Annotated in this window: 39 protein-coding genes and 3 pseudogenes; 5 read left to right on the forward strand and 37 right to left on the reverse strand. The window is 71.5% G+C overall.

Features of this window, described 5'->3' with window-relative positions; translation table 11 throughout:
- The 9 genes and pseudogenes from ABT057_RS44540 to eccD form a co-directional block, all read right to left on the reverse strand.
- Positions 1-9,039, reverse strand: a pseudogene (locus ABT057_RS44540) (hypothetical protein); the annotation flags it as partial.
- A 7-nt stretch (positions 9,040-9,046) separates the two neighbouring features.
- Entirely contained in the window at positions 9,047-9,382 is a 336-nt protein-coding gene (locus tag ABT057_RS44545) for a hypothetical protein (protein WP_352350252.1), read from the reverse strand.
- A gap of 6 nt (positions 9,383-9,388) precedes the next feature.
- The gene (locus tag ABT057_RS44550) at positions 9,389-9,847 is read right to left on the reverse strand and encodes a YbaB/EbfC family nucleoid-associated protein (protein ID WP_352350253.1); all 459 of its coding nucleotides are present in this window, start codon (positions 9,845-9,847) and stop codon (positions 9,389-9,391) included.
- Positions 9,848-9,881: 34 nt separating this feature from the next.
- Entirely contained in the window at positions 9,882-12,515 is a 2,634-nt protein-coding gene (locus tag ABT057_RS44555; RefSeq protein WP_352350255.1) for an AAWKG family protein, read from the reverse strand.
- Positions 12,516-12,593: 78 nt separating this feature from the next.
- Entirely contained in the window at positions 12,594-13,037 is a 444-nt protein-coding gene (locus ABT057_RS44560; protein WP_352350257.1) for a type VII secretion system-associated protein, read from the reverse strand.
- A 148-nt stretch (positions 13,038-13,185) separates the two neighbouring features.
- Positions 13,186-13,509, reverse strand: a complete 324-nt coding sequence (locus ABT057_RS44565) for a WXG100 family type VII secretion target (RefSeq protein ID WP_152889135.1) — start codon at positions 13,507-13,509, stop codon at positions 13,186-13,188.
- Between the two features lie 89 nt (positions 13,510-13,598).
- A complete protein-coding gene (locus ABT057_RS44570; protein ID WP_352350259.1) occupies positions 13,599-13,937 on the reverse strand; it encodes a hypothetical protein in 339 nt (112 codons plus the stop codon).
- 115 nt (positions 13,938-14,052) lie between these two features.
- Positions 14,053-15,645, reverse strand: a complete 1,593-nt coding sequence (eccB, locus tag ABT057_RS44575) for a type VII secretion protein EccB (protein WP_352350261.1) — start codon at positions 15,643-15,645, stop codon at positions 14,053-14,055.
- Positions 15,646-15,742: 97 nt separating this feature from the next.
- Positions 15,743-17,143 (reverse strand): type VII secretion integral membrane protein EccD, encoded by a 1,401-nt coding sequence (eccD, locus tag ABT057_RS44580; RefSeq protein ID WP_352350263.1) that lies wholly within the window; start codon positions 17,141-17,143, stop codon positions 15,743-15,745.
- Between the two features lie 288 nt (positions 17,144-17,431).
- Between eccD and eccCa the strand changes: the two genes are divergently transcribed.
- On the forward strand, positions 17,432-21,391 hold the full coding sequence (gene eccCa / locus ABT057_RS44585) for a type VII secretion protein EccCa (protein ID WP_352350320.1): 3,960 nt from the start codon (positions 17,432-17,434) through the stop codon (positions 21,389-21,391).
- Positions 21,392-21,460: 69 nt separating this feature from the next.
- Here eccCa and ABT057_RS44590 read toward each other — a convergent pair whose 3' ends face one another.
- From ABT057_RS44590 to ABT057_RS44620, 7 genes are all read right to left on the reverse strand, one after another.
- Positions 21,461-22,663, reverse strand: coding sequence for a S8 family serine peptidase (locus ABT057_RS44590; RefSeq protein WP_352350265.1), 1,203 nt, complete (start codon positions 22,661-22,663; stop codon positions 21,461-21,463).
- Between the two features lie 114 nt (positions 22,664-22,777).
- Entirely contained in the window at positions 22,778-26,110 is a 3,333-nt protein-coding gene (locus ABT057_RS44595) for a right-handed parallel beta-helix repeat-containing protein (RefSeq protein ID WP_352350267.1), read from the reverse strand.
- A 443-nt stretch (positions 26,111-26,553) separates the two neighbouring features.
- Positions 26,554-26,802, reverse strand: coding sequence for a DUF2933 domain-containing protein (locus tag ABT057_RS44600; RefSeq protein ID WP_352350269.1), 249 nt, complete (start codon positions 26,800-26,802; stop codon positions 26,554-26,556).
- A 191-nt stretch (positions 26,803-26,993) separates the two neighbouring features.
- Positions 26,994-28,133 (reverse strand): DUF475 domain-containing protein, encoded by a 1,140-nt coding sequence (locus ABT057_RS44605; protein WP_352350271.1) that lies wholly within the window; start codon positions 28,131-28,133, stop codon positions 26,994-26,996.
- A 166-nt stretch (positions 28,134-28,299) separates the two neighbouring features.
- Positions 28,300-30,807 (reverse strand): heavy metal translocating P-type ATPase, encoded by a 2,508-nt coding sequence (locus ABT057_RS44610; RefSeq protein WP_352350273.1) that lies wholly within the window; start codon positions 30,805-30,807, stop codon positions 28,300-28,302.
- A gap of 73 nt (positions 30,808-30,880) precedes the next feature.
- Entirely contained in the window at positions 30,881-31,024 is a 144-nt protein-coding gene (locus ABT057_RS44615) for a hypothetical protein (protein ID WP_352350275.1), read from the reverse strand.
- 476 nt (positions 31,025-31,500) lie between these two features.
- Positions 31,501-31,791, reverse strand: coding sequence for an SHOCT domain-containing protein (locus tag ABT057_RS44620; RefSeq protein ID WP_352350277.1), 291 nt, complete (start codon positions 31,789-31,791; stop codon positions 31,501-31,503).
- A gap of 203 nt (positions 31,792-31,994) precedes the next feature.
- Here ABT057_RS44620 and ABT057_RS44625 point away from each other — a divergent pair, with 203 nt between their 5' ends.
- A complete protein-coding gene (locus ABT057_RS44625; protein ID WP_352350279.1) occupies positions 31,995-32,279 on the forward strand; it encodes a hypothetical protein in 285 nt (94 codons plus the stop codon).
- A 481-nt stretch (positions 32,280-32,760) separates the two neighbouring features.
- Here ABT057_RS44625 and ABT057_RS44630 read toward each other — a convergent pair whose 3' ends face one another.
- The 9 genes from ABT057_RS44630 to ABT057_RS44670 all read right to left on the reverse strand — a co-directional run bounded on the left by ABT057_RS44630 (position 32,761) and on the right by ABT057_RS44670 (position 39,302).
- On the reverse strand, positions 32,761-33,009 hold the full coding sequence (locus tag ABT057_RS44630) for a hypothetical protein (RefSeq protein ID WP_352350281.1): 249 nt from the start codon (positions 33,007-33,009) through the stop codon (positions 32,761-32,763).
- Positions 33,006-33,869, reverse strand: coding sequence for a prolipoprotein diacylglyceryl transferase (gene lgt / locus ABT057_RS44635; protein WP_352350283.1), 864 nt, complete (start codon positions 33,867-33,869; stop codon positions 33,006-33,008). Before lgt ends, ABT057_RS44630 begins: the two co-directional genes overlap by 4 nt.
- Positions 33,806-34,846 carry a hypothetical protein gene (locus ABT057_RS44640; protein WP_352350285.1) on the reverse strand — a complete coding sequence of 347 codons (1,041 nt, stop codon included), beginning with the start codon at positions 34,844-34,846 and terminating at the stop codon, positions 33,806-33,808. The genes lgt and ABT057_RS44640 overlap by 64 nt, the downstream gene beginning before the upstream one ends.
- 15 nt (positions 34,847-34,861) lie before the next feature.
- Positions 34,862-35,317, reverse strand: a complete 456-nt coding sequence (locus tag ABT057_RS44645; protein ID WP_352350287.1) for a hypothetical protein — start codon at positions 35,315-35,317, stop codon at positions 34,862-34,864.
- A gap of 105 nt (positions 35,318-35,422) precedes the next feature.
- A complete protein-coding gene (locus ABT057_RS44650; protein ID WP_352350289.1) occupies positions 35,423-35,731 on the reverse strand; it encodes a hypothetical protein in 309 nt (102 codons plus the stop codon).
- Entirely contained in the window at positions 35,728-36,498 is a 771-nt protein-coding gene (locus ABT057_RS44655) for a methyltransferase domain-containing protein (RefSeq protein WP_352350290.1), read from the reverse strand. Before ABT057_RS44655 ends, ABT057_RS44650 begins: the two co-directional genes overlap by 4 nt.
- Before the next feature lie 57 nt (positions 36,499-36,555).
- The gene (locus ABT057_RS44660) at positions 36,556-36,759 is read right to left on the reverse strand and encodes a hypothetical protein (RefSeq protein ID WP_352350292.1); all 204 of its coding nucleotides are present in this window, start codon (positions 36,757-36,759) and stop codon (positions 36,556-36,558) included.
- A gap of 117 nt (positions 36,760-36,876) precedes the next feature.
- Complete coding sequence (locus ABT057_RS44665; protein WP_352350294.1) at positions 36,877-37,104, reverse strand: hypothetical protein; 228 nt, start codon at positions 37,102-37,104, stop codon at positions 36,877-36,879.
- A 338-nt stretch (positions 37,105-37,442) separates the two neighbouring features.
- Positions 37,443-39,302, reverse strand: a complete 1,860-nt coding sequence (locus ABT057_RS44670) for a PA domain-containing protein (protein WP_352350296.1) — start codon at positions 39,300-39,302, stop codon at positions 37,443-37,445.
- 350 nt (positions 39,303-39,652) lie between these two features.
- Here ABT057_RS44670 and ABT057_RS44675 point away from each other — a divergent pair, with 350 nt between their 5' ends.
- The gene (locus tag ABT057_RS44675; protein ID WP_352350298.1) at positions 39,653-40,099 is read left to right on the forward strand and encodes a metal-sensing transcriptional repressor; all 447 of its coding nucleotides are present in this window, start codon (positions 39,653-39,655) and stop codon (positions 40,097-40,099) included.
- A 267-nt stretch (positions 40,100-40,366) separates the two neighbouring features.
- Here ABT057_RS44675 and ABT057_RS44680 read toward each other — a convergent pair whose 3' ends face one another.
- The 4 genes from ABT057_RS44680 to ABT057_RS44700 all read right to left on the reverse strand — a co-directional run bounded on the left by ABT057_RS44680 (position 40,367) and on the right by ABT057_RS44700 (position 46,402).
- The gene (locus ABT057_RS44680) at positions 40,367-42,688 is read right to left on the reverse strand and encodes a heavy metal translocating P-type ATPase (protein WP_352350300.1); all 2,322 of its coding nucleotides are present in this window, start codon (positions 42,686-42,688) and stop codon (positions 40,367-40,369) included.
- Between the two features lie 112 nt (positions 42,689-42,800).
- Entirely contained in the window at positions 42,801-43,109 is a 309-nt protein-coding gene (locus ABT057_RS44685; RefSeq protein ID WP_352350302.1) for a heavy-metal-associated domain-containing protein, read from the reverse strand.
- Positions 43,110-43,819: 710 nt separating this feature from the next.
- Positions 43,820-44,692, reverse strand: a complete 873-nt coding sequence (locus ABT057_RS44695; RefSeq protein WP_352350322.1) for a DUF5134 domain-containing protein — start codon at positions 44,690-44,692, stop codon at positions 43,820-43,822.
- Positions 44,693-45,187: 495 nt separating this feature from the next.
- Positions 45,188-46,402: a L,D-transpeptidase gene (locus ABT057_RS44700; RefSeq protein WP_352350304.1), complete on the reverse strand. Its 1,215-nt coding sequence runs from the start codon at positions 46,400-46,402 to the stop codon at positions 45,188-45,190.
- 640 nt (positions 46,403-47,042) lie between these two features.
- Between ABT057_RS44700 and ABT057_RS44705 the strand changes: the two genes are divergently transcribed.
- Both ABT057_RS44705 and ABT057_RS44710 read left to right on the forward strand, forming a co-directional pair.
- Positions 47,043-47,510, forward strand: a complete 468-nt coding sequence (locus ABT057_RS44705) for a hypothetical protein (RefSeq protein WP_352350307.1) — start codon at positions 47,043-47,045, stop codon at positions 47,508-47,510.
- A gap of 76 nt (positions 47,511-47,586) precedes the next feature.
- Positions 47,587-49,218: a multicopper oxidase family protein gene (locus tag ABT057_RS44710; RefSeq protein ID WP_352350308.1), complete on the forward strand. Its 1,632-nt coding sequence runs from the start codon at positions 47,587-47,589 to the stop codon at positions 49,216-49,218.
- Between the two features lie 254 nt (positions 49,219-49,472).
- Here ABT057_RS44710 and ABT057_RS44715 read toward each other — a convergent pair whose 3' ends face one another.
- The 8 genes and pseudogenes from ABT057_RS44715 to ABT057_RS44750 all read right to left on the reverse strand — a co-directional run.
- Entirely contained in the window at positions 49,473-50,276 is an 804-nt protein-coding gene (locus ABT057_RS44715) for a C40 family peptidase (protein ID WP_352350310.1), read from the reverse strand.
- 457 nt (positions 50,277-50,733) lie between these two features.
- Positions 50,734-50,871 carry a hypothetical protein gene (locus ABT057_RS44720; protein ID WP_352350324.1) on the reverse strand — a complete coding sequence of 46 codons (138 nt, stop codon included), beginning with the start codon at positions 50,869-50,871 and terminating at the stop codon, positions 50,734-50,736.
- 68 nt (positions 50,872-50,939) lie between these two features.
- Positions 50,940-51,202 (reverse strand): annotated as a pseudogene (locus ABT057_RS44725) (TSUP family transporter); the annotation flags it as partial.
- Positions 51,199-51,948 (reverse strand): TIGR03943 family putative permease subunit, encoded by a 750-nt coding sequence (locus tag ABT057_RS44730; protein WP_352350312.1) that lies wholly within the window; start codon positions 51,946-51,948, stop codon positions 51,199-51,201. The gene ABT057_RS44730 and the pseudogene ABT057_RS44725, both read right to left, overlap by 4 nt.
- Positions 51,945-52,985, reverse strand: coding sequence for a permease (locus ABT057_RS44735; RefSeq protein ID WP_352350314.1), 1,041 nt, complete (start codon positions 52,983-52,985; stop codon positions 51,945-51,947). Before ABT057_RS44735 ends, ABT057_RS44730 begins: the two co-directional genes overlap by 4 nt.
- A gap of 130 nt (positions 52,986-53,115) precedes the next feature.
- Positions 53,116-53,268, reverse strand: a complete 153-nt coding sequence (locus tag ABT057_RS44740; protein WP_352350316.1) for a hypothetical protein — start codon at positions 53,266-53,268, stop codon at positions 53,116-53,118.
- A 385-nt stretch (positions 53,269-53,653) separates the two neighbouring features.
- A complete protein-coding gene (locus ABT057_RS44745; protein ID WP_352350318.1) occupies positions 53,654-54,205 on the reverse strand; it encodes a hypothetical protein in 552 nt (183 codons plus the stop codon).
- Between the two features lie 143 nt (positions 54,206-54,348).
- Positions 54,349-54,492: pseudogene (locus tag ABT057_RS44750) on the reverse strand (hypothetical protein); the annotation flags it as partial.
- Between the last annotated feature and the right edge of the window lie 321 nt (positions 54,493-54,813).

Raw genomic sequence — 54,813 nt, forward strand, 5'->3', positions numbered from 1 at the left:
GATGTGGAGGAGGTCGCCGTTGGGGAGGCGGTGGCCGGGGTTGTTGTAGTAGTCCTGGACGCCTTGGGCGAGTTTGGCGTGGACGGCGGTGCTGTCGCCGTCGCCGCGGTAGGCGATGGTGACGGTGAGGTCGGTGATCGTGTCGCCTTCGTGGCGGAAGCGGCGGACGTCGAAGCCTGACGGGACGGTGAAGCGGGGCGTGTGGTCCAGGCGCATCCGGGGCCGTGTGGACGGTCCGGCCTCGGCGGCCGTGTCGTCCTGACCGGACGCGGGCTGTGTTTCCGCCAGGGCGAGTTCGACCTCGCGCAGGGCCTCGGCGAGGACGGCGGCCTGCCGGTCCAGCTCCTCCCTGAGCTCGAACTCCCTCCGGCGGTACTCCTGTTCCTCCTGCGCCGCCCTGGTGAGGTCCGACGCCTCGGTGTGGAACCGCTGCCATGCGGTCGTCGCCTCCGGGTCGAGTCCCGAAGGCTGCCCGGCGGCGTCGAAGTTCCAGAAGTGGATCGTGCCGTCCTCGTACCGTACGGCCAACTCGACCGGCTTCTCGGCCGTGGCCGCGGTCTGCGACGCGGCGAACAGAGCGCGGCCCAGCTCCTGCGGATCCGGCCGGACGGGAGTCCCGTCCCCGGTCGCCGGGTCGGCGCCGATCGCCAGCCACAGCTGGGCCTCCGGGTCGGCGGGGTCGATCTGTGCCGCCAGCAGATCGGGCAGGGCGTCCAGCGGATGCGTGCGCCAGTCCCTCAGGTCCGCGGCGGCTCCCGCGGTCGACACCGCCAGGTCGGCGCCGGCCTGCACCATGGAGGCTAGGTCGTAGACCTGCGGATGGGTGCGGGGCGGGGTGATGCCGTGGCCGAGAACGTCCCGTTCCGCGACGCGCACGGTGGCGGTGCCGGTGACGTGCCGGGTTCCCTCCGGCCCCCGCACGGTCAGATGGGTGTCGACCAGCGCCTCATAGGTACGGGTGCCGTGCGAACCGTCCGCGGGGGCCGTCGTCGTCCCCGTCTTCAGCCATTCGCGGCGTCCCCCGGACGCACCGGTCGTGCTGCCCGTCGTCTGGGGCTGGCGGGCCAGGACCGGGATCGTGGCTCCGCCGGCCGCCTGGTTGTCGTCGTCGTGGCTGTAGACGGCCTGGAAGCTGATCCCGCCCGTCGTCGCGCCGTTGGACGCGGAGCCGCCTCCGGTGTTGCTGACGCGGAGCCGGTCCAGGGTCACGTCGGACGCCTCGGTGACCCGGCGCGGGTTGTGCAGGGTGACCGACAGGGAGGGAGGGGTGTCGGGGGCCGACTCGAACGGATAGGCGCCGGGCATGCTGTCCGTCAGCCCGGCCGCGGTGCGCGGGTGGTCCAGGCTGATCTCGCCGGCCTGGATCAGCTCGCCGATCCGGACCGCTGTGCTCTCGGCGGACGTGGACGTCTCCAGCGACCGCCAGGTGCGGTTCTGTCCGGGGGCGACGGTGTTCAACGCGGTGGTCAGCTCCGGCCAGGCGTTGAAGTCGAAGACGGGGGCCGGTCCGGTCGGGACGTAGCGGTTGCCCTTCATGACGGGCGGGGTCTGCGAGACCTCGGGCGGGAGCGGCGGGTCCACCTCCTGGCCCTCGGCGGCCTCGCTGCCGGTGAACCGGAGCGTCACCCGGGCGGGCACGACGGCCGAGCGGGCGGGGCGGTCGCCGAGCGTGCGGCTGATCCAGCCGCCGACCCCGGATCCCGATCCCGTGTCCGGCTCGCCGGCCGACGGCAGGAACCAGCCCTGCACCATGCCGCCCAGCACGTTCGGCGGCCAGTCCGCGACCAGCTCGGAGCGGACCCCGACCTGGTAGTCGTACTCCAGGTCGAAGTCGGCGACGCTGTCGGTGCGCAGCCAGAACCGGTCCTCGTCGGCGGCGGTGGACTTCGTGCCGTGGCTGCGGGCGGTGGCGGCGCTCAGCGCCGGGCCGCTGCGGTCGGTACGGGTGTCGTGGCCGGGCTGCGGATAGCGGGTGGTGGGGTTGAAGGCGAGGGTGTGCTGGGCGGTGTCCGTCGTCCCGGTGGCGACCCCCGCCGGCTGGTGCGCGTGGTACTGCTCGAGTCCGGTGCCCGCACCGGCGTTCCGCCCGCGGATGGTGCGCCGTTCCTCGGCGTCGGCGCGCGGTCCGGCGGACAGGGTGACCTCGACCAGCCGGGCGCCGCCCTTGGCCAGATGCCGGAAGTGGAAGCGCTGCACGCCCCTCGGGCCGCGTCCGGGCAGGGCGCGCAGACCGGTGGGGGAGGTGTAGTCGGCGATCCGGGACGCCACGCCGGGAAGGTAGGAGGCGTGGCCCGGCTGGGTGACGCCGGGGGCCTCCGCCTCGACCAGCGCGATCAGCTCGTCGTAGAGGCGATTGCGGCGTTCCACCGGCTTCGGTGGGGCCGGGCGGTCGCCGGACTCCGCGGGAACGGGGTCGCCTGTGGCTGCGGGGGCGTCGGAGCGCGCGTCGGACGGGGTGTCGGACGGGGGTGTCGCGGTCGGGTCTGCCGGGGTGTCCGCCGTTGGCGTGGGGCCTGTCGGCTCGTCGTCCAGGGCGTCGCCCGGGGCGTTCTGCGGGGCGCCGAGCTGGGTGACGGACAGTACGCCGGCCAGGCCCGGCTCTCCCGTGCGGGCGAAGCGGCCGGGCAGGGGCACGTCCTCCTCCGCCTGCTGCGGGCGGGGAAGACCTTCGACGCCGGTGAACCACTCCTGATGGCGGGCGAGTTGGCCGTCCGTCATCAGGAACTGCACGGCCTGCGGCAGTTCCACGGCAATGGTGACCGGCTGCCCGCTGCCCAGGCCGAGGGTGTTGCCGACCACGTTGCGGGTGCCGCCGCGCACGGTGACCAGGAGCAACGCGTCGGCGTTGATGCGGTGTTCGTCGCCGCTCTCGGTGCTCGTGCGGTTCACGGCGGTCACGGTGGACAGGGTGGCCGAGTCCTCCGACTTCGCGGTGTACGTGTACTTCGCGGACGGCCCGAAGACGTCCGGCCGCTTCGGCGGGGCGACGGCGGGATCGGCCGACTTGGCCACCGCGGGCGTCCTGGTGCCGGTCAGGGCCGCCCCGCCCTGGTGGGAGCCGGCGACGGACTTCTGCTGGGCGGCGGTGTCGGAGGAGGAGACGCCGGTCTCCAGATACTGCTTGGCGCTGTGCATCAGCCGGGGGTTGCGCAGCACGCCGCTGATCTCCAGGGAGTACTCCTGGTCGGCGCCGAGGCCGGGCAGGGTGACCCCCTCGATCACATAGCTGCCCTTGAAGATCTGGTGCCCGCGCGCGGTGAGGTTCGCCGGGGAGAGAGCCGCCTGCCGCACCTCGGCGGCGAGCGTGGTCGGGTCGGCGGCGCTCTGGCCCGCCGCGGCGGCGGCCACCAGGGACGCCGCCGACTTCAGGATGTCCGGGCTCATACCGCTGACGGCGGCGCCCAGGCTGGTCGCCCAGCCGGGCTGCGGACGGCCGGGATGGGTGCCCGCCGCTATCCGGCGCACCGCCTCCTGGAGGTCGCCGGAGCCGTGGAACACGTCCAGGACCGCGTCGTCCGGCAGTTTGACGATCCCCGCCAGCGGGCGGCCGTCGGGCCCGGTCGTGGCCAGCGCCGCCCGGTCGTCCTCGGTCGCCTCGCGGATCTGCGCGTCCTGCGGGCGCGGGGCCGGTTCCGCGGCGGCCGCGAGGGTGCGGTGGTGCGGTACGGCGACCCTGACCGTGCCGGTGACGGCCGTCGGCGGGGGACCGGCCGGGGGCGGGGTCTCGCCCGGTGCGACGTACGAGGCGGCGGCGGTGTGCTCGGCGAAGCGCACTGCGGGCTCCGCGCCCGGGCCGTCGTACAGGTCGAGCGTGAACCGCGCCGGGATGTCGAAGACCTCGCTGCCCTGGTTCGAGCCGATGAAGAACTGGTCGTGGTTGAGGCCCGCGCCGACGGTGCCGGTGTGGGAGATCTGGCCGGCGTAGGCGTAGTCGGCGCCGGCGCCGAGGGTGCCCGAGCCGCCGCCGGGGGAGCCCACGGGGCCGCTGACGCTGCCGCCGGGACCGGCCGTCCAGCCGTAGCCGGAGGACTGCTGTTCCGTGCCGCTCATGCCGAAGGAGGTCAGGCCGATGTTCTGGACGGCGGGCAGGGTGCGCATATGCCGCGCGGGCGGCGGGCCCGAGGGGCGCGCCGGCGCCTCGGCCGGGCCGGGGTCCGCGGGGGCCGGCTGCGGCGTCGTGTCACGGGCGGCGTTCAGGTCGAGCCGGATACGACGGGTCCCGGTCGGGGTGGGCTTGTCCATCCACAGGGCGTGACCGCCGTCGACCATCGCGTCGGCGGCGGCCCGCAGCCCGACGTCCGAGCGGGCCTGCTCGAACCGGCGCAGGTTGTTCAACTGGGCCTGGGTCAGGGCTTCGTCGGGCAGCACCGTGGTGCGGCTCGTCGTGGTCGTGGACGCCGGCAGGAACCCGTTCGCCCGCAGCCAGACCTCGGCGTGGGCGAACAGCTGTTGCGGACCGTCGACGGCCAGCGGGGCCGCGGTGATGCCGATGCTCTGCAGATGCTCCAACTCCGGTGGCAGCGAACGGAGTTCCTCGCCCTCCGGGACCTTCCCCGCGGCATCGGACTTGGCCAGCAGGCGCAGCTGCATGCCCTCGGCCCAGGGCCCGAACTCCTGAGGGCTCTCCCCGCCGCCGGGGCGCACGAGGGTGACGGTGTGCCGCACCTCCGCGGGCGTCAGCAGGTGGCTGCGGTTGCTGCGCAGGGCGTGCAGGACGGACGCGCTGCCCCCGTTGTTGAGGGTGTCGCTGGTCTGCCAGCGCACCCCGCCCTTGCCCATGACGGAGCCCGCGACCTTGCCGGAGGCGTCGGGATGTCCCGCCGCGCGGCTGCCGGTGAACGCCGGTCCCACGCCGAGGTCGACGCCCACGGCGTTGGTGACCTTGGCCTGCCCGTCCACCTTGACCGTGTTGACGAGATGACTCTCCAGGTTGATCTTGGTGTCCTGGCTCTGGTGCGTGGGCGTGCCCGGGGTGACCTCCGTGGTCACCTTCAGCATGCCGACGGCCCGTCCGCGCGAGTCCAGCAGCAGCGGCGAGAAGATGCCGCCCGACCGTTGCATGGGCAGCGTGCCGCGCAGCACCGGCTCGGAGAGGAACGCCTCCAGCGCCTCCGCGGACGAGTCGGAGAGGGTGGCGAGATCGTCGTGGAAGGCGCTGTTCACCATCTCCAGGAGCTGGTGCGGCTCCTTGACGGTGTCCACGCCCCATACCGGCAGCTCGTCCAGATCGGCGGGCTGCGGCAGCGGCTCGTCGGTCTCCCGCTGCGCGGCCAGATGCTCCGGGAACCAGACGGTGACCGGCCCGAGTTCGGACGCGGGGCCCCAGTTGTCGGTCGGCGCCATGCGCGGGGTGTCGACCCGCGCCTGCCAGCTCGATCCGTAACTGAAGGCGTGCGACAGCTCGTTGCTGCGCTGGGCCGTCGTCGTCTGCACGGTCTGGGTGACCGACGTCGACAGCGACAGCTGATTGTGCGTCAGAGCAAGTGACGGGCCGAAGTCCACCCCGCGCACCGGCCCGGCGGCCGGGATCGGCAACGTCGCCGACCAGGGCACCGACAGCGTCCGGACGGTTCCCGAGGACTCCGTGTCGCCGGACTCCTGCGCGCCGACCCCGCGCCGTTCGACGCGCACGTCCGGGTCCGAGGGGTCCCGCGTGCCCTGGCGGGGCGAGGGCGCCGGGCCGTGCAGGGACAGCCGTACGTCGACGGTCCGCCGCCGCCCGCCGACGTCCACGGTCAGACGGTGCCCCATGCTGCTCAGCAGATAGGGCAGGTTGAGCACCAGCTGCTCGCCGCCGAGGTCACGGCGCAACTGCTCGCGCACGGGGTGCGTCGCCTGCTGCTCCGCCGGAACGCCCAGCAGGTTCAGCACATGCTGGTGCAGGCCCTCCACGATCCGCGCCGGCAGCGGCTCCACCTGGACCAGTCCCACGTTGCCGTCGCGTCGGCTGCCGTAGGTCTGGACGTACGACGACGGGACGACCGGCGCGAGCGGGTCGGCGCCCTGGGACCGGGCGCGCCGGGGCATCGAGCCGACCGGGTCGTCGGGGCCGCCGACGAGGGCGCTGAGCAGGGAGAGGTGGCGGGGGCGCAGACCGCCCTGGGCGTAACTTCCCTGCTGTTCCTCGGGGACGTCCTCGGCGACGGGGCGCTGGTGGACGCCCATCAGGCTGCCGTCGACGTGGGGGCGCTGCGGCGCGGTGGCGTCGCGGTTCTCGTCGCGCAGACCGAGCTGGTGGCCGATCTCGTGGGCGAGGTCCTGTGCGGTGGCGTCGGAGCGCCAGGTGTGCTGTGAGGTGCGCGGCCCGGGGTCGGAGCCCGTCAACTCCACCGTCAGATGCGGCTGCCGGCCGGCGACCGCGGGCACCACGGTGACGTGCAGGCGTTCTCCGGTGGCGAGGCGGTGGCCCGGATCGTTGAACGTCTGCTGCACTCCGGCCGTCATCCGGTCCCACAGCGCCCGGCTCTCGGCGTCGGTGACCGTGTCGGCGCCGGTGAGGGCGAGCTCGACGGTGAGGTCCACGACCGTCTCGCCGTCATGGGTGAAGCGGCGGACGTCGAAGGAGGAGTCGACGGTGTAGCGGGTGGGCCGGTCGTCGGCGGTCAGGGGCGTGGAGACCGGGTCCGTCCAGGTGTGACTGCGGGTGACGGGCGGCACGGCGGACCGTGCGGCGTCCCAATCCGAAGTCTTCGGGGCGGACTTGGTCGGTACGGGGGAGGCCGGGGCGGGCTCGGCCGACGCGGACCGCGTTGGCGTCGGGCTCTTGGCCGCGGGACTCTTCGGCGCTGGACTCTCGGGCGCCGACAGCTTTGGTGCGGATGTGGTCGCGAGGGGCGTCGGCGGAGCGAAGGACGAGGACGTCGTCACCGGGTCCGCGGCGGTGTCGGAGGTCGTCGGTGAACTCTCCGCCTCGGACGACGTGGTGACCGTGTCCGCGGCAGCTGGCCCTTCGGTGGGCGCGGCCGATTCGGACCGTGTGCGGACGGGCGTGGGGGCGGCTGTGGAGGCGGAGTCCTCGCCGGGGTCGCCCTCGGTCCCGGAACGGCGTGGTCCGGCGCCGGGGCGTGCCGGCTGCGGGCTGGTCCGGGACGGCTCAGGCGAGGGCGCGGCCGAACGCGGCATGTCCCGGCCCTCGGCACTGGTCGTCGGCGGAGCGGTGGCCGGCCCGGGCTCCGTCTCCTGGACGACGTCCGCGGCGCCGTTCGTGTCGCCGTTCGTGTCGGACCCGCTGATCTCCGACGGGGACGTCGTCGTGGTCGTGGACGTCGTCTCGGGCCGGGCCGCGGACGCGGGGGAGGAGTCGGGCGTGGACCCGGCCGCCGACTCGGTGTCGGAGGCGTCCCTCATGCCCTTGTTCGCGCGCTGCGGCGAGGCCGTGCCGCTCGCCGGACTTGCCTGCCCCGTTCCGTGCCCCTGCGCCGAGCCTGCGCCGCTGGGCGTGCCGGAGGTCGTGGCGATGGGCGGGGCGGCAGTCGTGCCGACGGTCGGAATCGCCCCGTCGCTCCCCGCGGAGGCGGCCTCCTGAGTGCTGGTGCCGGTGCCGGTGGCTGTGTCTTGTCGGCTGGAGTCGGCGCCCCCGCCGGTCGTCTCCTGCGTCGGCGCGGTCTCGCCCGTGCTCTGGTCTGTGCTCTCGTCCGCGCTTTCGTCCGTGCCGGAGGCCGCCGGATCTTCCTGTGCCGCGTCGGAGTCGTCGTCGCGCTGCTGGGCGCCGGTGGTCGTGCCGGGCCGGGCGCCGCCGCTCTGCGGAGTACCGCTGCCGCTGCCGGTCGTCGGGGGCGCGGAGGTGGAGGAGGAGGTGGGGACCGTGCCGGTGCCCGCGCCGCCCCCGCGGGGAGTGGTGACGGTCGACGTCGAGAGGTTCGGCGTGCCCGTTCCCGACGGGTCGGCGGAGGACGTCGTCGGCACCGTCTCCCGTGCGCGGTCGTCGTCGCTCTCGTCCCGCCCGGCGTTCTGCCTGCCGGTCGCGGAGTCGTCGTCGCCGGTGACCGGCAGGACGTTGACACTGCCGAAGTCGAACCCGGACCCGAACGCGCCGCCGAACTTCCCGGCCGCCGCGAACAGCGCCGATCCGACCACGGAGCTGACGCCCGCGCCGATGAACGTGTCCGCGCTGCCCTCCCACTTCCCGTGCAGCACGCCGTTGACGACGATCTCGGCCACGGCCTCCGAACCGCCCGCCACCAGGAACTCGTTGGCGCCGTCGCCGGTCCCCCGGACGAACCGGTCGCCGGCGGACCGAGTCGGCGGCGGATCGTCGAACTTGGAGGTGACGTCGTCGGTGATGTTCTTGGTGTTGTTCTTGCCGAACCGGCTTCCGTCCGGCCCGTCCAGGATGTTGCGGAAGCCCTTGCCGAGGTTCTTGGTCAGGGACTCGAACGCGCCGTGGAACATGCTGGTCACGGCGCCGAAGAAGCCGTCCTCGACGATCTGCTTCCAGTCGAAGCCGTCGGGCCTGCGGCCGGGCGGGGCCAGGGTCATCATGGCGAGCCGGACCACGAAGGTCTGGAACGCCTCGTCGAACGCCTCCGACAGGCTCGGCAGCAGATGCGTCCGCTTGAGCAGCTGGTCCAGGGTGGCGAGGATCGTCACCCGGCTGCGGGCCTTGGCGGTCGCGGCCTGGCTGGACGAGGCCCCGCCGGTGAAGAACGACAGCGCCGCGATGATGGCCAACTCGATGAGCAGGCGAACCAGTTCGGCGATGATCGACCACTTGGCCTCCATGATGTCCATGGAGATCTTGATCCGGCCGTCGCCGACGTCGTCCAACTGCCTGGCGAACTCCCGCAGGTAGTTCGTTCCGCCGTTGTCCACGAACAGCCGCATGGCCCGGACGTACTGCTGGCCGACCTGCGGGGGCAGTGCCTGGCCCACGCCGAAGACCGACTGTTCGATCAGATCGGACAGTTCGCGGACGTTCTTGCCGAGCCGCTTGTAGGGCTGGTGGCTCCGGTAGGCCAGGTCCTCGTCCGCTTGCATCATCTTCTCGCCGATGAGCACGAAGAGCAGGTTGTTGAGTTGGGGCGAGACGATGATGCTCATCGCAGTGTCAGTGCTTTCCGCGGCGGGCCGAGTTGATCGAGTCGAGCACGCCGCTCTGGGTGGTGCGGATGTTGTCCAGGTTGGCCAGCGTGCCGTCGGCGACCCCGGTCACCGCCTCGACCAGCGAGGTCCCGGTGTCCACCGCCATCGTGCGCTCGCGCCTCTCCTGCGGGATCACCTCCTCGGCGAAGCTGTCGTCGTGGCCGGGCCAGCCGACCGTGGCGTTGAGGCCCATGGTGAAGTCGCGGAGCATCTCGTGGGCGAGCGTGCTGATCTGGTCGATCTGGCGCACACCGGCCGCCAGTCGGTCGGGCTCGGCGTAGTACGCGTTTCCTTCGCTCATCGCTGATCAGTCCTCCTGGTCCTCGTGGATCTCGTCGAGCAGTCGGCGCGACGAGGCATGGCGGTCCCCGCCCGAGGGGCCGTCGAGGACCCCCGGGCCGAAAATCTTTTTCCAGTCGATGTTCACGCCCGGCAGTTCGGGCACGGACTCGTGCGGCCGGGTGAACGGCTCGAAGGTCTCCATCACCCGGCGGGCCATGACCGCCCGCGCCTCCTGGGCGGCCTCCAGCACGCTCGCGGCCAGTTGTCCGGCCGGCATGGTGCGGTACTTGCCCTCCAGGAAGCGCACGTCGGTCAGATCGCCCTGCGCGCTGACGGTCACCTCGACCGACCGGTCCTGGGAGCGGATCGTGCAGCTGGCGTGGCTCAGCTCCGCCTCCGCCTCCGCCACCGCCGCCGTGGTGGTCTCCAGGTCCGCCATGGCGCGGGCGAGCCGCTGCTCGATCGTCTCCTTCATGTCGCTCATGCCTGTGCCGTCCTTCCCGTCTCCCGCACCGTGCTCAGCGCCCGATCACGGCGGGCGCGCCGCCCTCGTCGGTTCCCCACACGTCCTCGTCCTCCTCCGTCCAGCTGACGCGGGCCCGGTCGCCGCTCTCGGTGGAGCGGCCGTTCTGGCCCGCGCCCGCCGGGTAGACGGATCCGGCGGCGGTGCCGGTCGTCGCGGTCCGGCCCCGCGTCACCACCACGTCCTCGTCCTCGTCCGCGGCCTTCCGGGTCCGGGACCGGCCACGGCCGGCCGCCCCCGGTCCCGCGTCGGTCAGCACGTTGCGGACGCGTTCCCCGTTGTTGCCGTTGCCGCCGCCGGCCCCCGATCCCATGCCGCCCATCCCGCCCATGCCGCCCATGCCCGGGAACAGCGGGCTGCCGCTCCCGCCGGCCGCCGAGTCCGACTCGCCGGTCGCCGCGGCCGTCCCGGCCGACAGATCGGTGCTCCCGGGCGCGCGCACCGTCCCGCCGGACAGCAGCTCCGCCGAACCGGCGTCGTCGTAGTCGGCGTAGCCGGAGTCCCCGTACCCGCCGCTGTCGAGCAGGGAGGAGCCGCTGCCCAGGGTGAGGCCGTCGCCGAGAGCGCCGCCGGAGGAGAGGTTCGACGTCAGGCCGTCCAGGTCCAGGCTGCTGCTCGTGGTCGGCGTCGTGGAGGGGTCGGCGAGGTCGAGGTCGCCGAGGGAGTCGCCGAGACCGCTGCCGATGTTCCCCGTGGTGACCGTGCCGTCGGGGGCGCGGGTGGTGAGCTGTCCGGTCTCCGGGTCGATGGTGGTGGTCGTCCCGTCGGGGAACGTGGTGGTGAGGGTGCCGTCCGGGTTGAGCGTGGTGGTGCTGCCGTCGGGGTTGAGGTGTCCGCCGGGGACGGTCAGGTCGCCGGTGGTGACGGTTCCGTCGGGGGACGTCGTCTTGACGATGCCCGTCTCCGGGTCGAGCAGCTGGGTGGTGCCGTCCGGGTAGCGGGTGGTGAGGGTGCCGTCCGGGTTGAGCGTCGTGGTGCTGCCGTCGGGGTTGGTGAGCGTGGACCCCTTGGTCTTGTCGTTGCCGTCGTCGCTGCCGTTCAGCAGGTTGCCGAGACCGGTGCCCAGGCCGATGCTCCCGGTGCCGCCGAGTCCGTCGCCCAGCCCGTCGCCCAGTCCGCCGCCGAGGTCGCTGAGGCTGTCGCCGAGTCCGTCGCCGAGATCGCTGAAGCTGTCGCCGAGTCCGTCCCCGAAGTCGCTGAGGCTGTCGCCGAGTCCGTCCCCGAGGCTGCTGAAGTTGGCGCCGAGCCCGTCGCCCAGGTTGTTCAGCCCGTCGCCCAGGTTGTCGCCGAGGTCGTTCAGCCCGTCGCCGAGGTTGTCGCCCAGGTTGGTGAGGTTGTTGCCGAGGTTGTTCAGCGCGTTGTTGTACTCCTCCTGCTGCCGGTTCGCCTCGTCCTCGGCGATCTGGCGCCGGTCGTCCTCGTACGACTCGGTCAGCGTCGAGGTGTCCTTGGTACGGATCTCACTGAAGGCGTCCGAGACATCGCTCCACGCCGTCTTGAGCGTGGTGAGCGAGACCTGGGCCGCGGCGACGAGGACGTCCTCCACGTGCTTGTTCCACCGGGTCACGGCCTCGTCGCCGATCTTCACCCAGGTGGCCATGTCGCGGAGGTTGCCGTAGGTGGGATGGTGCTGGACGAACCCGGCGTCGGTGTTGTAGTCCGCCCCCGCCTCGCTGGAGGTCACCGTGGTGTGTCTGATCTGGTTGTCCAGCACCCACACGGAGACCTCCTGGAGGACCTCCATCAGGATCTGGTGCGGATCGTGCCTGCCGTTGGTCGCCCAGGTGTCCCAGGCGTCGCTGAGCGCCTTGGCCTCCGTCATGAGGGCCGTCTGGGCGGTCGCCAGCGCCCGGGCGAGCTTCGACTTCGGCACATGACCGTTGAGCATGGCCGCCGCGGTCCCTGTGCTGTCCTCGGTGAGCTGTTCGACATAGCTGTCGTAGTTCTTGTGGAGCTGGTGGACCAGCTGCCAGAACAGGCCGGCCGCCTGGCCGTGCCAGGCGGCGTTCTCCTCCCCGAGGGACGTCTCCCACTGCTTCAGGATCGCCGCGTGGTCCTCGAAGAACTTCAGCCCCCGGTCGTAGGCCATTGCGGTGCGCTCGAAGGAGTCGACGTCGACGGCCTCGGTGTCCTGGACGCTCAGGCCGCTGAACTCGAAGTGCCGGGTGGTGCGGTCGGCGCGCAGCGCGTTGATCGCGGCCTTCGACCCGCTCTGGTACTGCTGGAGCAGGCTCAGGTCCCACTCGTTGCCCAGGACGCCGGTGAACTTTCCGGCGCTCCACAGCTCGCCCGCATGGAGCAGCCGTCCGGTGCCGTCTTCGTCGGGTATGCCGATGAAGACGATGGTCGCCTGGTACAGGGTGCCGCCGGAGCGCTTGCCGTCGCCGCCCGCCTCGACGAACGCCAGGTCGTAGTCCTCGCCCTTCTGGGTGTGCCAGCCCACCAGGGCGGTGAAGTTGTTCACGGTCAGCTCGGTCGACGCCAGGATCTCGAAGCCCAGCCGCATCAACGGCACGCCCTCACTGCTCTTGAGGGTGTCGAACAGCTTCTTGCGACTGGGGACGTTGTACCCGGTGTAGAGGGTGACCGCCTGGCCCCAGTAGTCGCCGGGATCGGAGGTGACTGGCATGACGGGACTCCGCTGGGTGGAGGGAGGCGGGCGTGCAGGAGGGGGCGCCGGCGGCGCAGTGCCGGGGGAGGCCGCGGCTCAGTCTTCGGAGTCCGACGAGCCTTCGAGGTCTTCGTCGACCCCGGACCAGACGTCCAGGAACTTCTCCCCGCTGATGTTCTCCAGGGAGGAGCCCTGGGTGTTCAGCAGGGTGGTGATGGTGGTCTCCAGGCTGTCGTCGATGTCGTCGAAGAGGAGGCCCTGGTCGCCGAAGACGTCGTCGATCGACTTCGCCGACTTGAGCGCGGCGTCCACCAGCGTCTTGCCGTACACCGTGTCGTCGCCCGTCATCAGACCGATGCCGAGCACCGAGTTCTCCCCGATGTACTGCGAGGGGATCGTGCCCCTGACGATGCTGTGCAGCGCGAGGACCCCGTTGGGGTCGTCCTTGACGATGTTCTTCAGATCGGTGATGAACGTCGCCAGGTCGTGCTCACGGAACTGCTTGAGCTGCTGTCCGTTCAGATGGGTCAGGTCCGCCATGGCGTGGTCCTCGTGGGTGCTCGGTCGGCGAAGGGACGGGGAGAGGGGCTGGGGGAGGAGGCGCGCGGTGGCAGGGGAACCGGACGGGCGGCGCCCTGGTGGCCGTCTGCCCGGTTCACCGGAGGCTCCGTTCCGCGACGCCCCTCGGTCAGCGGCCGATGCGTACTTCGGACCACATCTGGGAGAGCGAGTTCTCGCTGTAGCGGTAGTTGTCGGAGATGTCCGTCAGCAGCGCGGAGTGCGAGGTCAGCAGGTTCTCCATGTTCTTCACCGCCTGGTCCCACGCCGCCTGCTTCTGGCGGTAGACGTCGGCGTCCTCGCCGTACCAGGACTTGACCAGCTCGTTCAGCTCCGCCTCCAGCGACGCCAGCGTGTTCGCTATCGCCTTGGTCTGCTGGACCATGTCGTCGGCGGCGTTGTTCATGTGGTTGTAGTCGACGTAGATGTAACCGTCGGTCAGATTGTCGGGCATGAGGCCTCCTGCTCGATGGGGACCGCGCCACGCGGGCTGCGCGATGGGGACGGTGCGGTAGGGATCCGGACTCCGGGGAAGCGGCTCGCTCAGCCGATGAGCTGGTCGTAGGCCGCCTGCGCCTGGTTGTAGGCCGAGTTGATCGCCTCGTTCGAGGAGCCCTGCGTCTTGCCGTGCTGGGTGAGGCTCTGGTTCAGCTTGTCGACCATGTCCTCGAGACTGCGCAGAATGCTGTCGCACTGCTCGTCCCACTGCTTGAGGAGACCGCCGAACTGGCCGCCGTCACTGCCCTGGTAGCCCGTGGACAGGGTGGCGCGGGTGTTGTCCACGTCCTGCCGGGACTTCAGGATGCCACTGAAAGCGCTCTCCAGGGCCTGGATCCCGTTCCGGGTCGCCTGTTCGTTTGACTGCTGACCTGTTCCTGCCATGGGTCCGCCTTTCGAGAACTGGGTGCCGACACAACTGCGGCACCAGCGAGCCTAGGCTCGCCGGGGAGAAGCGTGCAATGCGAAGCGATCGGCGCGTCGACGTATTGGCGAATCGTCAACTTCCTTTACGTGCTTGCAACTTGTCGTCACCGGCGGCTGTCCCGGTCTGTGCCCCGGGTCCGTCCGCGGCGTCGGCAAAGGCTCCCGCGCAGGTTCGCGCCGACGACGCGGGCGCCGCGCCGGTCGCCGCCTGCGGGCTCAGGTCCGGGCCGGTCGGCACCATCGCCAACAGCGGGGAGGGCAGCCCCTGTACGTCGGACTCCGTCCAACCGAGCGCCGCGAGCCCCTCCTTCGAGCCGACCCGGTACTTCACCCCGTCGTCGGCCACGAAGTACGTGGTGGCGCCGACCGTCCCGCCGCCCGCGCCGAGCGCCCGCGCCAGCACGCCGTGACCGGGCCGGATCACCACCGCGTCCACCGGCAGACAGGCTTGCGCCACCGCGTCGCCGCTGTGCTGGGCGACCGGGGTCAGCGCGCCGGCGGGCACCAGCACCGAGCTGACGCGGACGCCGTCGTCGCCGGGCTGCACCCGTGCGCACGCCGCCCGGCCGTCGGGCACCCGGGCCGCCCGGGGCGGCCTGTCCGGCAGCCCGGCCACCGACGGGTCACGACCGGTGGTGCCCGGCGCCTGGTGGTCCTTGAGCAGGTCCGTGCCGATGGGCAGCGCCGTCGGCGACGCGCCGCCGTACGCCTTCGACCGCACGGCCGGATCGCCCAGCAGCAGCGCCACCGCGGTCGGGGTCACCGGGACCAGGCCGGAGTCCCGCAGCAGGAAGTACTGGACGTCGTCCGGCTCGCCGGAGCCCGTCGCCGTGCCGCCCGGCACCGTCACCTGGAAGACCTGGCCGATTTTGGTCGCCGTGCCGCCCAGCGAGGGACCCTGCTTCCCCAGACCCGTCACCGACGGCGGCGTCAGGGCCGGACCGGGCACGAACGCGTCCAGGAACGCGGCCGACACCGGGCGGGGCGCCACCGAGCTGTAGCCCAGCGAGAGCAGCGCCCCGGACGCGGTGTCGAGCGGCAGCCGACTGCCCTGCCAGATCAGGTACTTCTTCTTGTCCGGGCCGCTGACCAGCAGCGCCTCGTCCGCCCCGAGCGCGGTCGAGTCCAGGGGCGTGCCCGCGGCCAGCGCGGTCAGCGCCCGCGTCGCCGCCCCGTCGCTCCCGGCGTCGCCGGACGTCGTGGCCGTCGCCGAGCAGACCGCCCACGCGTCCGACTCCAGGTCGCCCGCGGAGGGCACCGAGTCCGGCGCCCCCGGGATGCCGACCGCGGCGCCCACCGGGGTGCCCCGCAGCGAGGCCGTCCCCACGTCCGTGGTCTCCAGGTCCGCGCCGCCGATGAGCAGCGCGGAGGAGTAGTTGCGGACCGGCCGCAGCCGTCCGTCGAGGTACAGGTAGCGGGCCCCGGTGTCCCGGTTGACGATCAGGTTCTTCCCGCTGCGCCAGGAGTCGTTGCCGCCCGGCGAGATCAGCCCGAACACCACCGCCCCCGCGGAGATCAGCACCGCGATCACCACGCCGATGCCCGCCCCGCGCGTGGTGCGCCCCAGCGGGCTCTCGGGGGCGTCCGGGTCGGCGAGCAGCATGCCCGAAGTGAGGCGGCCCATGACGAAGGCGTGCGCCTGCACCTGGTCGCGCTTGGATTGCATGAACCGCGGTCCTTCCGGTCAGCCGGTCCGCACCGGCCCCCGCAGTGCGGGGCCGTTCGCGTCGAAGTGGTCCTGCACGTCGTTCCCGTGGCCCGGGTCAGCCGTTGATGGCGCGCAGCGCGGCGAAGACGCCGAGCACCCACAGCGCCAGCGGCAGCAGGGCGATGGCCAGCAGCGACTGCAGCAGCTCCGCAGCCCTGCCCCAGTAGGGCAGCATCCGCCGGCCCGGCACCGTCCAGGAGGCGACCGCCAGCACGGTGGCCGACGCCAGCAGCCCGGCCACCACCGCGGGCCGGTCGGCCGCGGCGGTGTCGGACGTCAGGGCGAACACCAGCAGGGCCACCCCCCAGACGCCGGGCAGCACCAGCGCCAGCCGCTGCCACACGTTGACCATGCCCCGGCCGTGCACCAGCAGCAGCAGGGCGAGCACCGAGGCGGTCAGCGCCTCCGGAAGCGCCGGGTTGCGGGCCAGCGGCGCCAGGCAGCCCGCGCACAGGATGCCCGAGGCGGCGTAGAGGGCGGTCATCCAGCCGCTCGCCAGCTCGGTGCGGGTCGTCACGTCCTCGCCCCGGTAGGGCTCGATGCCCTCCTGGAGCTGCTGCGGGTTGGTCGGCAGGGCCGGCATGCGCATCCCGGCCAGCCGGAACGACAGGGCGGGCACGAAGCCGCCCAGCAGCACGGCCAGCGAGGCCACGGCCGCCGCCGCACCGTCCACGCTCAGGTCGAACAGGCTCATCAGGACGCCGGCGCCCACCCCGGCCAGCGACACCAGCGCCGAGGCCACGAACAGCGGTGTGCGCACGGCCGTCAGGGCGAGGGCGAGCACCGCTCCGCCCGCACAGGCGGCGGCCGCGGCCAGCAGCCGGGCGCCCAGCACCTGGTGGGCCTGGGGGCCCGCGATCTCGCCGCCCGGCTGCAGCCAGCCGGCCAGCGCCAGGAAGGGTCCGGCCATGAACCCGAGCGCGGCGCCGGCCGCCGCGTCGCCGACCGCGCGGCTCGCGGAGGCGGCCCCGGCGAGCAGCAGCAGCCCGGCCACGCCGGCGACGGCGATCCGCGGCCCGGCCGGACCGCCGGGCCACGCCAGCACCGCCAGGGCCAGCGTCAGGGCGGCCACCGCCATGCCGAGCAGCAGTCGCCGGCCGGCCGCCGCGTCCCAGCTGTGCAGCCGGTCCCGGGTCACCGTCGCCATGCCGTCCACCAGGTCGTCGAGCCGGACCTCCGGCAGCGACTCGGTCTGCGGCCGCAGGTACAGGACCTCGCCGTCCTTGAGGTCCAGGGCGGCCAGGGTGGCCTCGTCGTCCAGCGCGGCCCCGCCGAGGCGTTGCAGCACCCAGCCGTCGTGCTCCAGACCGTTCTCCTCGGCCTCCTCGCCCGCGTACTGCAGGACGGTGGGCAGCAGATCGGCCACGGGCACGTCCGAGGGCACGGCCAGGTCGATGGTCCTGGCCGGGGCCCGGACGGTGAGGCGGCACAGGCCCGCAACGGAGCTGTCGGTCATCGTGGGTCTCACGTCTCCATGAGTCGAGCCGGGCGAGGCCGGAGGTCGGGTGCCGAACTGGCAGGGCTCCGACGGGAGTTGGGCCGGTGGCTGCTTGGACGTACGTGTCGTCGCCATGCAGACTACCGATGGGCAGTCGAACAGAATTATGGGCCCCGAACCGACGGCGTGTCACAACGCCGGGGGATCAGCGCCCCGTTCTGCGGCGCGAAGCCCCGATCCCTCTAAGGAGCAGTTGCGTTGAGCGTGGTTCTCTTCCGCAGGCCGGCCCGTCGTCGAGGCCCCGACATGCCCGAGGGCGAGCTGAGCCTGCAGGAACCCCCGACGCTCCCGGAGACCGTGCCGGACAGCTCGGCGGTCTGGACATACCTGCCCATGGCCATGATGTCCGTGTCCATGATGCTGATCTTCATCAGGCCGGGCGGCGGCAACAGCTCCTTCACCTACATCGCGCTGGGCATGATGGTGCTGGCCTCAGGGGCCATGATGGTCGGCCAGGTCATGCGCAAGGCCGGCGAGCGCAAGCAGCGGCTGCGCGGCGAACGCCGGGACTATCTGCGCTATCTCACCCAGATCCGGCGCCAGGTCCACCGGGCCGTCGTCGAACAGCAACTGGCCCTCGCCTGGCGGCATCCGCACCCCCGGACGCTGCGCACGATGGTGCGCACCACCCGGCTGTGGGAACGGCGGGTCAAGGACGAGGACTTCGGCGAGGTCCGGATAGCCGTCGGCGAACAGCAGTTCGCGATGCGGCTCAACCCGCTGTCCACCAAGCCCGTCGAGGACCTGGAGCCGCTCAGCGCGCACGCCCTGCGCCGTTTCATCCGCGCCTACAGCACCGTCCCCGGCCAGCCCATCGCGCTCTATCTGCGGTCCTGGTCGCGGGTGCTGACCCGCGGTGACGAGCCCGCCGCCCGCGCCATGGTCCGCGCGGCGCTGTGCCAGCTCGCCGTGTTCCACCCGCCGGAGGAGCTGTGGATCGCGCTGTGCGTCTCGGACGAGCGGCGCGCGGACTGGGAATGGGTCAAGTGGCTGCCCCACAACCTGCATCCACAGGAGCAGGACGGCGCCGGCGCCGCCCGCATGGTGGCCGGCACCTTCAACGACCTGGAGGACCTGCTGGGCGCCGAGTTCACCGAGCGCCCCGTCTTCGACCCGGACGCGGCGCCGGGCCGGGACGAGCCCTACACCGTGATCGTGGTCGACGGCGTCACCGTGCCCGCCGGTCACCGCCTGGACGGCCCCGGCTTCCGCAACACCGTCGTGCTGGACCTCTCCGGAGCCTTCGCCTGGCGTCCCGGCCGCACCACTCTGCGCCTCGACGTGGCCCCGGCGGCGGTCCGCCTGGTGCGCACCGACCGCAGCCGCAAGGAGCAGACCACCCTCCTCGGCCGTCCCGACCAGGTCGGACCCGTCGCAGCCGAGGCGCTGGCCCGGCTGCTCGCCCCGTACCGCATGAGCCTGGCCGTGGACGTCGCCGAACCCCTCAGCGCCGACGTGCAGCTGACCACCCTGCTCGGCATCCCCGACCTCTACCGGCACACTCCCGACACCCTCTGGAAGCGCCACACGGGGGCCGCCCGGCTACGGGTCCCCGTGGCGGTCGGCGCCGACGGCACACCCGTGGAACTCGACATCAAGGAGTCCGCGCAGGGCGGCATGGGCCCGCACGGCATGCTCATCGGCGCCACCGGCTCCGGCAAGAGCGAGCTGCTGCGCACCCTGGTCCTCGGACTGGCCCTCACCAACTCCTCCGAGACGCTGAACTTCATCCTGGTCGACTTCAAGGGCGGGGCGACCTTCCTCGGCCTGGACGAACTCCCGCACACCTCCGCCGTCATCACCAACCTCGCGGACGAAGTCGCCCTGGTGGAACGCATGCAGGACGCCCTGCACGGCGAACTCATGCGACGCCAGGAGCTGCTGCGCGCGGCCGGCAACTACACCTCCGCCCTGGAGTACGAGAAGGCCCGCACCTCCGGCACCCCGCTGGCGCCGCTGCCCAGCCTCTTCGTCGTCGTCGACGAGTTCAGCGAACTCCTGGCCGCACACCGGGAGTTCATGGACCTCTTCGTGATGATCGGCCGCCTCGGCCGGTCGCTGGGCGTGCATCTGCTGCTCGCCTCCCAGCGCCTGGACGAAGGGCGCATGCACCAGCTGGAGAGCCATCTGTCCTACCGGATCGGCCTGCGCACCTTCTCCGCCATGGAGAGCCGCGGGGTGCTCGGCGTCCCCGACGCCTACCAGCTGCCCTCGCAGCCCGGCGCCGGCTATCTCAAGAGCGGGGTGGAGGCGCTGACCCGGTTCCGCGCCGCCTACGTCTCGGGGCCCTACCGGCGCCGCCGCGGCGCGGCCGTGCAGGCCAGGGTCGCCAGCCAGGTCGTGCCCTGGACGGCCGGCTGGGTGGTCCCGCGGACCTCCGCCGCCCCCGCCCCCCAGCCGGAGGAGGAGACGGAGTCCGCCGAGAGCCTGCTGGCCGTGGCCGTCGACCGGCTGCGCGACTCCGGCCCCGAAGCCCACCAGGTCTGGCTGCCGCCGCTCGACGAGCCGCCCACCCTGGACGCCCTGCTCCCCGGCCTCGAACCCACCGCCGACCGGGGCCTGAGCGCCACCCGCTGGCCCGGCGCCGGCCGGCTCCGCGTCCCCGTCGGCCTGGTCGACAAGCCCTTCGACCAGCGACGCGAGCCGCTGGTGCTGGACCTGTCCGCGGGCGGTGGCCATGTCGCCATCGCCGGCGGCTCGCAGAGCGGCAAGTCCACCGTGCTGCGCGCTCTCCTCGCCTCCCTGGCCCTCACCCACACCCCGGCCGAAGTGCAGTTCTACTGCCTCGACTTCGGCGGCGGCACGCTCTCCTCGCTCGCCGGGCTGCCGCACGTCGGCGGGGTCGCCTCCCGGCTCGACAGCGAGCGGATCAGCCGCACAGTGGCCGAGGTCACCGCCGTCCTCAACCACCGCGAGCAGTTCTTCCTCGACCACGGGATCGACTCCATGGCCGGCTACCGGCGGCGGCGCGCGGCCGGGGAGTTCGCCGACGAGACGCACGGGGACGTCTTCCTGGTGGTGGACGGCTGGGCACAGGTCAAGCAGAACTTCGACCATCTGCTGCCCACCTTCAACCAGCTCGCCACCGGCGGTCTCAACTACGGCATCCACCTGGTCGTCACCACCACCCGCTGGGTGGAACTGAGCGCGCAGGTCCGCGACCAGAGCGCGACCCGGCTGGAGCTGCGGCTCGGCGACCCCATGGACTCCGTGGTGGACGTGCGCAAGGCCGCCGTCGTGCCCCGGCTGCCGGGACGCGGCCTCACGGTCGACGGCAAACTCCACTTCCTCACCGCGCTGCCCCGGCTCGACGGCGTCAGCACCACGGAGGACCTCGTCGACGGCGTCACCGCCCTGGTGGAGAGGACCGCCGCGCACTGGCCGGGCGAGCCCGCGCCCGCCGTGCGGATGCTGCCGCACCGGCTGCCGGCCTCGACGCTGCCCGCCCCCGAGCTGGGCGACGGGCTGCGGCTGCCGCTGGGCCAGGACGAGGAGAAGCTCTCCACGGTGTGGCACGACTTCAGCCGTACCCCGCACCTGGTGGCGGTCGGCGACACCGAGAGCGGCAAGACCAACCTGCTGCGGCTCGTCGCGCAGGCCGTCACCGCCCGCTACGCTCCCAGCGAGGCGCGGGTCCTGGTCGTCGACTACCGGCGCGAGCTCGTGGACGCCGTCCCGCCGGAGTACCAGCTCGGCCACGCCGTCTCCGTCGACGCCCTGAAGGAACTCGTCGCCGGCTCGGCGCGCGCGCTCAAGACCCGGCTGCCGGGGCCGGACATCACCCCCGCCCGGATGCGTCTCGCCGACTGGTGGCAGGGGCCCCGGCTGTTCGTGCTGGTCGACGACTACGACATGGTGGTCGGCAGCAACAACTTCGACCACCCCTTCGCCCCGCTCTTCGACCACCTGGCCCTGGGGCACGAGCTGGGACTGCACGTCGTCGCGGTCCGCTCCGCCACCGGCGCCGGCCGCGGCCTCAACGACCAGCTGCTGCGCCGTCTGGACGAGGTCAACACCCCGGGGGTGCTGCTGTCCTGCCCGCCGTCGGAGGGCTATGTCTTCGGCAACATCAAGCCGCGCAACCTGCCGGCGGGCCGTGCGCAGTACATCGCCCGGCGCAAGGCGAACCTGATCCAGACGGCGCTGGCGCAGCCGGCGGAGCCCGCCGGGGACGGGGAAGGGGAAGGGGAGGGCGGGAACGCCTGACGGAGGGCGCCCGGGGGGCGGGCGTCGTCCGCCCCTCGCCCCCGGGCGTCCGGGCGTCGGCTCCGCCCCTCAACTCCGGGCGCCGCCGGGCTCGTCGGCGCCCGGAGCGCCGGCCGGCCGCCAGTTGCGGGTGCGGGCTCGGGGGAGGGCCAGGGCGGCCCAGACCACCAGGAGGACCAGGGCCGCGCCCGCCGCCGCGAACAGCCCGGCCCGGCGGATCGGCCGGGCCGCGTCGTCCCCGGGCAGCTGCACCGGTGCCTGCGGCTCGGGGGCCGCAGCCCGGCCGGGCGTCTCCGGCGCCACCTCGGTCACGGCCGCGAACGGGTCGAGCCGGGGGACGTCGTCGGGGTAGGCGCTCGAGGTGAGACGGGCGGCCGTCTGCGCGGCCGTGAGGTCCGGGTGGGAGGAGCGCACCAGCGCCGCGGTCCCGGCCGCGTACGCGGCGGCGAAGGAGGCCCCCGAGCCGATGAAGTGCCCGCTGCCGCGCGGACCGATCCCGACCACCCCGTCGCCGGGGGCCGCCAGGTCGGCGGCGCGCGGCAGCAGGGCGTCGTCCGCACGCTGTCCCTGCGCGTCCACGTCAAGCACCGACAGCACACCGGACTGCGCGGCGGGCCAGTACGCCTGCGGGGTCGGCTCCTCGTCCCGGGCCGAGGACCCGGTCGGAGGGTCGGGCACGGCCGCCGCCACCACCAGCACGTCCTTCGCCAGGGCCGCCTCGACGGCCTTCGTCAGCCCGGTCGACCCCTGCGTCAGGGCCGACGAGACGGTGATCACGTCGGCGCCGGCCGCCGTCGCCTCGGCGATCCCCGACGCGACGCTCTGCGCCGTGGCCGCGCCCCGTTCGTCCGTGCCGCGCACCGCGAGGATCCTCGCCCGCTGTGCGACCCCCGCGAACCGCACGCCGTCGACCGTGGCGGCCGCGACCAGCCCCGCGACGAACGTCCCGTGCCCCACGCAGTCCTGGCCCGCCGCCCCCACCGCGGCGACCCGGCCGGACAGGGCGGGCGCCGTCGTGGACACGCCGGTGTCCACCACCGCCACCGTCACCCCGGAGCCGTCCGAGAACGGCCAGGTGCCCGTCAGCTGGAGGCTCCCCTGCTCCCAGGGCACGGTGGTGGCCCGCTGGGCGGAGGCCCCGGTGCAGGCGGCGTCCGCGTCCAGTCGAGCGGGCATCACGGGCAGCCGTACCGGAGCGCCGTCCGCGGCGGCGGCCTCGGGCCCGCTCACCAGCGGGAGCAGGGCTCCCAGGCACAAGGAGACGGTCAACATCCCTGCCGTGCAAGGGAGATGGGCCAGTCGAGGGCGGCGAGACATGTCCCGCATCCTACGGGCAGCCGTCACCCGCGAGCGGCCCTCCCCGCAGCCGTCCGGTCGGCACTCCGGTCAGCTCTCCGGGGCCGGCGTCCGCACCCCCGGCACGTCGGCGGGCAGCAGCAGCCGCAGGTCGTCCAGGCCCGGTGCGGCCATGGCGCTGACCCGGCCGGCCTGCCGGGTCATCATGGACTCCAGCACCTGCCGGGCCAGCCGCCCGTTGCCGAAGAAGCGGTCGCGCGGCAGGGAGTCGAAGTACTCGCGCAGCAGCGCGCCGACCCCGGGCCCGCACTCGTAGCCCGAACCGTCCGCGTGCATCCGGACGATGGTGACCAGCTCGTCGGAGGTGTAGTCGGCGAACTCCACGCGTCGTGAGAACCGCGAAGACAGGCCCGAGTTGGACGCCAGGAAGGACTCCATCTCCCGGGTGTAGCCGGCCACGATGACGACCACCTCGTCGCGGTGGTCCTCCATCAGCTTCAGCAGGGTGTCGACCGCCTCCTGGCCGAAGTCGGAGCCGGAGGAGCCGCCCGCAGGCGTGAGCGTGTAGGCCTCATCGACGAACAGCACGCCGCCGCGGGCCCGTTCGAAGACCTCGCGGGTCAACTGCGCGGTGTGGCCGACGTAGCGGCCCACCAGGTCGGCCCGCGCCACCTCGACGAGTTGGCCCTGCGGCAGCACCCCGAGCGAGACGAGCAGTTCGCCGTAGAGCCGGGCCACGGTGGTCTTGCCGGTGCCCGGCGGGCCGGTGAAGACCAGATGGTGGCTGACCCGGGGGCTCGGCAGCCCGGCGGCCTCCCGCCGTCGGGCGGTCGACAGCAGGTTGACCAGATCGGTGACGTCGCGCTTCACGGCCGCCAGCCCCACCATCGCGCCGAGCCGGGACAGGGCGTCGCCGCGCTCGGGCTCGTCCGCGTCCCCGTGCGGGCCGGCCGGGACCTGCGCCCCGGTGTCCTCGGCGAGCAGCAGACTCAGGTCCCGTTCGCTCACCTCGGCCTGACTGGCCAGCCGTACGGCCTGCCGGTCGACCATCTCCTCGAACACCTGGCGGGCGGCGCGGCCGTTGCCGAACGCGGCGTCCTTGGGCATGCGGTCGAAGTGCACGGCGAGCGCGGCGCCGGCGCCCTCGCCCAGCTCGTACTGGTGCCGGGCGCACATGCTCTCCACGATGGCCACCAGCTCGTGCACCGCGTAGTTCTCGAACTCCACGGTCCGCGAGAAGCGGGATGCCAGCCCGGGGTTGCTGTTGAGGAAGGACTGCATCTCGCCCGAGTAGCCGGCCGCGACGACCACCACGTCCTCGCGGTGGTCCTCCATCAGCTTCAGCAGGGTGTCCACGGCCTCCCGTCCGAAGTCGGGTCCCGAACGTCCGCTGTCGGCGGTCAGGGTGTAGGCCTCGTCGATGAACAGCACCCCGCCCAGCGCCCTGTTGAAGGTCTCGGTGGTCTTGATGGCGGTACCGCCGATGACCTGGGCGACCAGATCGGCGCGCGAGACCTCGACCAGGTGCCCGGAGCGCAGCGCGCCCAGCTGGGCCAGGACGGTGCCGTAGAGGCGTGCGACGGTGGTCTTGCCGGTGCCGGGCGGTCCGGAGAACACCAGATGGCGGCTCATCGGCGGCGCCGACATGCCCAACTGGGCCCGACGTTGGGCGAGTTGGGTGAGGTTGACGAGGGTGCGGACCTGCTGCTTGACGTTGGACAGCCCGATCAGCGCCTCCAGCTCGGCGAGCGGACCGCTCTGCTCGGGCGCGTCCGCGCCGTCCGGCGCGGTGCCCGCCGGGTCGGTGCCCTCGGCGTCGCCGTATCCCCAGGCGTCGCGACGGCCGTTGCCGCTGGTGGTGAGGCCTTCGACCGCCAGCCGGTCGCCGGGCTGGGACTGGACCAGGCCGCTGCCCGCGTTGTCGCGGACCGTGCAGTTGACGACGGACACCGGCAGGGTGGTCTCCACCCGCAGTCCGTCCTTGCCGCTGCCGGCCAGGGTGCACCCGTTGAGCGCGGCCCGCCCGCCCTGCCGGATCACGGCGCCGCACTCCGGGGCGCCGACGACCTGGAGCCGGGCGCCGGTCAGTTCGCCGTCCGCCTCGACGACCACGCCGTCGGCGCCGGCCTCGCGAATCTCGCAGTCGCGGGCCGTGACGGTCCCGTCCGTGCCCACGGACAGGCCCGCGGCGGTCGGCGCGAGCACGGTGGTGCCGCCGACGTAGAGGTTGCCCGCGCTCTCCACATGGATGCCCGCCGCGCCGGTCCGGGCGATCTCGCTGTCCTCCAGCCGGCCCCGGCCGTCCTTGACGACCTCGACGCCGTTGCCGCCCGCGCCGCTGATCCGGGCGCGGCGGATCATCGGGTTGGCGCCGGTCGCGATCCGGATCCCGGCCCCCGCGGCGTCGACCACCTCCACCCGGTCGAGCTCGGCGGTGGACTCCTCCTCCAGCAGCAGGGCGGCCGGGGCGGCGCAGTCCCGCACCGTCAGGGAGGCCAGCGACGGCGAGCCGGAGCCGGCCACCCGCAGCGCGGGCGCCTGGGAGGAGTCCAGCCAGCAGTCCTCGTAGGTGCCGCGCCCCCGGTCGGTGACCAGCAGGCCGTTGCCCGTCGTGCGGGCCGTGCGGCAGCGACGCAGCAGCGGGTCGCTGCCCTGCGACACGACGAAGGCCGGACCGGTGGTCGCGGTGACCCTGATGTCCTCCAGCACGGTGCGGGAGGCACTGCTCACCAGCACCCCGATCGCCACGTCGTGGACGACCGTGCGCAGCACGCGGGTGGTGCAGCGGCCCTCCAGCGCCACGGCCGGCTGGTCGGTGGAGGAGATGTCGCAGTCCTCGACGGACCCCTGGGCGTCGCCGTTGGCCAGGATCCCGTTGGACCGCGCGTCGCGCACGGTGCAGCCGCGCACCGTGACCCGGCCGCGTTCGCCGATGACCACGCCGGACGTGCCCAGATGCTCCAAGGTGCAGGACTCGAGCGAGCTCTCCACCGCCGAGGTGACGACCACCCCGGCCCCCGCGCCGTTGCTGATCCGGCAGTCGCGCATGGCCAGCGAACCGGTCTCCCGGGCGAGGACGGCCGTCCACGCGGAGCCGGTCACGTCGCAGCCCTCCATCGCCGCCTGGCCGCGGACCGCGTCCACGACGGGCAGGTCCTCGTCCCGGCCGCGCAGCACCAGGTCGGTGAGCATCACCGCGTCGGCGCGCAGGCTGACCGCGCTGCCGCGCCGGGGGCGTATCTCCACCGTCCCCCGCGACTGTTCGGCGACGATGGTCACCCGGGTGCCGACGACGAGGCTCTCCTCGTAGGTCCCGGGCCCCACGCTGATCACCGCACCGCTGCGCGCCCCCGCGAGCGCTTCACCGATCGTGCGGAAGCCGCCGGATCCGTCGGGACGGACCGTCAGTACCTGGCGTGACACGCGCTCTCCATCTCTCGCAGCCTCTCACGGCGCTGGTCGCCCTGTGGCAGGGTGCCGACGGCCCCATCATGCCTGCCGACAAGCGGTGTTGACACGTCGGCCCGAGTCCCTCGGGGGCGGAGACGGCGGAGATGCCGGAGTGCCGAACAGCGGGTCTGCCGGAGACGGCAGGCCCGCTTTCCTTGTCGACCGGTCGTCCGACGGGGTCGGTCAGCCCTTGCCGAGGCCCATCATGATGCAGCCGTTCACCGAGAGAACGACAGCCGATGCCGTTGACGCGTTCGCGCCAGAAATAGTTCGGAGCCGCGCAGCACCTCGGCCCGGGGGCGCCACGGCCACACCCCGCGCGGATGGGCCTTCTCGATTCCGCGGGCTTCCAGGTGCGTGCCGCCAGTGGTTTCGGCCGATGCGGAGCCCGTGCCTGTGACCGGCGGGAGGGCCGCTCACAGGTGCTTGTGCAGCCGGTCCTGGCTGTTGGTGGGGCGGTGGTCGTGCTGGTGGCCTTCATGGCCGCTGTGCTGGTCGTGGCCGTCGCCTCCGTGCATGCCGCGCATCATGAACATCATCATCAGCGGGCAGGCGGCGAAGACCGCCAGGAACAGCAGGGAGCTCAGGGATGTCCCCAGCGCGACGAGTCCCACGACGAGGATTGCCGCGGCGATCGCGTACGGGGCGTAGTTCTTGCGCTGCATGGTTTCCTCCTTCGATGCCTTTTGGCGGATGGTTTGTATACCCCCACCGGGTATTGGTGGGTACTGTCGATACTGCTCCCCGGCCGACCGCACGGGCAGGGGCCGGCGGGGTATGGAGAGGGCCAGGAGTCCCTGATCGCGCAGGCCGTTCGGCCCCGTCCCGGCAGCCGCCCGCGCTTGTGCGGTCCCTGTCATGCGTCGGCGCCGTCGTGTGCGGGTTCCGGCTTGTCGGGGCCGGGTGCGCCGGGGGCCGGGGGCGCGCCTGGCGCGAGGATGACAGCGGTCTGCCGGGCTCGGCGGTTGCGGGCCAGGGAGGACAGGAAGGCGGCGAGGATGAAGGCGACGCCGATGGCGCTGGTGACCGCTTGGGGGACGTCGTAGCGGATGGAGACGATGAGGATGCCGCCGAGTGCGCCGATGGCGTAGTGGGCGCCGTGTTCCAGGTAGACGTAGTTGTCCAGGGTGCCCTGGCGCACCAGATGGACCGTCAGAGAGCGGATGTACATGGCGCCGATGCCCAGGCCGAGGGCGATCTGGAAGATGTTCTGGCTGATGGCGAACGCGCCGACCACACCGTCGAAGGAGAACGAGGCGTCGAGGACTTCCAGGTACAGGAAGAGGAAGAACGCCGCCCTGCCGCGGGCCGGCGGGCGGGGACCGGGCGTGGCCTGTTCGGGCTCGGTACCAGCCGGCCCGTCGCCCTCGCGCTGGAAGAGCTGGGACAGGCCGTCGACGGCCAGGTACGTGGCCAGCCCGAGTACCCCGGCGAGCAGGACGGTGCTCTGCTTCGGGCCCGCCAGCACTTGGGCGGTGGTGGCGAGCACAGCCAGGGCGGCCAGGACGGAGAGCCTCTCCAGCCGCGCGGCGCGGGCGAGGGCCCCCTCGACGAGCCGCAGCCAGCGGACCTCACGCTCCTCGTCCAGGAAGAAGTCCAGGGCGATCATCAGCAGGAAGGTCCCGCCGAAGGCGGCGATCGCGGGGTGGGCGTGTTCCAGGTGTTCGGCGTAGGCGTCGGGGCGGTTGAGGGCCATGTCCAGGACGGCGGCCGGGGTGCCGCCGGTGGTGGCGGCCACGACCAGGAGTGGGAAGAGCAGCCGCATGCCGAAGACGGCGATGAGGATGCCGACGGAGAGGAACATCTTCTGCCAGAAGGCGTTCATCCGGCGCAGCACGGTGGCGTTGACGACGGCGTTGTCGAAGGAGAGCGACACCTCCAGCACGGCCAGGACGCCCACGGCGGCTAGGCCCGCCGGGCCCCAGGTCAGTAAGGCGCCTGCCAGACCGAGTGCGGTGGCGCCGAAGGGCCAGCCGAACGTTTGCAGGGTCTTCATCGGGAACCTTCCCTTGACGGGCGGCGGGGCGCGCGAAGGCTGCCCCGTGAAGGAGGTCTGGCGGTCACTACCAGGAGGCCGTCGGCCGGAAGGGCCTCCGGGTGCACCAAGCAGGCTGGGCGGGGCTGCTTGCGGCGCCTGTGCGGCGGGTGGCGTTGTCGACCGCTCAGGCGCTGTGGGCGGTTTTCGGTGCCACGGGGGTACGCGGCGCGGCTTCGGCGGGCGAGGCCGGCGCTGCGGGCAGCCGGAGGCGTTTGAGGGCGAGGGCGTTGACGGCGACGATGATGCTGGAGCCGGACATGGACAGGGCGGCGATCTCGGGGCGCAGGACGAGGCCGAGGGCGGGTTCGAAGACGCCGGCGGCGATGGGCAGGGCGATGGAGTTGTAGCCGATGGCCCAGCCGAGGTTCTGGCGCATCTTGCGCAGGGTGCCGCGGCCGATGCGCAGGGCGGTGGGGACGTCGAGGGGGTCGGAGCGCATCAGCACCAGGTCGGCTGTTTCGATGGCGACGTCGGTGCCGGCGCCGATGGCGATGCCCAGGTCGGCCTGGGCCAGGGCGGGGGCGTCGTTGACGCCGTCGCCGACCATGGCGACCTTGCGGCCTTCGGCCTGCAGTTCGGCGACTTTGGCGGCCTTGTCTCCGGGCAGGACCTCGGCGATCACGGTGTCGATGCCGAGCTGTTCGGCGATGCGGTCGGCGGTGGCCTGGTTGTCGCCGGTGAGCATGACCACCTCGACGCCGAGGGCGTGCAGTTCGGCGACGGCCTCGGCGGAGGTTTCCCGGGGTGCGTCGGCGATGCCGATCAGGCCGGCGGCGTGTCCGTCGACGGCGGCGAGGACGACGGTGCGGCCGGTGGTGGCCAACTCCTCGCGCAGCTGGGCCAGTTCACCCAGGTCGATCGCTTCCCGCTCGGCCAGGCGGTGGTTGCCGACCACGACCCGGTGCCCCTCGACGTCGGCGATCGCGCCGTGCCCGGGCACGTTCTCGAAGCTCGCGGCGCGCACCGCGCCCACTCCCTGAGCGTCGGCGTGGTGGACGACGGCCTCGGCCAGCGGGTGCTCGGACTCTCGCTCCACCGCGGCCACCAGGCGCAGGAGTTCGGCCTCGGACATGCCGTCGGCGGTGATCACGTCGGTGACCTCCGGTTCGCCCTTGGTCAGGGTGCCGGTCTTGTCCATGACGACGGTCTGGATGCGGGCGGAGGCCTCCAGGCCGACGGCGTTCTTGAACAGCACACCGCGTTTCGCGCCCAGCCCGGTGCCGACCATGATGGCGGTGGGGGTGGCCAGGCCCAGGGCGTCGGGGCAGGTGACGACCACGACCGTGATGGCGAACAGCATGGCGGCGCCCAGCGAGCGGTCGGTGGCCAGCAGCCAGACGGCCAGCGTCGCGGCCCCGCCGATCAGGGCGACGAAGACCAGCCAGAACGCGGCCCGGTCGGCGAGGCGCTGTCCGGGGGCCTTGGAGTTCTGGGCCTGCTGGACGAGCTGGACGATCTGGGCCAGGGCGGTGTCGGCGCCGACCTTGGTGGCGCGGATGCGCAGGGTGCCGTTGGCGTTGATGGTCGCGCCGACGACCTGGGAGCCGACGGTCTTGTGCACGGGCAGGCTCTCGCCGGTGACCATCGACTCGTCGACGTCGCTCTCGCCGTCCTCCACGACGCCGTCGACGGCGATCTTGGCTCCGGGGCGGACCAGCAGGAGGTCGCCCACCATCACCTCGGCGGTGGGGACCTCGACCGGCTCGCCGTCGCGCACCACCAGCGCCTTGGGCGGGGCGAGGTCGAGAAGGGTGCGGATGGCGTCGTTGGCGCCGCCGCGGGCGCGCATCTCGAACCAGTGACCGAGCAGCACGAACGAAGCGAGCACGGTGGCCGCCTCGTAGAAGACGTCACCGCCCCCGGTGAGGGTGACGATCAGGGAGTACGTCCACCCCGAACCGACGGCGACCGCGACCAGCACCATCATGTCCAAGGTGCGGGCACGCAGCGCGCGCAGCGCGCCGTCGAAGAAGATCGTGCACGAGTAGAAGATCACCGGCAGGCTCAGCAGCAGCGCCCACACGTCCTCGCGCAGGCCGAAGGGGACCGGGACGTCCAGGCCGAAGGCGTCCTCGCCGATCGGCGACCAGATGACGATGGGTATGGAGAACAGCACGGCCACGAGGAAGCGGTTGCGCATGTCCGCCACCATCTGCGCCATGGACATGCCCGCGTGTCCGCCGTGGCCCATCACCTCGTGCGGAGAGGGCATCGCCTCCGGTGCGGCGTGCGCGGCATGTCCCGCATGTCCCGCATGGGCATCCGGGACTGGTGCCTCGGCGACCGCCGTGTGTCCTTCGTGGCCGACGTGCCCGTGCGTCGTGCCGGCGCGCGGCGGATCCGGCTCGGCCATCGGGTCGCACAGGTGGGCAGGGACGGACTGGCCCGCGCAGTGGTAGCCGCATTCCTCCACCCAGCGGCGCAGCTCGGCCAGCGAGGTGAGGTCCGGGTCGAAGACCACGGTCGCCGTCTCGGCCACCGGGTTGACCTCGACCTCCAGTACTCCCGGCCGACGCCCGAGGACGGCGGCGGCGACGTTCTGCTGGGACGCCCAGCGAAGCCCGCCCAGTTCGAGCACGGCGGTACTGCGCTCCTTGCGGTGCCTGATCGTGTGATCTGTGTGGTGCTGCACGGGCGCCCCTCCTTCGGATGACGGGTGTGCGTGGTGAGCATCGACCGCAGCCCTTGCCAACAAACTAACGACCTTAGTATTTCTGTGCGAGTGCGGGGGTGTCCCGCTTTCCGCCGCCTGCGTCGCCGCCGGGGCCGGGAGCGGGGCTGTTCACCCGCACGTTCACGGTGATCGCGAGCAGCGCGAGGAGCACCACGACAGCCGTTGCGGTGGCCAACCTCCGCTCCCGCCACCGGCGTTTGGGCCGCGGTCGAGAAACGGCACCAGGAACAGCAGACCGAACACGCCGGCGATGACGAAGGTGATCGACGCGACCCCGATCCACTCCTCCATGGGGAAGAACCGCCAGAACATCCAGAGCGGACGGGTGACCTCGATCCCCCCACCGGGGTCGGCCCGATCACCGGTGGCAGCAGGACGGACAGTGCGGACGGCACGCCGAGCAGGACATGCCGGCGCGACCCTGGTGCAGGCCCGGGTTGTGAGTTCCGGAGAATCCCATGCTCTGCGCGCAGTCCCGCGCGTGCCGGCCGAACCGGGCATCCGGAGCCGCCGGAACGTCTGCCCCGGCGGTCGCCGGATGCGAGGGCCACGGCGGCCAGAGCTGCGAGAGCGACGCCGATTCGCGCGATCACCCGCATGGGGCTTTCTCCCCTCTGAGGCGAGCCGGTCCAGTCCCTGGCAGTGCTCTGGTCACTGCTTGGTCAGGGTGGGCCCGCCGGTGCGCAGCACCTCCAGTCGGCGCCGGTACTCCTCCTCGTCGATCTCGCCGCGGGCGAACCGCTCGGCGAGCAGCTGCTCCGGGGTGGCGGACGCGGGGGGAGCAGGCGGCGGGGTGGAGGTGCCGGGGTCCTCGGGGGGCCGGTTCAGGGTGCGGAAGAGCAGCATGAAGGCGGTGATGATGAGGCCCCAGAAGACAACCATGCCGAGGGACATGCCGAACCACCCCCAGCCGCTGACGCCGTGGTCGTTGTACCAGAACATCACGGTGATCCCTTCTCTCTGTGCTAGGGCGGAAGGACTCCGTCTCCCCGCCGCGATGGCGGGGTGCTACCAATCTCCTTCGTAGCAGCGGCGGGCGCAGGGGCCGGTCGGCCCTAATGGGCGGGACAGGTGACCCCTACGTGGTGGGGGTACCCGCGGCCAGGGTGGAAGGCGTATCGCTCGCCGGCCTTGAGGAGTCCGTCATGGGTGTGGCCGATCTGGTCGTCGAACCGGCGGCCGGCGGCGCGGAAACGGACAGGGGACCGACCGCCACGGCGGAGGGGCCGGCCGTAGCCGCGGGGCCGAGCGAGGCGGCCGCAGCCGAGGAGGAGGGGGCGCAGGCCGCCGAGCGGCGCACAGAAATCGCGGACCTGACCCGGCGGGTGGCCTTCGGCACGGTGCTGACCCTGCCGGTGCTCTTCGCGGTGATGGCCCACGAACTCTTCGGTGCCGACTGGGTCCCGGGCTGGATGCTCACGGAGTCATGAGCCGGGCGAGGCGACCGTATGGGGAGCGGGCCACGCCGTCCGCCGGCATCGGCTTTCCGGCACGGGGCTTCGCGCCGTGCGGCGGCCTCGGCTCAGTACCTGCTCCATGCCACCAGTTCCGTGCCTGCTCGTCAGTTACCGGATCGGGGCGCGCGCCCCCTGCTCGAGCGGGGTCGGGAGCCTGGGGCGGGCGTTCCCTCGCCCGGCGGTTGCTCCATATTCCAGGGTGTCGGCCTGCTGGTCCACGGCCCGACCGCATTTGATCTGCGGATCGGCGCGGCGCGCCGATGGGGGGCGGGAGTCCGGGTGGGCAGGGCAGGGCGTTGCGCGTGCGGCCAGGCCCGTGAAGCCGAGCAGGATACGGCTGCTGGGGTCGTGGAACTGGTCGGTGCCGACCCGGAGTCGCGTTGCCGGGGAGGCTGCTTGGGGAGGGCACCGGCATGCCGGGATGGTCGCGAGCAGGCTCGGCGGTGAGGAGCGTCTACGACTTGGAGTCCATCACGCCGGCCCGCCACAGTCCGATGGCCGCCGCAACCATGCCGCCTGCCAGATAGAGGACGGAGTGGCCGCCGGGGAGTACCTCCAGGTTGCTGAACTCCTCGATCCAGTTCACCACGACGACCACGGCGGCCAGCCAGAACAGGGACCATCCGAAGATCCTGTTCGGCACGGACCGGGTGTGCAGTTTTCCGACCTTGAGCTTGTTGTACTTGACGTTGTTGCCGCTCATGCGCTCGCCTTCTCCGTCTCGGGGGCGACCGCCCCACTGTCGTCCTGTGCGATGTCCTCCACGCCCGGGCGCCGCCGCGCCGAGACCACCAGGTGGGCGACCGCACCGGCGAACACCACGATCGAGGTCCAGTCGTTCAGCCGCAGGCCCAGGAACCGGTGCGCCTCGTCGATCCGCAGGTACTCGATCCAGAACCGGCCCACCGTGTACGCGGCCACGTAGAGCGCGAAGGTCCGCCCGTGGCCCAGGGCGAAGCGCGAGCCCGCCCAGATGACCAGCACCGCGACGCCCACGTCCCACAGCGACTCGTACAGGAAGGTCGGGTGGAACGTCGCCACGTCCGCATAGCCGGCGGGCCGGTTGTCCGTAGAGATCTCCAGGCCCCAGGGGAGCGTCGTCGGGCGGCCGAACAGTTCCTGGTTGAACCAGTTGCCCCAGCGTCCGATCGCCTGCGCGAGCGCGATGCCGGGTGCGACCGTGTCCGCGAACGCCGGGAACGGGACACCGTGCCGACGGCACCCGATCCAGGCGCCGAATCCGCCCAGCGCGATGGCGCCCCAGATGCCGAGGCCGCCCTCCCAGATGTAGAGGGCCTTGACGGGCTCGCCGCCTGCGCCGAAGTACGCGTCCGGGCTGGTGATCACGTGGTAGAGGCGGCCGCCGACGATTCCGAAGGGCACGGCCCAGACGGCGATGTCGGCGATCGTCTCCTTCTTGCCGCCGCGTGCCACCCAGCGCCGTGTGCCGAGCCGGACGGCGACGAAGACGCCCGCGATGATGCAGAAGGCGTATGCCCTCAGCGGGATCGGCCCCAGGTCGAGGACCCCGGTGGAGGGGCTGGGCAGTGCGGCGAGTTCCATACCCGCACTATATGGGATTCAGCTAAGTAGCTTAGTAAATGGCTGGCCATGCTAGGGGCGGCCGACAGGCGCTTCAGGCTGGACGTCAGGGCGGCGGGTGCGCCGAAGGGGCAGTGCGAGCCCGACCGGCACGGGAGCGCCCACCAGCACTTCGGGCCACACGCCGAGCCGCTCGGACAGGGTGCGCCCGAAGCCGGCGGTACCCGCTCCACCAGACGCCCGTAGCGCCAGGCTCCCCAGTCGGTCCAGGACCCGGCCGTCCGGCGTGACGTGCGCTCACGTTCGACATTGCCCTGGACGACGGCGACCACCGCCCTGGGCCCGGATGTCCCCGCATCGGGGATGACGAGCGGCGCCGTGATCAGCACGGCAGTGCCGAGGCGCACGGCCGCGCCGGCCCGGAGACGGCCGCCGCGCCGCGCCGGCACGCCGTACATCGGCAGCGACCCCAGGAGCGCGACGGTGAAGGACAGGGCTGGGCAGCCGCCGACCGCGGCCCAGCCGGCACAGGGGGCATTCGCCTGGCCGAAGGCGAGCCGGCCCCAGGAGAAGCCGCCGAGCCGAGCCCGGCCGCGTACCGCCTCCAGGGCCACCCACCGCACCGCGGCGTACAGCGGCCACTCGCGCAGGGCGAGCAGGCGGGGCAGTGGAGTCGAGGCGAGCGCGAAGACCAGAGCCTGCACCGCCGTGAGGGCGAGCCAGGGCGCTGCGCCGAGGTTCACCGGCCAGACGGTCAGCGGGGTGAGAAAAGTCAGCGGGGTGAGAAAAGCCGTACCGAAGATGCCGCCCGCCGCGAAGGCGGACCGGGCCCGCCGGCCGCGGACCGCAAGGATCAGCAGAGCCGGGCCGAGCGGGGCCGGGAACCACAGGCCGACCGGCGGGAACGCGGCATGCGCGGGAGCGCGGCATACAGGGGGAGACCGCCGGTGGCGGCGGGCGCCCAGGACGCAGCGTGGCCGGGCCGGGGCGTGCGGCACGCAGGGGGCCGGTCCTCACGAGGCGACTTGGCAGACGGTTGCGGTGCGCAGCCGCCGCACGAGCGCGTGGACCAGCAGGGCCACGGAGGCCAGCGCAAGCACCGGCTGCACCGGCGCGAAGTACGACAGGGCTCCGCTGACGCCGATGGCCAGCACCACGAGCTTGTTGCAGATCGGGCAGCCGACCGCGAAGGCGGACAGCAGCCCCGCACCGAGGGCCCGGGCGGTGCGGGGCTGCCCGGTGGGCGCGGCCTCTGGGGCTTCGGCCCGGCCGACGCGCACGTACGTGGCCACGAGGAGCCCCTCGAGCACGGAGCTGACCAGCCACACCGGGTAGTTCCACCACAGAACCGGCGTCATGCGCGTGTAGAAGGGAGTCGGCACCACGCCAGTCGGGACGCCGATGACAAGGGCCGCGATCACGGCGACCGCTGCTGCCGCAGCCCATCTGCGGGCGGGCCAGGTGCGCATGGAGCTGCTCCTCGTGGTCAGGCCGTCGGCCGGCACACCTGGCGACGGGGGGACGCCATGCGGTGGCGGCCGGCGACCTGCCGCCACCCTAATCCGCTAACTGGCTTAGTAGCAATGGCGGCTGGACCTCCTGACCGGCGGGGCCGCTCGACGCGGGGCGACCCGGGCGAGACCGCTCATCCGCTGCCGGTAGGGGCGTGCGTCGATGGGTCCGTGAAGCAGCAGGCCGGCGCACCACCGCTCCTCGGCCTCCAGTGCCGCGCGCCGTCCCCGGAGCCGGGCGAGCGGGGGCAGGAGGGGCTGGCGCGCAGTGACGAGGCGTGCGCTGTCGTAGAGTGCGGCTGCGAAGAGCAGGGCTGCGCGCAGGACTGCCGCCGCGGCTGTCGGGCTGTCGGTCTCCGGCTCAAGGGTCAAGCCCCCTTTGCGAAGACAAGCACCTCCGTGGAGGCGACGCCCATGGGCGCCAGGAAGCTGGCTTCCAGGTTGCAGCCGAGGGTCGCGAAGAGGTCCACGCATGTCCGGCGAGGCATGGCGGCTGGGTAGGAGTCGTGCCCCGCGCCGCCCTGCGAAGCCCAGGCGCGTACAGCGGCCGGGTCCAGGCAGGTCTCCGTCATGACGTCGAAGACGATCCGACCGCCGGGTCGTGTGACGCGTGCCATCTCGAAGAAGTAGCGGGAGGCGCAGAGGAAGGTCACGGTGTTGAAGACCTTATGGGCCTGAACGAGGTCGATGCTGCCGTCGGGTGTCGGGGCGAGACTGCATCCTGCGGTCGGTTGGGCGACCACGCTGAATGTGTCCACCAGGTAGTTTGCCCAGGGCGCTGCCGTCTCGTAGATCTCGTAGCGGTCTGGTGAACACTCCTTCAGTGTCTTCTCCAGGTACCGTCCGGACCCGGGGCCGATCTCCAGCACCGTGTTCGGGTTGGCGGCGAAGACGCCGAGAGCGCGTAGTTCATCGATGGTGGACTGGGTGGCGCCAGGCGTCCTGTTCATGACCTCGTCGATGTGGTCGCCGACCGACAGACCGGCCGCCCGTGCAGCCCGCATCGTCGCCTCGAACGGGATGAAGTCGTCCACGCCCCCCAGGTTGTTGGTGCTGCGCACGATGTCGAATCCAGCACGTCCCAAGAGCCGCTTGACCCCCGACTTAAACACCGACGTTCTCCCGTCCGCTGCCCTCATCAGGCATACCCCCTCAGGTCCTCTCCACACGATCACGTTCGGAAAGTGGAAGCCTTCTCAGTTCCGCAGCGGTTGGCCGGTGTCCTCGCGGGCGGCGCGCAGCTCGGCGAGTTCCCTGCGCAGCTCGTCCAGTTCTGCCTGGGTGGCGGACGATTGGGTCCGCCGCGAGGTGTGTGAGCCGCCGCGCAGCATCAGCCAGGTCATCAGGCCCGTACTGAGCGGGCAGGCCAGCAGCAGCAGCGGATACAGGAGCTGAGGCATGTGGGACCTCCCGGTGGGCGGCAGAGGGGAGCGCGTGGACCCGCCGAACGACTCTTCTACTAAGTAATTTAGATTATCCCGTCAGTCGGTGCCACCCTGAGCAGGGCGGCGCGCGGTTCACAGCGGCAGCTGGAAACCGGTGATGAGCGTCTGGAGCCGCACGATCAGCTGCCCCCACCAGCCGGTCACCTGCATGACCCCACCGCGACCAGCAGCACTCCGCCGAAGCGCATCACCGCCCTGGGGTGTCGTCGCGCCCAGGTGAAGCGCCGCAATCGCGCCGCCGGACGATGCCGCCGCGAGCAGAAACGGAATACCCGGTCCGAGGCTGTACGTGAACGACAAAGCCGCCCCGCGCCCCGCACTGTCCGCCGCCAACGGCGGAACGGCCGCGAGGACAGGGCTCCGGCGGCCAGGGCCGGCAGGAGCGCGAGGCTCAGCGGGCCGGCCATCACTGTTTCGCCGACACCGGCGGCGAGCGTCACTTGGCCGCACCCCCGCTGCCGTTTCCGGCCTTCTCCGCGGCGAGATCCTGCACCAGTCCGCTCATTGTGGGGTATGTGGTCGCGCCGATGATGCGGGCGGCGATCCTTCCGAAGCAGGGGTGGGGTGTCGTACTCCGTGTCCAGGATCTGCGGCGGGGCCCTTCCTGTCGTGGTGGACCCCGCCGCGCTCAGGTCGGCTCAGCGACCGGTGTACTCGAAGATGTAGAGCCCGAAGTCCCGGTCGGACGCCGCCACGTACTCCTTTCCGAAGGAGTTGAAGGTCTGCACGCCCCAGAAGTTGTTGCCGCCCTCGTCGATGAAGCGGCCGACCTCCACCAGCCTGTTGTTCTTGATCTTGGTGACCCGGAAGCCGCCCGCGTAATAGGCGAAGTACGCCAGGTCGGGGCGGACACCGGAGGCCGCCACCTCGTGGACGGTCAGGTCACCGAAGCCGGAGGCGTACGCGGGGTCCTGGCCCTCCGCGATGGCGTACGTGTCCAGCTCCGTCATTTTGCCGCTCTGGTTGCGGTAGAGGTGCGCGTAGCCCCAGCCGTCGAAGTATGACGAGAAGGTGAGCCGGTCGCCCTTGGCGCCGATCTCCACCGGCAGGGTGGCGGGTCCGGTGCCGGCGAGGCACTCGGCGTCGCTGTAGGGCTGGTCGAAGGCGGCGAAGCCCTGGCTGCGCGGTGCGACACCGAAGGTCGGCAGGGTGCCCTCGACGGTCATGCCGCTCTGTGCGCCGCAGGCGTCCGAGCCGGTGCGGTTGAAGACGAGTACGGCGTCGTAGCCGCCGGCCGCCTCGACGTTGGCGACCTTCTCAGTGAACGTGCAGGTGCCGCGTTCGACGACGGCGACGTCCACGGCGGCCGGGTCGCCCGCGGGGACGGCGGGGCCGCCGTCGCAGGCCAGGCCGACGTACACCGAGCCGCCGGTGATGGTCTTGCCCGCCTCCAGGGGGATGCCCTGACCGGCGGTGACGGCGGCGTCGTCGTCGAGGTTGCGAGCGGAGAGGGCGTATGGGCCGAAGTCCTCATCGGCGCCGATCATATACCGGTTGTCGAGGGTGAACTCCGCCTCGTGGCCGTTGCCCTCCGGGGGCACGCTGCGGCCCCTCTCGGCGCCCTCGGGGTCGGGGTCCGTGAAGTCGGTGTCACCGATGTACGTGATGTTCTTCGGGTCGGTCACGTCGAGGGCGACGTAGCCCGCGTCCCAGTAGGAGGCCAGCATGACCTGGCGGCCGCGGATGCTCTTGACCACCATGTCGTGGAGGAAGATCTCGGTGAGGTTCCCTGGGGCCGCCTGGACGATCTGGGGGAACGTCTGGTCGAGGTCGTACTCGGCGACGAGCTGCGGCTCGGCCGGGTCGGTGATGTCCATGATGTCGACGTCGGTGCCCTCCTCGTTGTCGACGATCACGGCGTACGCCTTGCGGCCCGCGTCCCACGCGAACACGCTGTGGATCTGCCGGGCGCTCTGCGTCGGCTCGCCGTCGAGGGTGAAGTCGCCGACGCCCTCGGCGAGCGTCCTCGGCCTGGTGGGGTCGGTGACGTCGTAGATGTTCATGCCGCCGACGCCGTTGTCGCCGCAGATCTCGTTGTTGCTGACGAGGACGTCACCGGTGAAGGACGGCGTGGACAGGTGCACCGTCTGGATGCCCTCGCCGGGAGCGCTGCCGGCCGGGGCCGGGATGAAGCCGACCTCCTTGGGCTTGCTGGGCTTGCGGATGTCGACGACGTGAACGCCGGTGTTGTCGCAGCCGACGCCTCCCCAGGAGGCCAGGTAGGCGTAGCCCTTGTAGACGCCGACGTCGGCGATCTTCCCTTCGGCGACGTTGCTCAGCTTGAGTTTGCTGACCAGACGGACGTTCTTCCGGGTGGCCGGCAGATGCCCCTCGCTGCCGCCGTGCTGGTCGTGGCCATGGGTGGCCGCGGCGTTGTCGATGACGCCGTCGGTTGCCGAGACACCGTCATGTGCTTGTGCGGAGCCGGCGAGAGCGGTCGTGGCGAAGAGCATCGCCGCGAACACACCCACGCCGGCGCGTCTGTGGGTCCTGCGCATACATGACCTCCACTCGTGCGGCCGGGGTCTCCGGCCCATGACGAGGTGACGCCGGTCACCAACTGACCGGCTTCGCGAAGGTACTTAGTGGATTCATGGACCGAAAGGCTTTTACAAGACCGTATTTTGCCGGGACTTGATGCGAGCAGTGTGATGGCGCGGCGCGGCCGCTTGCGGCCATGTGAGGAGGCGGCGCTCCTGGCCGTCGGCGCCCAAGCGGACGGTCGGTCTCCGCGCACCGGCCCCCGGCTGGGCCGGCGGACGCGGATCGGCGTGACCGCGGGCCGGGTCTCCGGCGTGGAGTTGCGTACACTCCCGTCAGGACCTCCGAGGTAATACCCTTAGGGGGTATGGAACGGCTGGAGCAGGTCGAGGCCAGGCAGGCGCCACCGGGATACCACGGCGACAAAGAGGCCGTCCTCAAGCGACTCCGTCGCATCGAGGGTCAGGTGCCTGGCCTGCAGCGCGCCATCGGTGCCGCGGTCAGCGGCGCCGGCACCCACGCCCTGCCGCGCCGCGGGCCGCCCACTGACCTCAGCGTCAACTCCGGCCGAGCTACGGCTGATCCGGCTTCCCCGCGTCGTGTCCTGGCCCGCCTGTGGGCAGCGGCCCAGGGCATCGGCACGTGGATGCGAGCACCCATTAAGAAGGTTAGTATTGCGGCCGCAGGAATGCGCGCACGGGCGGGGGAGGCTGACACGTCCTTCAAGATGGCCTGCCCGTGTGCGCGTCCCTCGGGAGGTCGGCAGCGAGATGGCCGGTGCCAGCGCCGCCCTTCCATACCTACGCACCTTTGAGTACGCGGACGACCGCTAATCCCCCCACGCAAGGGCCGGCGAACCCACCGACTGGTCAGTGCGGGATGGAACTCTTCCCTGTACGGCCCGTCACCTCCGATATGTCGACCACGGCTCGGGCGGAGACGTTCGTCCTCGTCCAATGCCGAGGTGGGGCGTTCCCTGGACCCGCTTCGCGACTTGGCGGCTGGACGGACGCAGCCACCCAACGCCGATGCGCCCGGCCGAAGAGGCCGGGCGCATCGGTCAACACGCCTGTTCCGGTGCCTACTTGAAGGACCGCAGCCGCAGGCTGTTGGTCACCACGAACACTGACGAGAACGCCATCGCGGCACCGGCGATCATCGGGTTGAGCATGCCGAAGGCCGCCAGCGGCAGCGCGGCGACGTTGTAGCCGAAGGCCCAGAAGAGGTTGCCCTTGATGGTGGCGAGCGTCCGGCGGGAGAGCCGGATGGCGTCCGCGGCCACCCGCAAGTCGCCGCGGACGAGCGTCAGGTCTCCCGCCTCGATCGCCGCGTCGGTCCCGGTGCCCATCGCCAGGCCCAGATCGGCGGTGGCAAGGGCGGCCGCATCGTTGACGCCGTCGCCGACCATCGCGACCGTACGGCCCTGGTTCTGCAGCCGCTTGACCACGTCCACCTTGTCCTGGGGGAGGACCTCGGCGATGACCTCGTCGATGCCGACGGCCCTTGCCACCGACTCGGCGACGAGCTGGTTGTCACCGGTCAGCAGGATGGGCTTCAGCCCCAGTCGGCGCAGTTCGGCCACGGCCTCGGCGCTGGTCTCCTTGACGGCGTCGGCGACGGTGAGGACACCGCGCGCCTCGCCGTCCCACGCGACGGCGACCGCAGTACGGCCCTCCGCCTCCGCGGCGGCCTTGGCCTCGGCCAGTTCCGTGGGCAGCTCGATCGCCCACTCCTTCAGGAGCTTCTCGCGCCCGACGAGGACGGCGTGACCGTCGACGACACCCTGGACGCCGAGGCCGGCGACGTTCTCGAAGTTCTCCGGCACCGGCAGGCTGCCGACCCTCCCCCAGCCTTCGGCCGGGGGGACCCCCATCTCGCTTCGCTCGGCGGCCCCGGCCGCGATGGCCCGGGCGATCGGGTGCTCGGAGGCGTACTCCAATGCGCCTGCCAGCCGCAGCAGTTCGTCCTTGTCCACGCCCGATGCAGGGAGAGCGTCCTGGAGCTGCATGCGGCCCGTGGTCACCGTGCCGGTCTTGTCGAGGACGACGGTGTCGACGCGGCGGGTGGACTCCAGGACCTCGGGGCCCTTGATGAGGATGCCGAGCTGGGCGCCGCGACCGGTGCCGACCATCAGGGCGGTCGGAGTGGCCAGCCCCAGCGCGCACGGGCAGGCGATGATCAGTACGGCGATGGCGGCGGTGAAGGCGGCCACGGTGTCGCCCGTGGCCCCGAGCCATACGCCGAACGTGGCGAGGGCGAGGAGGATGACCACGGGGACGAAGATCCCGGAGATGCGGTCGGCGAGCCGCTGCACCTCGGCCTTGCCGTTCTGCGCGTCCTCCACCAGCCGTGCCATGCGCGCGAGCTGGGTGTCCGCTCCGACGCGGGTGGCCTCGACGACCAGCCGGCCGCCGGCGTTCACGGTCGCCCCGGTCACGGCGTCGCCGACACCCACGTCCACCGGCACGGACTCGCCGGTGAGCATGGAGGCGTCCACCGCGGACGCGCCCTCGACGACGGTGCCGTCGGTGGCGATCTTCTCGCCGGGCCGTACGACGAAGCGGTCACCCGCCGCCAACTGGGCGACGGGGATGCGTACTTCCTTGCCCCCGCGCAGCACCGAGACGTCCTTGGCGCCCAGTTCCATGAGCGCGCGCAGTGCCGCACCCGCCTTGCGCTTGGACTTGGCCTCCAGATAGCGCCCGGCGAGAATGAACGTCGTCACCCCGGCCGCGGCCTCCAGGTAGATGGAGGAGGAGCCGTCTCCACGGGAGATGGTGAACTCGAAGCCGTGCCGCATGCCCGGCATGCCGGCGTGCCCCCAGAACAGCGCCCACACCGACCAGCCGAGTGCGGCGAGGGTACCGATGGACACCAGGGTGTCCATGGTGGCGGCGCCGTGCCGGGCGTTGGTGAACGCGGCCTTGTGGAAGGGGAAGGCGCCCCAGACCACGACAGGCGACGCGAGGGTCAGCGACAGCCACTGCCAGTTGTCGAACTGGAGGGCCGGGACCATCGCCATCGCCACGACGGGCACGCTGAGGGCCAGAGAGATGTAAAGCCGCTGGCGCAGGGACAGCAGTTCGCCGTCGGCCGCCGGGGCGGCTTCGTCCTCGCTCCCGGAAGCGGTGGCGGACGCGGGCGGGGGCGGCTCCTCGGCGGTGTAGCCGGTCTTCTCGACGGTGGCGACGAGGTCGGCGACCTCGACGCCGTTCGGGTACGAGACCTTCGCCTTCTCGGTGGCGAAGTTGACGGTCGCGGTGACGCCGTCCATGCGGTTGAGCTTTTTCTCGATACGGGCCGCGCACGAGGCGCAGGTCATGCCGCCGATGGAGAGCTCGACCTCGTGGGAGGGGTCGGTCGCTGGGCCGGGTACTGCCTTCTCGGGAGCCATGCTGGTCATGTGGCGTATCTCCAGGGGGAGGCCGGGACGTACGGCGTCCGTATCAGCGGAGCGATACGTCCCGGCGCGGGGAGGAACTCGCGGAGTCGGGGCCGCTGGGCCCGCGGAGCCGTCAGGCGCGGCCGATGAGCTCGTAGCCGGCCTCGTCGACGGCGGCGCGGACGGCCTCCTCGTCGAGCGTGGCGGTGGAGGTGACGGTTACCTCGCCGGTCTTGGCGACCGCGGTGACCGCGGTGACGCCGTCCAGCGCGGAGATCTCCTTCGAGACCGAGCCCTCGCAGTGGCCGCAGGTCATGCCGGACACCTTGTAGACGGTGGTGGTCGCGCCGGTGCCCTGGATCTGGACGTCGGACGTGGTGCCGGAGCCGCAGGAACCGCCGCCGCAGCAGGAGCTCGTGCTGGTGTTCGTCTCGGTGGTCATGGCTTCTTCCTCGGATCTGGGTGCGTGGGGTCGCTTCGCCGGGAGAGAGGCTGGTCGCCTGCCTCCTGCGAACGACAACAATATACCCCCTAGGGGTATTCCACTACCCTGTGGCGCCGGTCACCGGATCTGTCTGGAACGAGCCCCGCCAGCTAATTTACTTAGTAGGTGTCGCGACCTGCGGCGACAACTTCACATCGAGGCCGGAAGGCTCATGAAGATCTCGGGTTCTGGCCCTGCCGCGTCAGCGGCGGGGCCGGACTCGTCATGTGGCGATGGGTGAGTGGGTCGGCGAGATGACCGGGCCGGACGTGTGGGAGACGTGCCGGGATCTGATTCCGGCCGGGAGTGTGTTCGCGTTTCCGGCCGAGCATCGTGGCGAACTGTTCCCGGCTGAGATGTTCGCGGACATGTGTCCGTCGGCGAACGGACGGCCGGGCATGCCGCCGCAGGTCCTGGCCGCCGCGATCACCTTGCAGGCCCCGCACGGGCTGTCGGACTTCGAGACGGTCCAGGAGCTACGGTGCGAACCAGGGACCTCTCCCGCAGTCAGAGCACCGATGGCAGTGGCGGCGGCCCCGCTGTTCCGCACCGACGGCAAAGCCTCGCCCGCCACCCGACCCACGACATCTGCCGGGAGACCGGTCGGGCCCGCCTCTCGTGCCTGCGGGCAGTGCAGAGCTTCAATCAGATTTCTCAGGGCCCGACCGTCACGCGGTCATCATCAGCAGCATCGCGGACATGGTCCCGCCCATACCGATATGCGCCGCCAGCGCCGCGTCCGGGGCGGCCCCGAGCTTCCGGCGTCGACCGTGGCCCTGCGGCTGCGCCATCCTGGTCTTGTCCCATACCGAGATCGTCAGCGACGCCAGGAAGACGAGCACCGTGTCCGGCATGGCGAGCAGCCAGCGGCCCAGGCTGAACCTGGTGCCGGCCCTCGCACCGCTGCCGCCCGTGCCGCGGATCCTGGCCCACAGAGATGCGCCGATCGACAGCAGGAAGTACACGGCGAGCGCAGCGATCACGTACCGCCACATCGAACCGGACCCCGTGGAGGAGGATCCCGCGTCGGCCGCGGCGTTCGTCATGCCCGACATGTCCATCCCGGGCATGGAGCCCATCCCCTCCATGGACTCCATGCCGGCCATGTCATGGGTTGCCGTCGTACTCGCCATGTTCTCCATGCCTGGCATGTTGGCCATGGAGGAGCCGCCCAGGGCAAGCACCGGCCCGGACGACGTACTCGTCATGGCGAGCGTCATGATCACCATGCCGGCGCTGCCGACTATCAGGTGCACCCAGTGGCGGCCGTGTTCCCACCCGCACGTGCGCGTGTGCTTGACCGCCATGGCCGCACCCCCGAGCCCGAGGACGCCGAAGGCCACCGCCCACCACATGCCGTAGCCCGCGTACCAGCCGACCGTCGCCGGCAGTGCCATGGCGGCCATACACAGCCCCATCAGCAGGTCACCGCCCGCCGCGAACCGGTTCTCACCGCTGGTGGTCGCGACCCGGACCGCGCTGACGGCGGCCACCAGAGCGGCCACCAGAGCGATGACCCAACTGAGCGCCAGAGTTCCCATCTTCACCTTCCCGATCGTCCGAGCACGGCGGGTCCGCACTGTCGGCACCGCGCGTCGTACGGGGCGCCACGAGGCGCCGCGTGGGCATTGACTGCTATTGCCCTTAGTACGTTTCGGGGAGGGAGGGTGTTCACGTGCCCGGTGGATTCCCGTCCGACGGACCTCCTGAGGGTCCTCAGGAGTACCGGGCCGCCGGCCGCCGGGCCGGCCTCGGCCGAAGTCGCTGACCTGGTCGACCGACGCAGGAGTGGTGGCGTGCCCCTGCTGCGAGCTCAAGAGGCGGTTCCCGCGCGAAGGCCCTGGCTGCGGATCCTGCCCCTCGCCCACCATGCGGTTCCGGCGAGGGTCACCGCGAGAGAGCCGTGGAGCAGCATGTGCGGTGCGCTCCAGAAGGGGTCACGGCCCACATCGGTGTGCAGGGAATCGTCCCAGTGCATGCCGAACAGGGCCAGCAGGCCGCCGGCTGCCGCGGTGGGGTATCTCGAAACCGGTGTCTCAGTCCAGGGAGCTGCCCTGCTTCCAGGTCTCCCAGCCCACGTTCCAGTCGCCGTAGCCGTTGTTCGTCGCCACGGTGTCGACGGAGTTGACGACCGTGACCGGGTCGCCGAGGTGGACCTGGTCGTAGAACCACTTCGCGTCGCTCGTGCTCATTCCGATGCAGCCGTGGCTGCCGTTGACGACGCCGAACTTGCCCTCGTTCCAGGGCGCTGCGTGCGCGTAGGTGCCGGACGGGGTGAGCTGGACGTCCCACTTCACCGCGCCGAGGTCGTAGGCCTCGGGGCCGAAGATGCCGACGGACGAGGAGGTCATGCGGATGCTGGGCACCTTGCTCAGGACGACCATCGTGCCGTTCCAGGTCTCGAACCCCTCCTTCCCGGTGGAGACCTTCAACGTCCGCAGCGTCTTCCCGTTCTTCGCCACCGAAATGGTCTTCTTCTTGGTGTCGACGGTGCTGGTCACGGCGTCGCCGATGGTGAAGTTCACAACGCGCTGCTGGGTGCCGTACACACCGCCGCCCGCGTCGACGCCCGCCAGGTCCATGCGCAGGGTGACGGCTGTGCCGGTCTTCCAGTACTTCTGGGGGCGGTAGTCGATGCGGTCCTTGCCGTCGCGGTCCTTCATCCAGCTCCAGGCACCCTCGACCGCCGGGGAGGCGGTGACCTTGAGCTTGCGTTCGACCGCCGCCTTGTCCTGGACCGGCTTGTTGAACGTGATCGACACAGGCATCGCGACACCGACCTTGGCGCCCTTGTCCGGGTAGTACTCGCCGACGAATGTGTTCTTCGCCGCCTCGGTGGTGAAGGCGCCCGTCTTGTCGAGGGCCGAACCGCCGGACGTCTCACCCTTCGCCCTGACCGTGTAGGTGGCGCCCGGGGCGAGCGGCGTGGTGGACGTCCACACGGACTTGTCCTTCGACCAGGTGCCGGAGAGTCTGCCCGGCCCCGGAGAGCTCACCTCGACGGAGGTCAGGGAGCCGCCCTGGGCGCGCACGGTCACCTTGCGGCCGACCGGCACCTTCTCGCTGTCCGCGCCCGGCGTCACGACTATCGCGGCCGTCCCGCCGTTCTTGCCGTCGTCGGCGGCCGTGTCCGAGCCGCTGTCCGCCTTGCCGCCGGTGCTGCAGGCGGCAAGGGCGACGGCCGCGACCGTCGTGAGAGCGAGCGGCTGTGCGATCCGGCGGCCCAGCCGTGATGTCAGGCGCTGTCGCATGAGAGCGTCTCCATTCCCAAAGAGCTAAGTGACTTCGTAGACGATCGATGCAGCATCCTGGTTCCCGCGCCCGCACGTGCTGGGGGGCGGTTACGGCAGGGATTTTTCCGTGTGTGAGACTCCATCCGTGACTACTAATAGTTTTAGTAGTCTTGCGGATCGGTGCCCACGAAAGCGATACCCCTACGAGCCAAGACGCGCCGCAGGCAGGCGAACCCGAGAGGCTCGGGCCGGTCGGCCGGTTGCGCTGGTGCCGGCGTTCACTGACGTCGACGCGTACGGCGCTCGTCCCGCTGCTCCTGCTCCTGCTCGCGCTCGCAGCCGTTCCCGGTTCCCTGGTACCCCAGTGCGGCAGCCCGTCCAGGCCGCGGACTTCCGCAAGCGCAACCCGGAACTCGTGCGTTCCACACGGCTGCCGTGGTCAGCGTCCTGTACCTGGTGCGCGACCGCCGGGAGCGCGCGGTCACGGAAGGCGGGGACGGGGCCGGATGGCGGAAGTGTGGCGCCGGTTGCCGTACGGGTCCGCACTCCTGCGGAAGCTGCTGACCAAGCAAGAACGGCATCAGTCAGCCACGCCCTCGAATACCCATCGGGGGTATAGTGGGCCGACCTCGGTGAAGACATGCGACAAGGTGAGCGAATGACGATACGGACAGCTCGCGGCGGCGATACGACCGTCCGCTGGGTGTACGGGGCGTTCATCGCCCTGTGCGCCGCGCTGGCCGTGCTCGTCCATCACGAGACGGCCGCGATGGGCGCCTCGCCCGTACCGGGTGCTTCGTCGACGATGGATGCCGCCTCCATGTCGGCCATGGGCGCGTCGCCCATGGCGGGTGCTGCCCATGCCGGCCACGTCATGCCGGACGAGGGGAATCCGACCAGCTGGGGACCCTCCTCCCCGAACACCGATGACACAGGCGGTTGTGCCGCACCCGGCATGCAGCACTGCTCTACGACGACTGTCGACTCCGTGCAGCTCGCCGCCCCCGGCGAGAACGAGGTCACTCCGCTCGCGGATCTTCGTGAGGCCGCCGCCGGGCGTACCCCCGCCACTGCGGTCGGCCGTGCCCCGCCCGATCTGTCCGTCCTCTCGCAACTGCGCATATAGGCGGCGCCGGCCGGCACGTGATGTGCCGTCCCTCCGCGACCGCATCGCCAGTTACGACACAGAGGACAACAACACGATGAACAGCATCAACCGTCGCTCCGTCCTGCTCGCCGGCCTGGGAGTCGCCGGCGCCGGCGCGCTCGCCGCGTGCAGCAGCGGAAGCGGCTCCGGCAGCGGCAATGTCCTGGTCAACCCCTCGGGCTCGGCGGTCGCCGCCGTGGAGAAGAAGCGAAAGGGCACCGGGCGCCAGCAGAAGATCACTCTGACCGCGGCCCCCGCGATGATCGACCTGGGCGGCGGCGTCATGCCGAAGACCTGGGCCTTCGACGGCCGCACCCCGGGCAAGGAGGTCCGGCTCTCCGTCGGCGACACCCTGGTCGCCGAGCTGTCCAACCAGCTCCCGGACAAGACCACCACGTCGATCCACTGGCACGGCATCGCGCTGCGCAACGACATGGACGGCGTGCCGCCCGCCGTCCAGAGCGCCGTCCGGGCCGGCTCCACCTTCACCTACCGGTTCATCGCCGACGCCCCCGGCACGTACTTCTTCCACCCGCACGTCGGCGTCCAGCTCGACCGCGGCCTGTACGCCCCGCTCATCGTCGAGGACCCCAAGGAGACCCTCGCCTACGACGACGAGTGGGTCGTCCTCCTCGACGACTGGGTCGACGGCGTCACCGGCACCCCCGACGAGGTCTTCGCCGAACTCAAGCAGGGCATGGGCGGCATGAGCGGCATGGACATGGGCACCAGCGCGAGCCCCAGCAGCTCGGACGACGGCATGGGGGACATGGGGGACATGGGCGGGATGGACATGGGCGACTCGGCGTCCCCGTCCGCCTCGGCCTCCTCGGCCGGCGGCATGTCGATGAAGTTCATGCTCATGGGCGCCACCAGCAAGCTGCTCGGCGGCGACGCCGGCGACGTGAAGTACCCCCATCACCTGATCAACGGCCGCGTGGCGAGCGACCCGGACGTCTACACCGGCAAGCCCGGTAAGAAGGTGCGCCTGCGGATCATCAACGCGGGCGGGGACACCGCCTACCGGGTGGCCCTCGGCGGCCACAGGCTGACCATCACCCACACCGACGGCTTCCCGGTCGACCATCAGGAGGTCGACGCGCTGCTGGTGGGCATGGGCGAGCGGTACGACGTCCTGGTCACCCTGGGCGACGGAGTGTTCCCGCTGGTCGCCCTGGCCGAGGGCAAGAACGCGAACGGCCTCGCGCTGGTGCGCACGGGTTCGGGGAGCAAGCCGTCCGCGACCGTCCGACCGAAGGAACTCGACGGCATGATCATGACGGCGTCCCAGCTGCGGGCCCCCGAAGACGTGCGCCTGAAGTCCGCCGGGACCGACGTCACCCACCAGATCAAGCTGACCGGTGGCATGGCCAAGTACAACTGGGCCGTCAACGGCACGCCGTTCGACATGAAGGATCCCGAGGCGAACCCCATCGTCATCGAGGAGGGCCAGCGGGTGCGGCTCGACTTCGTCAACGACACCGACATGTGGCACCCGATGCACCTGCACGGCCACACCTACCAGCTCGGCGCCTCCGGCCCCCGCAAGGACACCGCGATCGTCCTGCCCAAGAAGAAGCTGTCCGTCTTCTTCGACGCCGACAACCCGGGCCAGTGGATGCTGCACTGCCACAACGCCTACCACGGCGAGGCCGGGATGATGGCGAACGTGGCCTACAAGGCCTGACGTCCGACACGCTCCTTGCGATGTCCGGGCGGGCCCGTCGGCTGTCGATGAGCTCGCCCGGACCGGTGCGCATCAGCCTGGCTGAGCCACGTCCCGGGATGGTGGGTGCCAACGGTCCGCATGAAGCGTGTGGACGGGCGCGATATCGGCTGATGACGCCGGACGTCATCGACCTGGGCCGGGCATGCGCGAGGGCCACTTCCTTGTCCAGAGCCTGTCCGGGGAAAGCGGCCCTCTGCCGACACCACCGCGCGTCAGAGCACGCGCACCGCGCCGGTCGGCGGGTCCCAGGAGAGGGGCTTCTCGACGATGCCCGTGGAAGGGTTCTCTGCTCCGACGAACTTTCCGTCGCCGACGTAGAGCGCTGTGTGGTACGCGTTGCCGGCAGAGCCCCAGTAGAGGATGTCGCCCGGCTGGAGGTTGCTCAGGGAGACCGGAGTACCCACGGTCGACTGGTCCTGTGAGACACGCGGCAGGCTGATGCCGGCCTGTTTGAAGGCGGCCTGCATGAGGCTGGAGCAGTCCCAGGAGTTGGGGCCCGTGGCGCCGAGGACGTAGGCGTCTCCGATCTGCGCCCTCGCGAAGGCGATGATCGCCGCGGCCGAACCGGTCGCCGTGGATGTGCTCGTGGAGGAGCTGGAGCTCGACGAGGCGGCGAGAGTGGACCGCTCGGCGCTACGGGAGGTGGCCTGTTCGGCGGCGGCCTTGCGGGCCGCATCGGCCTTCTTCTTGGCTTCGGCCTTCTTCGCCTCGGTGAGGTCCGCCTTGGCCTGCTTCGCGGCCTTCGCGGCGGCCGCGTCCCGCTCGGCCTGCAGCTCGTAGTTCGCCGCGGCCTGCTGGGTGGCTTCCGCGGACTGAGCGACCTGGCCGGCCAGGTCGCTCGTCAGGATGGGCAGTTCGAGAGTCTGCGTCACCGGCTCGGCCGCGTTCGCCGAAGCCGACGCGCCGGCCACTGCCAGCGTGCTGAGAACGCCACCGGCAACTCCGGCCCGCATCGCGATGGTCGACGCGCTGCGGCGAGGTTTCTTGTGGCTGCGTATGTGAGCGGTGTGGGACATGAGAACAACCGGTATCAGGGTCTCCTCCATGTCTTCAAGGAACGTGGGGTGCGCCACACTCGCTCGACCGCGACCCGGAAATGCCGCTGCTCACTCCTTATTGACGCCATAACGGACATTGAGAGCTCTGTGCGCAAGCTTTCTACTAAGGCTCTTCGTTGTTACGCCCGAATTGCCCTTCGCCTTATCACTGCTCGGAGTGGGTGGCCAACCCCCGGCTCATGGGAGCCCGGGAAGTGTGATGCGGGTCACGGAGCGATCCTCATCGAGCCGCTTCTTCGCGGTGAACCTCTGCGCGCGCCGCGCGGTGTCCGAGGGGAGCGAGGGGGCGGCGGACTCGAACATGTCTTGTTACTTGTAGTAGGCGGGTCAGGGCCCGCCAGGCAAACAGCTGAGCGGGGTCGCGGCAACCAATACCGCGGAGCCCGTGAGCGCCCAGACATGGACAGCGCCCCGGCTACGGAGGCGACCACCCGCCATCGTGCCGGAGGCGCCGTACGGGGCGGGCGTCCGCTTCGAGCTGGGCGATCCGAGCGTCGAGCAGTTCGGGAGTTCCCATGGCGCTGGCCGGTACGGCGAGTGCCCAGCCGCGCATGCCGGACACCTTGAGCAGGGCCCCGGCGACCGCGGGCGTACCGCAGTGCGCGACCGCCCGACGATCGGCGGTGAGGCGAAGACCCGCACCACGGCACCGACGACCACGCCGGGCAGGGTGCCGGCTCCCAGACGGCGGGTCAGCGGGTCGGTGAGCAAGCCCTGCCGGCGGTGACGCAGCAGGGCGCCGGGTCCAGCCACCACGTTGAAGAGCGGGTTGGTGGGGTGACGGCCGGACTTGGCACGCCGAGCAGGCTCAGCTGTACGGGCAGCAGGAACACCGCTCCCGAGACGCCCACAGGCGCATGCACGCCCCGTTTCCGGGCCCTCAGTGGGCAGACGGGGGCGGGAGGGCGTCCGTGTACCCGTTGGACGGCCGGTCGACCTTCTTGACCGTCTGGGCGTCCAACGCGACCGGGGCGGAACTCGTGCCCAGGGTGCCGCCGGCGTGCCAGGTGCCCGTGACGGTCACCCACGTGTTGGCCGACAGTGCAGGAGCCTTGTAGATCTGCACCTGCACCGACTGGGCGTCCGCCGCACAGCAGTTGAGCATGAGCCGGGTCAGGTACCAGCTGCCGCCGTTCTTGCCGGGCGTGACGAAACCGGTCATCTGGATGCTGCGGCCCTTCACGGCCTGCTTGCGGTCCTGCTGCACGCGGCTGGTGAAGTCGCCGAGAGTCATCGGCACGGGCGAGGTGGCGGGCAGCGGGTCGAAGTCGTCCTGCTCCACGACCGCTTTCGGAGCCTGGCGTGAGGCGGTGTAGGCGCCGAGGGCGGGCGGGGCGTAGAAGAGCAGGCTCAGCGCGGGCAGGAACAGCAGCCAGGCGACCTTGGGCACGCCGGAGTGGCCGTGACTGTGACCTTGGTCCGCGTGGTCCGCACGACGCCGGCCATGGCCCGGCCTCCAGTGGTACCAGGCTTCCGCCAGGCCGAGCAGGAGCAGCAGCACCCCCGATGCGATCAGGAGCGGCAGCATCCTGGGTTTGACGTACCTGAGATAGAGGTCGGTGAAGAGCGAGACGTGCAGCAGGCCGAGGCCGCTGAGGACGAGCAGGGCCGCCTGCAGGGGGCGTTTCACAGCAGTATTCCTCCGATGAGCGCGCTGCACAGGATCGCGACGACCGTCGTGACGCTGGAGAAGCGGACCGCGAAGGCCCGGCCGAAAGTGCCCGCTTGGAGAGCGATCAGCTTCAGGTCGACCATCGGTCCCACCACCATGAACGCCAGCCGCGCGACCGGCGAGAAGCCGGTGAGCGAGGCCGCGAGGAACGCGTCCGCCTCGGAGCACACCGCCAGCAGGATGGCGAGCGCGGCCAGGAACAGCACCCCGATCCAAGGTGAGCCGGAGAACACGTCGAGTACGGACCGCGGGACCGTCACGTTGAAGGTGGCCGCCGCCATGGCGCCGAGGACCAGGAAGCCGCCCGCGTGCAGGAAATCGTGCTGGAAGGCGTGGCGGAACTCCGTCCAGCGGCTGTGACCGGACTGGTGTCCCGTATGCCGTGCGGCGGGCCGCAGCCACTCCTCCCGGCCCAGCCACAGCCACAGCCAGCCCATCACGGCCGCGGTGAGGAGCGACGCGAGCAGGCGGGCCAGCACCATGGCCGGGCTGTTGGGGAAGGCGATGGCCGTGGTGGTCAGCACGACCGGGTTGATGGCGGGCGCCGACAGCAGGAACGCGAAGGCGGCGGCCGGGGTGACGCCTCTGCCGATCAGGCTGTTGGCGACCGGCACGGAAGCGCATTCACAGCCGGGCAGAACGACTCCGGCGATCCCGGCGGCCGGGACGGCGAGCGCGGGCCGCTTCGGCAGCACCCGCTGGAACACCTGCGCCGGCACGAACGCGTTGATCGCCCCGGACACAGCCGTACCGAGCAGCAGAAAGGGCGTCGCCTGCACCGTGATGGCGAGACACACGGTCCGCCAGGCCTGGAATGCCGGTGTGCCCTCCGACCAGCCCACGGCGAAGAGCGCGGCACCGGGAAGGACGGCTGCTGCCAGCAGCAGCAACGGCCAGTATCGGGGCCAGCCTCGACCGGGGGTCGCGTCCTCGGTGGCCGTGACGGCCGACGTGTCCGCGTACGACTCCGCGGCCCGTTCCTGTGTCTTCTGCACGCCCGCTCCGATGCCCGCCCGCTCCGAAAGTCAGATGGTCGGACAGAAGATAGCGGGCGCAGGGGCAGTTCTGCGAATCAACTTAGGAGTACATCCATGGGCGTCCGAGGGCGCAGAGGTGCGGAGCCGATCAGCCGTCCGCGGTCTGCGGCGCGAGCGCCCACTTCTCCTCGATGCGGCCGTAGCGCCAGATCGGCGGCACGGCCGCCCAGGTGACGACGAAGAGGAGGACGACGACGTAGCCGACGGTGTCGAGGCCGAGACCCGCGGCAATCAGGCGCAAGCCTTCGGCATCACCGCCGGATCCGTGTGACCGGCCACGAACCCGTGCCCGAACGCGCTCACCCCCGCCGCGCGCACATCGCCTCCTCGGCCGACTTGCCTGACGCGGTCGGCGTCTTCGCCGCGCTGCTCACCGGGCTCGCCCAGGCGCTGAGGCCGCCTGGGGCGTGTTCCGTCACCATGGGGTGGAGTTCGGTGCTGCCAACAGGGTTGCGACCGTTCCGCTGTGCGTGCACACGCAGATTGGCCGGTCACGTTGCCGAGGCGAAGGGCACTTGAGGATCCAGTCGGTGCCTGACATCGACACGGCGGAGTCTCGGAGCCGAGGGGGCCTCGGCGGTACGTCTACGGCCCTCTGCGCCGGTGGCCCCGCTCCGGAACCCCCGTCAGCTGGTCATCGTCGACTTGCCGCCGCTCGGGGTGACAGCGAACCACATCTTCTCCTTGCCCTGGCCGTTCATCTGTCCCGCCTTCGTGTCGTCCATGTACCGGTACAGCGGCCAACCGTCGAGGGTGAGCTGTTCCATGCCGTCCGAGCGCTTGACGGTACCGACGAGGCTGTTCTTCACGCCCATCGCCTGAACATCGCCCTGTGCCATGACCGGCATCCAGGTCTTCGCGCAGTCACCGGTGCACATCGACATGGAGGGAGTCGCCTGGTCCATGTCGGAGCGGTAGAGCGTCATTCCCTTGTCGTCGGTGACCACGCTGCCCATGCCCTGCATTTCCTTGGCCATCAGCATGGTCGTGGTGGCCATGTCCGCGCTGCCCGAGTCCCCGCTGTCGGCCGGCGTGGACGTCGCTGAGTCCGTGGCGGCGGCAGCGGTTTTGCCGGGGCTCGCATTGGACGCGCTGTCCGTCGAGGAGCCGCAGGCGGCCAGCAGGAGCGTGGAGGCGAGCCCTGCGGCTGTGGCGAGGACGATGCGGTGCCGGGTCACGGAGGTTCCCTTCGCTGAAAGCTTCTTCTACTTACTCCCTTAGTACGTAGGGTCGCTTCAGTCCCGTTCAGCCGCTGGTGGCACATGACCGAGTCTTGACCATCGGCGGCGCCCTGGCTCGTTGGGGCGCACCGCCGAGCCGCTCAGCTCGGGTCGCGGGCGAGCGCCTCGATGGGATGCAGTCCCTCGCCGAACCGCATGATCGCTTCCCGGTTGGCCCGCAGCTCGCCGTACAGCTTGACGGTGCGGGGGAGCGAGACGCCCGCCGAGTGCCGCGCGGCGCCGACGAGGCCCGAGCAGTCGTAGGAGTTGGGGCCGGCCGAGCCCCACTCGTACGGCTTGCCGAGCTGCGCGTAGGTCGATGGCGGTCTTGGCGCGGCCGCCGGCGGGGCCGGTGCAGGTGGCCTGCGCGTCGCCGGTGCCCGCGGCGGCGTCCTCGCGCTGCTGGTCGGCCTCCATCGTGGCCCGTTGCGCGGCGGTCAGGCTGTTGAGGAGCTTGCGTGCCTCGGTGCACTAGTTGTATTGCCCTGTGAGGTTGGGGACGCGGCTGGCGGGTGGTTGGCCTTGCAGCGCGGTGTGTCCGCGGTGGTGATTGTAGGTGTGCAGCC

This window comes from Streptomyces sp. NPDC002588, from assembly GCF_040295925.1.
Lineage (GTDB): Bacteria > Actinomycetota > Actinomycetes > Streptomycetales > Streptomycetaceae > Streptomyces.

Bases quoted from the DNA above. Each gene is read 5' to 3' on its own strand.
- ABT057_RS44645 (WP_352350287.1), bottom strand. From the start codon at position 35,317: ATGCGCACCTGGCCCGCCCGCAGATGGGCTGCGGCAGCAGCGGTCGCC.
- ABT057_RS44695 (WP_352350322.1), bottom strand. From the start codon at position 44,692: ATGGGAACTCTGGCGCTCAGTTGGGTCATCGCTCTGGTGGCCGCTCTG.
- ABT057_RS44720 (WP_352350324.1), bottom strand. From the start codon at position 50,871: ATGCGCGGCTGGGCACTCGCCGTACCGGCCAGCGCCATGGGAACTCCC.
- ABT057_RS44680 (WP_352350300.1), bottom strand. From the start codon at position 42,688: ATGACCAGCATGGCTCCCGAGAAGGCAGTACCCGGCCCAGCGACCGAC.
- ABT057_RS44705 (WP_352350307.1), top strand. From the start codon at position 47,043: ATGACGATACGGACAGCTCGCGGCGGCGATACGACCGTCCGCTGGGTG.
- ABT057_RS44630 (WP_352350281.1), bottom strand. From the start codon at position 33,009: ATGAGCGGCAACAACGTCAAGTACAACAAGCTCAAGGTCGGAAAACTG.
- ABT057_RS44660 (WP_352350292.1), bottom strand. From the start codon at position 36,759: ATGCCTCAGCTCCTGTATCCGCTGCTGCTGCTGGCCTGCCCGCTCAGT.
- eccCa (WP_352350320.1), top strand. From the start codon at position 17,432: ATGCCCGAGGGCGAGCTGAGCCTGCAGGAACCCCCGACGCTCCCGGAG.
- ABT057_RS44550 (WP_352350253.1), bottom strand. From the start codon at position 9,847: ATGAGCGACATGAAGGAGACGATCGAGCAGCGGCTCGCCCGCGCCATG.
- ABT057_RS44670 (WP_352350296.1), bottom strand. From the start codon at position 39,302: ATGCGCAGGACCCACAGACGCGCCGGCGTGGGTGTGTTCGCGGCGATG.
- ABT057_RS44555 (WP_352350255.1), bottom strand. From the start codon at position 12,515: ATGCCAGTCACCTCCGATCCCGGCGACTACTGGGGCCAGGCGGTCACC.
- lgt (WP_352350283.1), bottom strand. From the start codon at position 33,869: ATGGAACTCGCCGCACTGCCCAGCCCCTCCACCGGGGTCCTCGACCTG.
- ABT057_RS44600 (WP_352350269.1), bottom strand. From the start codon at position 26,802: ATGCAGCGCAAGAACTACGCCCCGTACGCGATCGCCGCGGCAATCCTC.
- eccD (WP_352350263.1), bottom strand. From the start codon at position 17,143: ATGACCGACAGCTCCGTTGCGGGCCTGTGCCGCCTCACCGTCCGGGCC.
- ABT057_RS44620 (WP_352350277.1), bottom strand. From the start codon at position 31,791: ATGTTCTGGTACAACGACCACGGCGTCAGCGGCTGGGGGTGGTTCGGC.
- ABT057_RS44715 (WP_352350310.1), bottom strand. From the start codon at position 50,276: ATGTCCCACACCGCTCACATACGCAGCCACAAGAAACCTCGCCGCAGC.
- ABT057_RS44675 (WP_352350298.1), top strand. From the start codon at position 39,653: ATGGAACGGCTGGAGCAGGTCGAGGCCAGGCAGGCGCCACCGGGATAC.
- ABT057_RS44685 (WP_352350302.1), bottom strand. From the start codon at position 43,109: ATGACCACCGAGACGAACACCAGCACGAGCTCCTGCTGCGGCGGCGGT.
- ABT057_RS44565 (WP_152889135.1), bottom strand. From the start codon at position 13,509: ATGCCCGACAATCTGACCGACGGTTACATCTACGTCGACTACAACCAC.
- ABT057_RS44590 (WP_352350265.1), bottom strand. From the start codon at position 22,663: ATGTTGACCGTCTCCTTGTGCCTGGGAGCCCTGCTCCCGCTGGTGAGC.
- ABT057_RS44560 (WP_352350257.1), bottom strand. From the start codon at position 13,037: ATGGCGGACCTGACCCATCTGAACGGACAGCAGCTCAAGCAGTTCCGT.
- ABT057_RS44700 (WP_352350304.1), bottom strand. From the start codon at position 46,402: ATGCGACAGCGCCTGACATCACGGCTGGGCCGCCGGATCGCACAGCCG.
- ABT057_RS44605 (WP_352350271.1), bottom strand. From the start codon at position 28,133: ATGAAGACCCTGCAAACGTTCGGCTGGCCCTTCGGCGCCACCGCACTC.
- eccB (WP_352350261.1), bottom strand. From the start codon at position 15,645: ATGCAATCCAAGCGCGACCAGGTGCAGGCGCACGCCTTCGTCATGGGC.
- ABT057_RS44545 (WP_352350252.1), bottom strand. From the start codon at position 9,382: ATGAGCGAAGGAAACGCGTACTACGCCGAGCCCGACCGACTGGCGGCC.
- ABT057_RS44710 (WP_352350308.1), top strand. From the start codon at position 47,587: ATGAACAGCATCAACCGTCGCTCCGTCCTGCTCGCCGGCCTGGGAGTC.
- ABT057_RS44655 (WP_352350290.1), bottom strand. From the start codon at position 36,498: ATGAGGGCAGCGGACGGGAGAACGTCGGTGTTTAAGTCGGGGGTCAAG.
- ABT057_RS44570 (WP_352350259.1), bottom strand. From the start codon at position 13,937: ATGGCAGGAACAGGTCAGCAGTCAAACGAACAGGCGACCCGGAACGGG.
- ABT057_RS44625 (WP_352350279.1), top strand. From the start codon at position 31,995: ATGGGTGTGGCCGATCTGGTCGTCGAACCGGCGGCCGGCGGCGCGGAA.